Source organism: Streptomyces sp. NPDC005820, from assembly GCF_040630255.1.
GTDB lineage: Bacteria > Actinomycetota > Actinomycetes > Streptomycetales > Streptomycetaceae > Streptomyces.
This window is the reverse complement of record NZ_JBEXXE010000030.1, coordinates 56135-113805: the sequence shown is the minus strand read 5'-3', so window position 1 is coordinate 113805 and position 57671 is coordinate 56135. Positions and strand designations below refer to the sequence as shown.

Sequence of the window (57671 nt, the reverse complement as noted above, 5' to 3'; positions counted from 1 at the left end):
ACCTTCTTGCCGCTCGAGCGCGCCCGGCGCTGGGCCTCGTCCTCGTCGACCGGCTGCGCGGCCCGCTTGGACGTGGCGTCGGTGACGGTATCGCCGTCGTCCCGCAGTGCGAGCAGCGCGCCGCCGCCGGCCAGCACGGCCAGCGCCACGGCCGCGGCCACGGCACGGCGAACGCGCCTTCTACCAGGGGGACTTGGTTCCATGGCGGGGTCGAGGTCGCTCAAGGGGCCCTTCTCCACAACAGGCTGGACCGCGGTGCGGCGGGCGCCGCCGCGGCATGGCTCTTCCGGTGTGCCCTCAAGGCCTGGTGACAGGCCGTGGCGAGCGCGCGACGCGCCGGATTGGGCGGTTGGAGTATGAACAGCTCTTCCCGGCCAGATCAACACCCTTTGATCGACATGGTGTTGGCAACAGCCGCGCAAAGACGCCTGGAGCGTTTCTTTGCCGTTCTTTGTCTGATTTTGATCAGTGAGATAGCTAACACAGATTCAGGGAACCTTGACGCGGATCTTCACGATGTCTTTATTTTCGTGCTCGGTCCGTAAGTCATTGCTCACCAACTGCCATCAGTACGAGCACTTCTGATGGGTTGTGACGGGGGAAGGGTCAACTTGGCCGTGCACACGGTGCTGTCCTGGTGCGGCAGGGGTTCGCTGGCGAGATCGCCACGTGAACGCCTGGTCCGTCGCAGAACACGGGTCGGCGTCATCGCCGGGCTGGTTCTCGCCCTCAACGTCACCCTGCTGCCCAGCGCCCTGGCGTTCGGGCCCAGCGATCCTCGTACGACCGTCGAGCTCGAAGACCTGCAGGAGACGGACGCCGTCCCGGTCGACGAGACGCTGACCGACAACCTCGAGGAGCTCTCCGGCTCCGCCACGACCGATCCGCAGCGGGCGTACGCGCCGGCCGCGGTGGCCGAGGTGCCCGAGGCCTCCGGCACCAAGGCCGTCGACAACGTGACGGCGGGGGGCACGACCGAGGTCGCGAAGTCGGCCGACGGGACGATGTCCATCGGCGTCGGCGCCCCGGACGGCGCCACCCCCGCGCAGGCCGACGCCCTCGAAGGCCAGTGGAGTGTCGCCGCCGCGCCCGAGGCGGACGCCGTCGCGAACGGCGCCCAGGGTTTCCTGCTCGCGGTCGACGCCCCCGACACCGCGACCGGTGACGCGGTCGTCTCCATCGACGCCACCAAGCTCGCCGAGACCTACAGCGCGCAGTGGCTGGACCGGCTCTCCTTCACGCTGATGCCGGCCTGCTACGCGACGACGCCGGACCTGGAGGAGTGCTCCACCGGCGTCCCGGTGACCACCGAGGTCGAGCGCACCGGCGACACCGTCGAGGTGCCGCTGGAGGCCGGTGACTCCTCGGGCTCCGAGGCGGACACCGGTGAGGACGGCGCCGCCGACGAGGTCACGGGATCCACCGACTCCACCGCCGACGTGCCCGAGACCCTGGTCAACGTCACCCTGGACACCGCCGACCTCGCGTCGGTCGCCGCCGCGCAGTCCACCGCGAACACCGCGGTGAGCAGGGACGCGGGCAGTGTCGACTCCGCCGTGTGGCACGCGGACGCGGCCGGCGCCGTCCGGCAGATCGCCGACTCCTCCGGCGGCGGTCTCCTCGTCGGCAGCTCCTACGGCGCGGGCGCGGGCGGCGACTTCTCCGCCAGCCCGATCGTCTCGGCGGGGTCCTGGACGGCGGGGGGTTCCTCCGGCGCGTTCAGCTACTCGTACACGATGGCGGCCCCGCAGGTCCCGGCCGGTCCGGCGCCCAACGTCACCCTCAGCTACAACTCGCAGACCTCGGACGGCCGTACGTCCTCCACCAACAACCAGGTCTCCTGGGTGGGCGAGGGCTGGGACTACAACCCCGGCTCGATCACCCGCACCTTCGTGGGCTGCGCCGCCGACACGGCCGATGCCAACAACGCCAAGCACTTCACCGGCGACCAGTGCTGGGGTTCGTACAACGCGGTCCTCTCCCTCAACGGGACCACCACCGAGCTGGTGCGCGACGACACCACCAAGCAGTGGAAGGGCGCGCGCGGCGAGAACATGCGCGTGGAGCTGCTCGACGCGGCCGACTACAAGGCCCTCACCGGTATCGACGGCTCGGGCAACGGTGACAACAACGGTGAGTTCTGGCGGATCACCACCGACGACGGCACCCAGTACTACTTCGGCCTGAACCGGCTGCCCGGCTGGACCTCGGGCAAGCCCGAGACCAAGTCCGTGCTGAACGTCCCGGTCGCCGGCAACCACTCCGAGGACCCCTGCTACGCGGCGAAGTTCGCGGACTCCTTCTGCGACCAGGGCTGGCGCTTCCAGCTCGACTACGTCGTGGACACCACCGGCAACGCCATGTCGCTGTGGTGGGAGAAGGAGAAGAACGCCTACGCGCGCAACATGAAGGAGAAGCCTGCGGTCTCCTACGACCGTGGCGGCTACCTCTCCCACATCGACTACGGCCAGCGCGCCACCACGCTCTTCTCCGACGAGCCGCTCGGCCGGGTGAAGTTCAACGCCCGCGAGCGCTGCTTCGAAGACCCCGCCCTGAACGTGGCGTGCTCGAACACCAACTTCGACTCCAAGCAGTCCGACCAGACCCGGCCCTGGTTCGACACCCCCGCCGACCTCGCCTGCGCGAGTGGTGGCAAGTGCACGACGTACGCCCCGACCTTCTGGTCCCGCAAGCGCCTCGCCTCCGTCGACGCCTGCACCCAGCGCGAGCAGGGCGTGACGCTGACCGAGTACACCTCGGACGCCGACGGCAACGAGACCGGCCAGCGCAACGCCTGCGGCCTGGAGGGCGACTCGGCGACCACGACCTCGCTGTCGAAGGTCGACTCCTGGGGCCTGAAGCAGTCCTTCCCGTGGAACCTGACCGGTGAGTACACCGCGCTCTGGCTGGAGTCCATCTCCCGCACCGGCTACGCCGTGGACGGTTCCACCGACCGCCTGAACCCGGTCTCCTTCGGTCACAACGAGAACCCGCTGCCCAACCGCGTCAAGAACGGCTCCTCCGACACCAACCCGCTGTTCGCGCGGCTGCGCATCCAGGACGTCGTCTCCGAGTACGGCGGCCGCACCCACGTCGACTACAAGGCGCCCGAGGGCAAGTGCCTCACCGGCGCCGACCGTCCGACGATCGACCGGAACCACTCCCTCTGCTACCCGGCGTACTGGCATGCCGACGGTGAGCTGGAGGACAAGCGGATCTCCTGGTTCCACAAGTACCTCGTCGACAAGATCACCGAGTTCCCGCGTCTCGCCGACGCGCAGGACATCGTGACGACGTACAAGTACGAGACCGACGGCGACGCCGTGGACGGCGCGCTGTGGGCCAAGAGCCAGTCGGAGTTCTCCCGCCCCAAGAAGCGCACCTGGGACGACTTCCGCGGCTACCCGGTCGTCACCACGACCACCGGCACCACGGACGCCGTCGGCGGCAGCGTCGCCTCCAAGTCCGTCACCCGCTACTTCCGCGGCATGAGTGACGACGTGCTCTCCGACGACACCCCGGAGAAGGCGTCCGACGACGTCAAGCGCTCCGTCGGGATGACCGACGTCACCGGCGTGTCACTCGGCGAGGACCGCAAGGCGTACGCGGGCATGGTCGCCGAGTCGCTGACCTACCCGGACACGTCCGCCGACACCACCACCGGCTGGACCGCCCGCACGGTCAACTACCCCGACACCCCGGTCCGGCTGGCCACCCGCAACCGCACCGACGGCCCGGACGTGATCTCCGAGCGGGTCACGCTCGGCAAGACGTCGACCATCTCCAAGGCCTCGGGCAAGGCAGCGGACGGGCTGACGCTGCACACGATAACCACCGAGACCGAGTACGACTCCACGTACGGTCTGCCGACGAAGGTCCGTGAGTACGGCGACACGGCCGTCTCCGGTGACGAGTCGTGCACCATGACCTCGTACGTCGACAACACCTCGGGCACCAACTACCTGATCGGCCTGGTCGCCCGTACCGTCACGACCACCGGCACCAGCACCTGCTCGACGGACCTTTCCAGCTCGACGGGGTCCACGATGGTCAGCGCCTCGCGCATGTTCTACGACGGCGCGACCTCGTCCACCGCCACGCCCACCAAGGGTCTGGTGACCAGGACGGAGGCGCCGACCGGCGCCGGCACCGGCTGGGAGACCACGAACCCCGAGTCGCGGACGGAGTACGACTCCACCGGCCGGGTCACGAAGGTCACCGACCCCACGGGTGTGTACAACACCACGACCTACACGCCGTCGAGCGGGCAGGTCTACAAGATCCAGACGGTCACCGGCAACAAGGTCGTCGACGGCGCCGTCGTGGCCGGCTTCACCGACACCACCGTCCTGGAGCCCGGCCGCGGCACCACCATCACGGCGACCGACGTCAACAACCGTGCCACGTCGTACGCGTACGACCCGCTCGGCCGCGCGGTCGCCGCCTGGGACGCCACCCAGACCGCGACCGACGACCCGACGGTCAAGTACACGTACAACATCGACCTGAAGAAGCCGGTGTCGGTGGTGACGGAGTCCCTCTCCGACAACCCGAGCACCGCGGCGGGCGACGGAAAGTACGAGTCCTCCACCACGATCTACGACGGCCTGGGCCGCGAGCGGCAGACGCAGACCCCGGGGGTCGGCGGCGGCCGGCTGATCACCGACACGCTCCACAACAGCGCCGGCCAGGTCCGCTACACCCGCAACGCCTACTACATGGAGGGTGACCCGGGCACCGAGCTGGTCGTCCCCGCCTCCGAGTCGCTGGTCCCCAACGCGACCTCGTACACGTACGACGGTCTCGGCCGCGTACTGACGGTCACGCCGGTGCACAGCTCCTACCCGCAGACGGGTGAGTCGTTCACCAACGCCGGCAAGACGGTGACCACCACCGACCGCCGCACCCGCTACGAGTACGCCCTCGACTACACGGTCGTCCGCCAGCCGAAGGGCACGCCCGCGTCCCGGGTGTGGACCGACGCGCTGGGCCGCACCACCCGCCAGGACACGTTCAGCGACACCGCGCTGACCGAGGCCGGCGCCATCAGCACGAGCTACGAGTACGACCTCCGCGGCGACATGGTGACCAGCACCGACGACGTCGGCAACACGCGGACCTGGAAGTACGACGCGCTGGGCCGGGTCACCGACACGACCGACCCGGACGCGGGCGCGACGCACACCGACTACGACGCCTACGGCCGGGTGGACAAGGCGACCGACGCCGGTGGCCAGACCGTCTCGTACGCGTACGAGCGACTGAGCCGCGTCGAGCAGGTCAAGGTCACCCCGAAGGGCTCCACGACCTCGACCCTCGCGCAGACCTACGCCTACGACGGCGCGACCGGCGGCAAGGGCCAGCTCACCTCGGCGACCCGCTACACCGACGGCAAGGCGTACACCACCACCATCGGCGGCTACACGGCCGACTACCAGCCCACGGGCATGACCACGGCCCTGCCGCCGGGTTCCACCGCGGGCCTGACCGCCGACGGCTTCGCCACCCAATACACCTACTCGTACAAGTACAACGACGACGGCCAGGTGGAGACCTACACGGCTCCGGCGGCCGGCGGTCTCGACGCCGAGGACGTGGTCACCCGCTACAACGAGGCGGGTCTGCCGACCTCCGTCTCCGGCAAGGACTGGTACACGTCCGAGGCCTCCTACTCGCCGTACGGCCAGGTGCTCCGCTCCACCATCGGCGAGCAGGGCCACCGGCTGTGGCAGGAGAACACCTTCAACGAGTCCACCGGTGAGCTGCTGACCAGCAGGCTCATCCGGGAGGCCGCGACTCCCGACACGGCCGTCGTGCCCGGCAGCGAGGTCAGCAAGCGCTCCTACGGCTACGACCCGTCGGGCAACGTCCTCTCGGTCGCGGACCGCATGGGCACCACGACCGACCAGCAGTGCTTCAAGTACGACGTGCTGGGCCAGCTGAAGGAGGCCTGGACGACACCGGGCGGCGGCGCCTGCGTGGCCTCCGGCAAGACGACCGCCGAGCCGGTCTACTCCGACAACACGGTCAACGTCTCCTCCAACAACTCCGGTTACTGGCAGTCGTACGACTACGACGTCCTCGGCAACCGCACCAAGAAGACGGCGTACAAGGCCGACCCGACCTTCACCTCCGGGGTGCGCGACACCAAGGGCGACGTCGTCACCGACTACCTCTACGGCACCAGCGACACCGCGAAGAACGACCAGCCGCACACCCTCACCTCGTACACCGCGTCGTCGACCACGGCGGCGGGCGCGGCCGTCAAGACCCGCTCGACGCAGACCTACGACGCCGCAGGCCAGATGGAGACCCGCTCCACCGGCGGCGACACCGCCCAGACCATGACCTGGACCTGGGACGGCAAGGTCGAGTCCGTCACGGGCTTCGGCGCGGACGGTTCCGGCGCCTGGATCGGCGTCGGCGACCAGTGCATGGACCTCGCGGGCGGCAGCACGACGGTCGGCACGGTCATCCAGATCTACGTCTGCAACGGCAACAAGTCGCAGCAGTTCCGCCTCAAGGCGTCCGACACCGACAGCAACGGCACGGTCGAGGACGGCACGATCGGCCAGCTCATGGTCGGTGGACGCTGTGTCCAGCCCAACGGCACGGCGTCCGGCGCGGCAGCCCTGATCCAGGCCTGTGACAACGCGGTCGCGGCGCAGCGCTGGCAGACCCTGAGCACCGGCCAGGTCAAGCACGTCTCGACGGGCCTGTGCCTGGCGGCCTCCGCGTCGACGGTCGGCACCGACCTCACCCTCGCGGCCTGCAACTCCACCGTGGCCGGCCAGCTGTGGAAGCCCGCCTCGAAGACGACGTACGTCTACGACGCGATGGGCAACCGCCTGCTGGAGCGCACGAGCGCCGGCGCGGTGCTGAACCTGCCCGACACCAAGGTCTCGCTGACCACGGCGGGCAAGGTCCGGTACGTCGAGCGCACCTACGCCGGCATCGGCGGCCCGTCGGTGACCCGCTTCCGCGAGAGCGTCAACAACACGGCCGGTGTCAGCGAGCACGTGTACGCCCAGGCGACCGACCTCAACGGCACCCCGCTGGCGGAGGTCCGCCTCGACGGCGGGATGCAGGTCCGGGCCCAGAAGAAGGACCCGTGGGGCGAGGACCGGGCAGTGAGCATGTCCATGCGCACGAAGACCGGCTTCCACACGGGCGACGACGACGTCGAAACCGGGCTGACCCACATGGGCGCCCGCGAATACGACCCCGGCACGGGCCGCTTCATCTCGGCGGACCCGGTCCTGGACGACAGCGACCCGCTCCAGGCGAACGGCTACTCGTACGCCAACAACAACCCGGTCACCCACTCGGACCCGAGCGGCCTGACCTCCTCGGCCTCCAGCTTCGACGCGTCGATCGCGGCGCTGGACGCGAAGATCGCCGAGTACCAGAAGACGCTGAACCGCTCCATCGGCGATGTGATCCTCGCGACCGGCTGGGCCGTGTTCAAGGAGTTCATCGGCTGGAACGACGTCGTCGGCTGCTTCACCCAGGGCGACCTGTGGGCCTGCGGCAGCCTTCTGATGGACGCCATTCCGTGGACCAGCGTCTTCTCCAAGGGCAAGAAGATGTGGCGCGCCTTCAAGGGCACCATGAGCGCGGTCAAGGCGTTCAAGGTGGCCAAGCGCGCGGCCGAGATCGGCATGAAGGCGGCCAAGGCCGCCAAGGCGGCGCTGATCAGGGCGAAGAAGGCGGCGGAAGCCGCTGCCGCCGAAGCCAAACGCAAGGCACGCGAAGCGGCGAAACGGGCCGCGGAGGCGGTCAAGAAGAAGGCACAGACCGGCTCCAAGGGCGCCCGCGGCAACGCGGTCCAGACGAAGGCGCGTACGCAGGCCCAGCACAAGGGGTCTTCGGGCGGCGGTAAGGCGGAGAACAAGTCCGGCGGGTCGCGCAACGGGTCCGGCAAGGAGGACTCCGGCGGCGGGTCCGGCGGGAGCGAGGGCGGTAGCTGCCCGACGCCCAACAGCTTCACGCCGGACACCAAGGTCCTGATGGCCGACGGCTCCACCAAGGAGATCAAGGACGTCAAGGCCGGCGACAAGGTCCTGGCGACCGACCCCGAGACGGGCGAGACCCGGGCGCAGACGGTCACTGCCGAGATCCTCGGCAAGGGCGTCAAGCACCTGGTCAAGGTCACCATCGACACCGACGGCAAGAAGGGCTCCAAGACCGCCGAAGTCACCGCGACCGACAAGCACCCCTTCTGGGTCCCGGAGCTCGGTGACTGGATCGACGCGACCGACCTGAAGTCGGGCGAGTGGCTGCGCACCAGCGCCGGCACGTTGGTCCAGATCACGGCGGTCGAGCGCTGGACGGCGCTGGACGCCACCGTCTACAACCTCACCGTCAGCATGATGCACACGTACTATGTGCTGGCGGGGAGCACTCCGATCCTCGTTCACAACTGCGGCGACAGCCCGGTGTACTCGGAGATCGAGGACGGACGACGAGGTGCGGCCTACGCCGAGGTCTCCCCGCAGACATTGGACGACGCCAAGGCGAACCTGATCGGCAGTGAGCCCAACGGCAGAAAGCCTCATGGTTTCCGTGGCGGGAGCGCAGGTGACTCCCGCGGGCATCTCATCGGCCGGCAGTTCGGTGGCGACGGAACCGACATGCGGAATATCATCACGCAAGGAGCGGATCAGAACAGCGGCGCGATCTCGTCCGCCGAGGATGAGATCGCAGAGCATGTGCGTAGTACCGGAAGGACGATCATCATGAGTGTCACTCCGGTCTACGGTGCAGCCAAATATCGGGCAACTCATGTACGTATCGAGGCTGTTGATGATTTCGGCTGGTCGTACGACAAGCTGATTCCGAACTTCTAGGACAGTCATGAGCGCACTGGACGAGCTCATCCGCCTGTGCCCGGCTCCATCCACCAGGCATGGCCGCCCCGGCACATCCGCCGGGGCGGGGCCGGGCGGGCCGGCCGAGCTCCTTCCGCCCGGTTACACGGCCCTGCTGGAGGTCTACGGCCCAGGTTGTTTCAATGATTTCTTCTGGATCTACGAGGACGGCTGCCCGAATCCATGGTTGGACATTCGGGCGCGCAGCCGAAAGACGTCGGAGATTCTCGCCGGGAAGCAAATCCCCGAAATCCGGTCGACCTTGACAGAATTCGACTCGGATCCGTCGCGTCTGATCCAGTGGGGGGTGACGGATAATGCCGACTCTGTCTTCTGGATTCCGGTGGGCGCGCCTGACGAATGGCCCACGATCATCGTCGAGGCGGGACAACTGAGCTTCCAACTGCTCCAGCAACCGTCCCCGGACATTGTGCTGGGTCTTCTCGACGGAACACTGCGGTGCCCGTTCTTCCCACCGGAATTCCGATCCAACGGGCCGGTGTTCGAGAGATGGGTGGAGGAGGCGGACGGTTCCCCATGACATGGTGGCGTGGCGTGTGACGGCGCGGTTTCGGCGGCCGACGTCGAACTACGCGACCCAGCAGTAGACGCCCCGCCCCGCGCGTACGGCATCGCTGACGAGGGCGGCCAGCCCACCGTCCTCGTCCTCACCGGCGACGATGCGAGGCTCACCGACGCCGAGAGCGGGCGCGGGTTCGCCCTCGTACGGGCCTGCTCGGACCTGTGGGGGTGGCAACCCCTCTCCCGGCTTGGGCTGCGCGGCAAGCTGGTGTGGTGCGAGCTGGGAGCGGCCGCGTAAATGGTCAGCTCGTCGCACGAGGCGCTGCACATCCCCTTCCCCGAGCCCCGTGACTTCGCGGCCATGAACGTCGACCTCACCGAGATCGAGCCCGTCGAACGCCGCGTCGACACCCTGCTGCGGGCCGAGACCGACGACGGCACCTACCTCCTGGTCGTGGAATCACAGGGAAAACCGGACGAGCGTAAACGCAGCAGCTGGCCCTACTACCTCAGCTATCTCCACGAGAAGTACCGCGGCGAACCCGTCCACATCGTCGTCACCCAGAGCAGGGCCACCGCCCGCTGGGCGGCCGAGCCCATCCACCTCGGCGTGCACGGCATGCCCTCGCTCACCGTCCGGCCGTTCGTCCTCGGCCCGGAGAACGTGCCTCTGATCGCCACCGAGCGGGAGGCCAAGAAAGATCCACCCCTTGCGGTGCTCTCGGCCATGACACACGGCCGTGGACGCCAGGCCCCGGCGATACTGGAATCGCTGGAAGCCGCCCTGCGGACCCTGGACCGCGACACCGCCGCGGCCCTCGCACAGTTCGTCGATTCATGCCTGGCAGACCCCCAGGCCCGGCAGATGTGGAGAGACCTGATGACGGCGATGCAGTACTTCTGGCGCCACCCGTGGGCCGAGGAAGGCCGGGAAGAGGGACGGGAAGAAGGTCGGATCCAGGAGCGGGCCGAAATGGTCCTGAACATCCTGCGCTGGCGCGGCATCGACGTCCCCGGTGAGGTGCGCGACCGCGTCGAGGCCTGCACCGATCTCGAGCAGCTCACCACCTGGTCGGAGCGTGCCGTTCACGCCACCGCCGCCGACGACCTCTTCGCCGACGGATGAGTCGGCCGGGGCCCGTCCGGCGGATCGTGCCGGACGGGCCCGTGGGCCCGTCGGCCCGTGGACAGCTCAGCGCTTCAGCGTGAAGGTGAAGTCGCCGGACAGCTTGCCGCTCAGTCGGACGGGCGAGACGAGCCTCCCCTCCGTGATCAGTCTGTCGACCTCGGCCCGCGGAAGAGCGCACCCCTCGGCGATCAGCCGCTCCGGGCGGACGGGTATCCGCGCCGCGAAGCGGACCGAGACGTCGATCACCTCGCGGTCGAGGTGATCCGATCCGCCGGTGTCGAGGCGCCAGGCGCCGGCCCAGTCGAGGGTGATGCGATTACGGCGCCGCACGGTCGGATCCTGGAGCAGCTCGGCTGCCAGGGCGGGGTCGTTGTCGTGCATCCGGTCCAGGAGTTCGGGACGTAGGGAGCGCACATGCGTCCGCTCCAGGAACGTGAGCTTCGCCGTGTCTCCGCATCCGGTACAGAGCACGAGGAGCCAGGCGTCGAGAAGCTTGTGGTGGGCGTTGACGCGAAACTTGCCGTCGGCCCGGAAGCGCACGGACGCGCACGCGTGGCAGCGACGGAGAACGGTAGGCAGGCAGGTGGGCATGACCACCCAGACATGGAGCACAGAAGTACACCGGTTTCAGTGAGGAATCCGCAGCAAGAAGCAGCGCGGCGCACATGTGCGACGCGCGACAGATCAGCGCTCGGGAGGTCTCACAGGGTGTACAACGGCATGTCCTTGCCTGGACGACGTGGGGCGACAGCACGGTAAGGGCGCACAGCGGCTCCGCTCCACCGGTTTTCCACACGGTTCCGGCGGTATCTACGGCCTCGCCCTGGGCTGACGCGCGCTCACCCGGAGCGCGGAGCCCCGGCCCCGGTCGTCGCCCCGCCGGTCAGGTCGTCGGAGCGCAGGAGTCGTAGGAACGCCTTCACTCCCGCGATGATCTCCTGGTTGTCCGTGAGGCGGTTCACCGTGGACTCGAACTCCCGGCCCAGCGCGGCGATTCGGCGGTCCGTGCCCTCGGCCCGGTCGTGGGTGCTGAGGGCCAGCGCGTCCACGGTGCGGCGGAGTTCGGCGAGGGCCTTGTACTGTTCCTCCGCCTTCTCCTCCAGGACCCGCGTCCCGGCCTCGGCGCGATCCAGCCGGGCGCGCAGCTCCACGACGTCGTCCCGCGGGTACTTGACCTCCTTCAGGAGGGTGCCCAGGCGGCGGCGGAGCTGGCCGAAGTAGGCGCCGGCCGGGCGGAAGAAGGTGCTCAGGAGGAAGAACGCGGCGAACCAGTAGCCCGTGAACTCGCCCGTCGCCCAGGTGACCGCGACCACGACCGCCGCCGTCAGGATGTGGCCCGCCACCGCCGCCCGGAGCATCACGCGGGCGATACGCGCCGCCTCCGCGTCCCGGGCCTCGGAGATCTCCATCCCCTTCTCCCGGCTCACCGCGATCTCGGCGAGCACCGCATGCGCGCGGAAGTAGAGGTTCCAGGGGAGGGTGAGCAGGAGCATCAGCCACAGCAGGCTCAGTACGCCCGCCCCGACCGCGAACACCACGGTCGGCGGCGCCCCCGCGACGTAGGCGAAGACCAGCGCCCCGGCCGCCGCCACGACGGCCGCCACCGCCCCCAGAAGTCTGCCCATGCCCCCGTCTCCCGCCGGTTCGTCGACTCGGTTCGTTCATCGTCCCCGGGGGTGCGGGACTTGGCATGAGTAGGCGTACTCAGTAGGAGAGGGGACGCGGTAATCGGCGGGGTGCGGCGGGACAGGGAGGTGAAGGAGACGAGGAGCAGGGTGGCGCCGAGCGGGATGAAGTCCTTGTCGAGGAGGGGGAGAAGCAGGTCGCACAGGACGAGGAGGGGGGTCCACACCTTCACGCGGCGGGTCGCGGCCAGGTGGAGGACGAGGGCGAGCATTCCGCCGTAGAAGAGGTAGGGGCCCACCTGGTAGACGATCGGGGAGACCCCGGGCAGTGCCGAGACACGGGCGATCGCCTCGCTCATCGTGTCGTGGTCCTCGGTGAGCGCGCCGGCGACCACGTCGATGGTGAACTGGGCGGTCAGGCACAGGGCGCCGGTCGTGGCGACGGTGGACAGCGCGGTGGCGAGGCGGCCGCTGCCCGCCCTGCGGCTCATCTCGCCGAACGCGACGGTGAACAGGGGCATGGCCGTGATGAAGGCCAGATGTCCGACGGTCCAGGCGAGGCCCGGACCGCGTACTCCGTCCAGACCGTCGACGATCCGGATCACTCCGTAGGCGAACGTCAGCAGGGGGGCGCCGAGGAAGGCGGTGCGGGGGATCACGGCTGGGGCTCCTTGGGGGGTGCGGCGTGCGGGTGGGGTCACCGCCTGCTGGGCGGTGCCTTCGTCATCGTGGGCTCCGGAGGCCTCCGCGTGATCGCCAAGCCGAGCGATCTTCCGGGTCCCTCGGGCGGGGTATGCCCGGCCCCGGGACTCATCGCGGCAGCTGAGATCCGCACCGGCGGCGAGGGCGCGCGGCGCACGCCTGCGTACGGGGGGAGTGAGTCCGTTCGCCTCCCCCTACCTCTGGATTGTCATCCCCCTACCTCTGGAGAGTGAGAGCGATGATCACTCTGCGGAGCGATGTGGTCGAGGGGGGTGATCGGCGAACCTTGTGGCACGCCGGAAACCGGAGGTCCCGGGCGGCGGATAGGGGGAATGACATGAAGCGCCGTTACGCCGTCGGGCTCGCCACCGCCTGTGTGCTGTCCCTCGGGGCGGTGGGCGCGGGATGGGCCGTCGGAGAGGTCGTGGCCCGGCAGCAGGGGCCCTGGCCGTGCGGGGAGTCCGATGTGCTGGGCGGGTCCGGCAAGCTGACGGCCGACCCGGTGAGCGACCCCGACAAGTTCCTGAAGCAGGCGAAGGACCTCTCGCAGGAGATCAAGGACCTGGCCGCGAAGACCGAGGACAAGGACGTCAAGGAGGGGCTCGAGAAGACCTCCGCCGACTACGACCGGATGATCGCCCGGTTCGACGGGGACGGCCTGGAGCTGTCCGACGTGCCCGCCCTGACGACCGACATGATGCGGCTCGACAAGGACTCCCAGGACCTGGACGACGCCTGCGGCGTCTGAGCCGCCCCCGAGCCGTACCTCGCCGTTGCGCCGGGCGTTCTCCATCGGCCAGGCTTCCCCCGGTTCAGCCCGCCAGGAGGCCGTGACTTGTCCCTGTTCCCGCAGACGTCCGTGGCATGGGCCCGGTCGTGGTACCGCACCGCCACCGGCAACCCCTATCTGCTCGACACCGCGCTCGCCCTGACCGCGGCGACCGTGTCGGTACGCCTGCTGATCGCCAGCCGGCAGCCGGACGGCTCCCCCTGGCCCTGGTGGATGTACCTGCTCGCCGTCGCGACGGCCGCGCCGCTGCCCTGGCGGCGCCGGGCGCCCGTGCTGTGCATGGTGCTGGTCTGGGCGGCCCTCGGCCCGTACAGCCATCTGGCCCACGCCATCCAGCCGCAGTTCCAGTTCGCCGCGCTGATCGCGCTGTACACCGCGGCCGCCCACACCGCCCCCCGGACCCGGGCGGTGATCGCGGCGGCCACCGTGGTCATAGCCGTCGTGGGAACCCGGTCGCTGGGCGGCGCCTTCAGCAGCATCCTGACGTTCGGCTGTGCGCTGATGCTCGGCTCGCTGGTCTGGACACAGCGGCAGCTCAACGAGCAACTGACGCGTAGAGCCGAGCAGTTGGAGCGGGAGCAGGAGGCCGAGGCGGCGAAGGCGGCGGCCGAGGAGCGGACCAGGATCGCCCGAGACATGCACGACATCCTCGCCCACTCGGTCAGCCTGATGGTGGTGCAGGCCGAGGCGGGGCCGGTCGTGGTCCGTTCCGCGCCCGACCGCGCGGAGCGCGCCTTCGACTCCATCGCCGAGACGGGCCGCGAGACGCTGTTCCAGCTGAGGGCCCTGCTCGGAGTGCTGAGAGACTCGAGCGAGACGGCGCAGACGGCTCCGCAGCCGGGCCTGGCCGCCCTGCCCGAGCTGGTCGAGGGGGTACGGCGGGCGGGGATCGACGTCCGGCTCGACGACTGCGGGCGCACGGCCCCGCTGGCGGCGGGGGTGGACTCGGCGGCGTACCGGATCATCCAGGAGGCGCTGACCAACGTGGTCAAGCACTCCACGGCCCGCAAGGTGAGCGTACGGCTCGAACGGGCCGAGGACGGACTGCGGTTGGAGATCGAGGACGACGGCGGCGACGGCCGGCGCCCGGTAGGGTCTGCGTCCGTGGTCAGGAGCGGCCGGGGGCTGGTCGGGATACGTGAGCGTGCGGCGGCCTGCGGCGGCAGCGCCGAGGCCGGTCCGGGCCCCGACGGGCGCGGCTTCAGAGTGGCGGCGACGCTTCCACTGAGCTGAGGACAGGCGGGCCACGTGTTCGGCGGGACCCGCGCCGCGGAAGGAGAGGTGTCGTGGCGATTCGTGTGGTGGTGGCCGACGACCAGGAACTGGTCAGGACCGGATTCGCGATGATTCTGGACGCGCAGCCGGACATCGAGGTCGTCGCCGAGGCGGCGGACGGGGCCCAGGCGGTGGCCGCGGTCCGCGAGCACAGCCCGGACGTCCTGCTGCTGGACGTGCGGATGCCGGTGATGGACGGTCTGACCGCCGCCCAGCAGGTCTGCGCGGAGAGCGACTGCAAGGTCATCATGCTGACCACGTTCGACCTCGACGAATATGTGCACACCGCGCTCAAGGCCGGGGTCAGCGGCTTTCTGCTCAAGGACGTGCGGCGGGACGACCTCGTGCACGGCGTCCGGGTCGTCATGGCCGGGGACGCCCTGCTGGCCCCGTCGATCACCCGGCGGCTGATAGCCGAGTACGCGCGGCCCGCGCAGCCGGGCGCGCCCTCGGCCCCGGGCGGGACCCCCGCCGCCCTGTCGGCGTCGGGCTCCGGCGCGGACGACGAGGGCAGCCGGAATCACGGCCCCCGCTCCCTGCTCCAGCAGCTGACCGCCCGCGAGGAGGAGACCCTGCGCTGTATCGCGCAGGGCATGTCCAACGCGGAGATCGCCGCCGCGCTGGTGGTCAGTGAGCACACGGTGAAGACCCATGTGCGCAACCTTCTGGCCAAGTTGCAGCTCCGGGACCGGATCCACGCGGTGGTCTTCGCCTACGAGACCGGGCTCGTCTCGGCGGGCTGAGCCCCGGCGCCGCACCGGCCTTGCAAGGTACGGCCGTTGCAACATGCTGCCGCCGGCAGCGGTGGACCGTACGGCGACAACTGGCCAGGATCGATGGTGTCGGGTCTTCCCTTCTGCGCGCGCACATGCATGGCCTCCACATCCATCCACGCCGCCTTCACGTCCTTGGGCGCAGGGGTCGGGATCAAGCCGAGCGCAAGACCTCCTCCGGCCGATGACAAGACCTCCTCCCGCCGATGAAGGCACGGCCTCCTCTTCCGCCCGCGGCCCCGCGCGCGGCCCCGCCCGGTGGTTACGGTGAGAACGTGCACGACACCCCCGCGACCGCAGGCGGCGGCCCTTCCGGCACCCCGCTCGCCAAGAAGCTCGGCATCACATCGGGCCGGGGACACCGGCTGCGCCTGCTGCACGCCCCGTCCGGCTGGACCGTCCCCGACCTCCCCGACGACACCGACCTCGCCCCCGGCGGCCCCCGCGACGCCGACATCACCGTCGCCTTCTACCACTCGTACGCCGATCTCGCCGCGGAAGGCGAAAGCCTCGTCCACGACCTCGCCGACCACGCCATGCTCTGGATCGCCTGGCCCCGCAAGGCCGCCGGCCACGTCAGCGACCTCACCGAGAACGGCCTCCGCGACCTCTTCCTGCCCCTCGGTGTCGTCGATGTGAAGGTCGCCGCGCTGGGGGAGGACTGGTCCGGGCTGAAGTTCGTCCGAAGGCGGGAAAATCGCCGTAAAAGCGACGCAAAGTGAACCGGTGTTCGGGCAACCTCCGTATCTGAGGCAACATCTTGGTGAATGACGGGCGTCGCGCGACGGGAGCGCGGGTGAGTGCCGTCGTCGGCCGGACGGAGTGAAGAGGTTGAGCGACGTGGTGGAGCCGAGGATCGCCGTTGCCGTGGTGACCATGGGCAACCGGCCCGCCGAGGTCGACGCCCTGCTGGAGTCCGTTGCCAAGCAGGATCTGGCCCCCGCCCGGATCGTCATCGTCGGCAACGGCTGCCGGCTCCCCGAGTTCGCCGCACGCCTCGCCCTGCCCGGCGAGGTCACCACCATCGACCTCGACGAGAACCTCGGCTGCCCCGGCGGCCGCAACGTCGGCCTCGAACGGCTCCGGCAGTACGGCGACATCGACGTCGTCGTGGAACTCGACGACGACGGGCTGCTCGTCGACCCCGACGTACTGAGCCGCGTACGCGATCTGTACGCCGCCGACCCCCGCCTCGGCATCGTCGGCTTCCGCATCGCCGACGAGAACGGCGAGACCCAGCGCCGGCACGTCCCGCGCGTCGGCGCCGCCGACCCGATGGAGGGCGGATACGTCACCGGCTTCCTCGGCGGCGGCCACGCCCTCAGCATGCCCATGCTCGCCCAGACCGGTGACTGGCCCGCCGAGTTCTTCTTCGCGCACGAGGAGACCGACCTCGCCTGGCGCGCCACCGACGCCGGCTGGAAGATCCTGTACGCCCCCGAGCTGCTGCTCCAGCACCCCAAGACCTCACCGGCCCGGCACGCCATCTACCACCGCGTCACCGCCCGCAACCGCGTCTGGCTCGTCCGCCGCAACCTGCCGCTGCCGCTCATCCCGGTCCACCTCGGCGTGTGGATCGCCGTCACCCTGCTGCGCACCCGCTCGCTCGGCGGCCTCAAGGCCTGGTTCGGCGGGTTCGCGGAAGGCATGCGCAAGTCGGCCGGTCCCCGGCGGCCCATGCGGTGGCGGACGGTATGGCACCTCACCCGCCTCGGCCGACCGCCCGTCATCTGATCCGACGCCAGGTGATCTCACGCGGTCCGGCCCTGACGCCGTCGGGCCTGACGCCCTCTGATCTGACGCCCTCTGATCTGACGCCGTCTGACCTCACGTCACCTGTACGCGCGTAGAAACAGGACGCGGGCCCCGGTCGTTCACCTCCGCCGACCGGGGCCCGACGCGCCCCCGGATCCGGCCGCGGCGGCGACACTCCCCCGAGTATCGCGTTCACACGCGCGCACCGTCGGGCCGGCTCCGATGTTGTGATCACATCAGGTGGCACCAACGGATCGCTAACATATTGCCAACGGGTGCTCATGTCGTCGCTGGTCAGACGGTCTGCCGCGAGTGTTTGCACATGGGCGGAAAGGCGATGGCGGACGTGATGCGGCAGGACGGGCTGCGGTTCGGACTGCTGGGACCGCCTGTCCTCCACTTCCCGGGCGCGCCCGACGACGAGACCATCCGCAGCGCCAAACTCCGCACCCTCCTCGCCGCTCTCCTCCTCGACGCCAACCGGATCGTCCCCGTCGAGTCCCTCAAGGAGGCCCTGTGGGCCGGCGCGCCCCCGGCCTCCGCGCACGCCTCCCTGCAGAACCACGTCACCCGGCTGCGCCGCCTCCTCGACGACCCGGAGCGGCTGCGGGCCGTGCCGCCCGGCTACCAACTCCGGGTCGATCAGGGCGAACTCGACGTCCATGTCTTCGAGCGGCACGTCGCCACCGCGCGCGGGGCGCACGCCGCCCGTAACTGGGAGCGCGTCGTCGCCGAGTGCGCCGCCGCGCTCGCGCTGTGGCGCGGCACGCCACTCAGCGGCCTCCCCGCCGACCTGGGCGGCTATGCCTTCGTACGCCGTCTGCGGGAGGCCCGGCTGCTCCTGCTGGAGTGGCGCTACGACGCCGAACTCGCCCTCGACGGCAGCGGAGCGGACGGAGGCGGTGAGGTGCACCGGGCGGACGGCACGATCCGGCCGGCCCGGCTGGCCCGCATCGTCCCGGAACTGACGGCGCTGGCCGCCGAGCATCCGCTGCGCGAGGCGTACCACCGTCAGCTGATGCTCGCCCTGCTCCGCACCGGCCGCCAGGCCGAGGCCCTCGCCGTCCACCGCGACCTGCGCACCCGCCTCGTGGAGGAACTCGGCGCCGAACCGGGCCCGGCGGTCCGCGAGGCCCATGTGGAGGTGCTGCGCGGGGTACTGGACGCGAAAGCCGACGTACGGGCTCACGTACAGGCCCGCGCGGAGGCCCCGACCGACCCCGAGGCCGGCAACACCGACGCCCCCGCCCCCGCCGCCGCACCCCCCACCCCACCGCCCTCCGGCCCCGCGCAACTCCCCCCACCCCCGGCCCACTTCACGGGCCGGGACCGCACCCTCCGCCGCCTCACCGACCTCCTCACGGCCCCGTCGGCGGACGGCCGCCCCACCCTCGCCGTCATCACCGGTATGGCCGGCGTCGGCAAGAGCGCCCTCGCCCTGCAGGTGGCCCACGCCCTGAGGGAACGTTTCCCCAACGGTCAGCTCTACCTCAACCTGCACGGCGCGACCCCCGGCATGACCCCGCTCCCCACCCCCCAGGGTCTCGCCGCCCTCCTCCGCGACCTCGGCACCGAGCCCCGCCGGATCCCCGAACACCCGGACGCGGCAGCCGCGTTGCTGCGCACCCTCCTCGCGCCCACCCGCACCCTCCTCGTCCTGGACGACGCCGCCTCCGCCGCCCAGATCCGCCCGCTCCTGCCGGCCGGATCCGGCTGCGCGGTGATCGTCACCAGCCGTTCCCCGCTCACCGCCCTCGACGGCGCCCGCCGCTTCCCGCTCGCGCCGCTGTCCGCCGAGGACAGTGCCGCCCTGCTCCGGGCGCTCTCCGGCCGCGACGAGGCGGACGACGCCGACGGCCTCGACGCACACCACCCCCTCGTCGACCTCACCGGCCGCCTCCCGCTGGCCCTCCGGATCGTCGCCGCCCGCCTCGCCGCGCGCCGGGCCCTCACCCCGGACGCGCTCGCCGGTCAGCTGACCGCCACTCAGGGCAGGCTGCACCACCTCGAGTACGACGACCTGAGCGTCCGGCGTTCCCTCGCCGTCGCCCATGACGCGCTCGCCGCCTCGGAGCGCGAGACCGACCGGGACGCCGCCCTCGCCCTGTGCCGTGTCGGCGCGCTGGACCTGCCCTCGTACGGCGCCCCCCTGCTCGCCCGGCTCACCGGCACCGACGAGCGCCGCGCCGAGGCCGCCCTCGACCGCCTCGTCGACGTGGCCCTCCTGGAGGAGACGGCCTACGGCCGCTACGCACCCCACGACCTCGTACGGGACTTCGCCCGCGAACTCGCGACGCACTACGGCCCGACGCCGGCCACGGGCTCGACGACGACTGCCACGGGCGCGACGGCTGCCACGGGCGCGGCGGCTGCCACGGGCGCGACTGCTGCCACCAACACGGCGGCTGCCACCAACACGGCGTCCGCCACGGGCGCGGCGGCTGCCACGGGCGCCACGGCAGTCACCGGCGCGGCGGCTGCCACCAACACGACTGCTGCCACCAATACGGCGACTGCCACGGGCGCCACGGCAGCCGCGGGCGCGACAGCAGCTGCGGGCAAGACGGCCGTCCCCGACCTGACACCCACCGCCGACGCAACCGCCGTCCCCGGCACTCAGCCCGCCATCGCCGGGACTGCCGCCCCCGGCAAGACAACCTCCGCCCCTGCCCCCACCCCCCGCACCACCGCCCTCCACTGGTACGCCGCCCTCGCCGAGCGCGCCCTCGCCGCTGTTCTCGATCCCGGGCTCGACCAGGACGACCGGCGCCGCCCCACCCCGGCCCAGCCGCCCGCGCACGCGGCGTATGTCCGGGGCGCGCCGGCGTTCCCCGGGCCCGAGGAGGCCTTCGTCTGGGCCGAGACGGAACTGGAGAACATCGTCGCCCTGGTCGAGCCGGCCCTGGCCGAGGGCGCCGCCGGGGACGTCGAGGCCGCACTCGTCTCCACGCTTCTCCGGCTCCTCTTCCCCTGCCTCCAGCGCCGGGGGCGGGTCGCCGAGATGGAGGTGCTCGGGCAGGTCGCGCTGCGCACGGCCCGGCGGCTCGGGGACGCGACGGCGGAGGCGTACGCCCTCGGCGATCTCGCCGGTCTGCACTTCCTGACCGGCCGCCTCCAGGACGCGCTGGCCCTCAACGGCCGTGCCCTGACCATCTGGCGGCGGCTCGACCGGCTGTCCTGGATCCGCCGCTGTCTCAACAACCGGGGGCTCCTGCTGGAGAGCCTCGGCCGCTACGAGGAGTCCAGTGAGGCCCTGCGCCAGAGCCTGCGGTACTCGCGCCAGCTGAACGACCCGCACGGCGAGGCCATCACCCACAGCCACCTCGGCAATCTGTACGAGCACACCGACCCGCGCGCCGCCATCGAGCAGCACCGCCTCTCGCTGGCCCTCGGGGACCGGATCGGCGCCGTGATCGTGCAGCACTCGGCGCACTGCAACATCGGCTACGCCCACCTCAGCCTCGGCGAACCGGCCGCCGCCCTGCCGCACTTCGAGGAGAGCCTGCGCGTCCTCGGCGGCCACAGCGACTGGCACGGCGAGTCGCAGACCCGGCTGGGTCTGGTCCGGGCGCTGCGGCTGCTGGGCCGCACCGGACCCGCCGCGGGGGAGTGCGCCGAACTGCTGCACCGCGCCGACGCCCGCGCCGACCACTACACGGGCGGCCTCGCCCGGCACCAGCACGGTCTGCTGCTGCGCGAGCAGGGACGTATGGACCGGGCGCGTGCGGAGTGGCGGGCGGCTCTGGCGGCACTGGACGGGACGGACGAGAACGCGGTCGTCGCCGAGCTCAGGGAGCTCCTCGGCCGGCCCGGGTGATCATTTCGCGTCGGCATAGCACTCCACCACCGCCGTCGTGAACGGAAACCGCACCGGGGTCTCCCCGAACGTCAGCCGCCCCGCCAGCCCGGCCGCCTCCCGGATCGCGGCGACGACCGCCTCCGCCTCCTCCTCGGGACAGTGCACGATCACCTCGTCGTGCTGGAAGAAGACCAGCTCGGCCGTCATGTCCGCACAGGTGCGGCGCAGCGCGGCGAGCAGCAGCAGCGCCCAGTCGGCGGCGCTGCCCTGGACGACGAAGTTGCGGGCGAAGCGGCCCCGCGCGCGGGCGTCGGAGGAGGCGTACCCCGGTACCCAGGTCCGCCCCTCCTCCGGTTCCGCGCCCTCGGCCGGGGCGACGGGGTCGACCGGGATGCCCGCCTCCTCGGTGCCCGTCTCGCCCGCGCCGGCCGCCGGCGGGCAGGTCCGGCCCAGCCAGGTCCGTACGAGCCGGCCCTCCTCGCCCGCCTTGGCCGCCTCGTCGACGTAGGCCACCGCGCGGGGGAAGCGGCGGCGGAGCGCGGCGAGGTTCTTCAGGCCGTCGCCGGAGGTCTGGCCGTAGACCGCGCCGAGCACGGCGAGCTTCGCCTGGTCGCGGTCGCCGGAGAAGGCGCGGTCGGAGACGGACTGGTAGAGGTCGCTCTCCTGGCCGGCGACGTCCATCAGACCGGGGTCGCGGGAGATCGCCGCGAGGACGCGGGGCTCCATCTGGTCGGCGTCGGCGACGACCAGCCGCCAGCCGGGGTCGGCGACCACGGCCCGCCGGATGACCTTGGGGATCTGCAGGGCGCCCCCGCCGTTGGTGACCCAGCGGCCGGTGACCGTGCCGTGCGCCAGGAACTCGGGGCGGAAGCGGCCCTCGCGCACCCAGTCGTGCAGCCAGGTCCAGCCGTGGGCGACCCAGATGCGGTACAGCTTCTTGTACTCGATGAGGGGTTTCACCGCCGGATGGTCGAGGGACTGCAACTCCCAGCGGCGGGTCGACCTCACCCGGATCCCGGCCTGTCCGAACGCCTTGATCACATCGGCGGGCAGATCGCAGCGGACCCGGCGGCCGAACGCGGCGGACACCTCCTCGGCCAGCTCGGCCAGCCGGCGGGGCTCGCCACCGCCCGCGTACCGCTCGCCGAGCAGGTCGTGCAGCACCGCGCGGTGCACCTCGGCGCTCCACGGCAGGCCCGCGCGGTTCATCTCGGCGGCCACCAGCATCCCCGCCGACTCGGCCGCCGTCAGCAGCCGCATCCGGTCGGGGTGTTCCGCGCGCGCGTGCCGCCGCTGCTGCTCGGCGTAGACCTCGGCGAGGTCGGCCAGCGGCAGCGGGGCGGCCTGGACGGACCCGGGTTCGAACAGCGAGGACTGGGCCTGGGCGCCGGGCGCGGCGGAGCGCTGCGGCGGGTCCGGGGGCACGGGGCCGCCGCGCAGCCGTGCCAGGGCGGCGGCGGCCGAGCGGGGTTCGCCGTACCGTCCCTCGTGGCCGAGGAGGAGGGTCTCGGCGTCCTCGACGTCGTAGCACCGCTCCACCCGCACCCCCGTGGCGAGCAGGCGCGGGTACACCTCGGCCGTGGAACGCCAGACCCAGCGGGTGACATCGCGCCGCTCGCGAACGGCCCGCGCGAGATCCGCCTCCCGCAGCACCGGCCCGGCGGGCAGCCCGTCCGGACCGAGGGGGGCGAGCTCCACGCCACCGTCCTCGGCCGGTGCAAGAGCCCACCTCCCGGTCATGCTCCGAGTGTCGCACCAGACTCTGACAACACCCCGCCCCCGGCCCCTCGGCCGGCCCCGCCCCCGCCTCTCGGCCGGAGCGGCTCCCACCGGCTCGCCACCGCCCCTCGGCGGGACCTGCCCCGCCCGTCGGCCGGCCCCGCCCCCGTCTCTCGGCCGGAGCGGCTCCCGTCGGCTCGCCACCGCCCCTCGGCGGGACCTGCCCCGCCCGTCGGCCGGCCCCGCCCCCGCCCGTCGGTCGGAGCGTCTCCCGCCTCTTGGCCGGCCCGTTTTCCGCTTGTCGGTCGGAGTGTCTCCCGGCTCTTGGCCGGCCCGTCTCCCGCCCGTCGGTCGGAGCGTCTCCCGCCCATCGGCCGCCCCCGCCGCTCCCGGCCAGCTCTCCACCGGCCGCTCCGGCCCGCTCCGGTCGGCCCCGGTCAGCCCCAGGCCGGCCCTTGATTTCGGCCCAGGCCGGCCCATGGTCTCGGCCCAGGCCCGCCCAGCGGTCTCGGCCCCAGGCCGCCCCTCAGTCCTGGTCCGGCAGTCCCACCGTGAGCTTCGTCAGGGCCTGTGCGATCCATCCCTCCGTGGCGGGCTTGTCGATGCCGAGGTCCGACAGGACACCCGTGCCGTTCTCGAACTCCAGCAGGGCCAGCAGGATGTGCTCGGTGCCGATGTAGTTGTGGCCGAGGCGGAGCGCCTCGCGGAAGGTGAGCTCCAGGACCTTCTTGGCGTCGGAGCCGTAGGGCACCAGCTCCGGGACCTCCTCGGCGGCGGGCGGCAGCGCGGCGCCGGCGGCCTGGCGCACGGTGTCCAGGAGGACTCCCTGCGAGGTGATCGCCTTGGCGGCCAGCCCCTCCGGTTCGGCCAGCAGGCCGAGCACCAGGTGCGCGGGGCGGCCCTCGGAGTTGCGGGCGGCGACGGCCTCGTTGTGGGCGGCCATCACGACGTTGCGGGCGCGCGGGGTGTAGCGGCTGAAGCCCTGGCTGGGGTCGAGGTCGGCCGACTCCTTGGGCACGAACCGCTTCTGCGCCGCCTGCCGGGTGACCCCCATGCTCCTGCCGATGTCGGTCCAGGAGGCGCCCGAGCGACGGGCCTGGTCGACGAAGTGTCCGATCAGATGGTCGGCCACCTCACCGAGGTGATCGGCGGCGATCACCGCGTCCTGGAGCTGGTCGAGGGGTTCCCGGTGAACCTTCTTGATGGCCGCGATGAGTTCGTCGAGGCGTACGGATGACGTGATGTCGGGGTTCGTCGTCATGTGTCAACCGTAAGTTGACACCCCCTCGCTGTCAACCTCGGGTTGTCAGTGTCGTATTTCTCCGCCACGCGCGCGTGGCACGATCGACCCGTGAGCAGCAGCACCGTCGACACCGCCTTCCAGGCCGCCCTCTACGACACCGCGGACACCGCCCTCGACACGGGCGCCTCCGTCCTCGCCGCCGACCCCTCGGCGGACACCGAACTCGACCGGCGCGGCAGGGAGTTCGTGGCGGCGGCCTGGCGGCGCGGCTGGCAGCCCGCCGACGTCGTACGGCTCGTGCGGAGGGAGCTGGAGGACGTCCACGTGCGCGTGCTGGCCGCCCTGATCCACGCCCAGGCACCGGACGACAAGGCACGCGGCCCCCGCTGGACAGCGCAGCTCGCCGAACTGCCCGCCGAGGCCCCGCCCCGCACGGACCGCTTCTCGTACGCCACCACGGTCCTGGAGCTCTACCGCCTGCTGCTGCGCCTGCCCGCCCTCGAACCGCTCCAGGAGCCCCGGCCGGGGCCGGGCCGGGGCTCCGACTCCCGCATGCTCACCCGGATCCGCGCGCTGCTCGCCAAGGCGGAGGCCACCGGCTTCCCGGAGGAGGCGGAGGCGCTCACCGCGAAGGCGCAGGAGCTGATGGCCCGGCACAGCGTCGACGAGGCGCTGCTCGACGCCCGGGCCCCGGACCCGGACGCGCCCGCCGCCTGCCGGATCGGGGTCGAGCCGCCGTACGAGCAGGCCAAGGCGGTGCTGCTGGACGCGGTCGCGGACGCCAACCACTGCCGTGCCGTCTGGAACGAACCCTTCGGCTTCTCCACGGTCGTCGGCTTCGAGGCCGATCTGGCGGCGGTGGAGCTGCTCTACACCTCGCTCCTGGTGCAGGCCCAGTCGGCGATGGCGAAGGCGGAGGCCGCCCAGCGGGCCGGCGGGCGCAAGCGGACCAAGACCTTCCGGCAGTCCTTCCTCGCCGCGTACGCCCATCGCGTGGGGGCGCGGCTCGCCGAGGTCGCGGCCGCCACCGAGAGCGAGGCGGGCAGGGATCTGCTCCCGGTCCTCGCCACCCGGGAGGTCGCCGTCACGGCCGCCACCGACCGGATGTTCCCGGACACGGTCACCACCCGGCTGCGCGGTGTCACCGACGAGGCGGGCTGGACCGAGGGAGCCGAGGCCGCCGACCGGGCGCAGGTCGCGTCCCGGCCGCGGCTCCCGTGAGGGCCGTGGATCGGCGGCCCGAGCGCGTCAGTCGCCCGCCTGGGTGAAGGCGCCCACCGAGGCGTCCGGCGCGCCCGCGCTCTTCAGCGAGACGTCGCCGTAGGACCAGGGGAAGCTCTCGCTCTTGTCGGACCCCGGCAGGCTGTACTCCGCCGTCTTCACGGCGAGGCTCTTGTCGCCGCTCTCGCCGCGGACGTAGGTGATCGTGAAGGTGACCGTGCCCTGCTCCGGGACGGTCAGCTTCTGCTTCTGGGCGGCCGGGTCCTGCGGCACGCTCGTGGGGTCGCCGCCGGCCGAGAGGCCGACGGTCGGGAAGCCGTCCAGGGTGCACTCGGCGCCCTTGTTGGTGAGGGTGACGGTGACGTTGCCGGTGTCCCCGGCGGCGGGGGCGGCGTCCACCGGGCCGACCTCCTGGCCCAGACCGTCGAAGGAGCAGGCCGAACCGGCGGCTGTGCCGGCGGAAGCGGAGGCCTTGCTCCCGGTGTCGTCCGAGCCGCTGTCGTCGCCGCGGGAGCAGGCGGTGAGCAGCAGAGCGGCGGCAAGGGCGGTGACGGTGATCGGAACGGCGCGCATGAGTGGTCCCCTGAGGTCTGTGGCGGTGCTGGAACGATCATCACGCACGCGCGCGGCACCCCGCCGCGCGCCCCCACCCGTGCCCGCACTCCCCGGGTGCCGCGTGCTCCGGCCGCCCGGTCAGGAGCCCGCCCCGGCCGTCGGCAGCCCCGAAGGCAGCTTGCCATTCTCCGCCTTGGTGTACGTCTCCTTGCCGGCCGCGCCCGACCAGGTCACCTTCATGGTCTCGCCGTCGACCGAGTCGACCATGCCGGTCGTCCGGTCCTTCGAGCCGGTCGGGCACTTGAGGTAGATCATCTTCATGCCCGCCGACGCACTGGCGGTCCCGCTGCACACGGTCCCGCCCGTGGCGAACAGGGCGGCCTGCTTCCCGGTGATGATCAGCGCGACGGAGTCGCCGTCCGCCGTGGTCAGCCAGTTGCCCTCCAGCTCGCTCGACGCGGCGGCCGTCGCGCCGTCCGACCCGCTGCCGGTCCCGCCGGTGCCTGCGGTCGCCGTGGCGGCGTTGGCGGACGGGATCGCCGAGGAGCCGTCGTCGTCGGACCCGCCGCCGCACCCGGTCAGCGCGAGCGCGCCCGCCAGCGCCGCCACGGCCGCCACGGCCCGCACCGGCCGACGGGAGGTACCGCGCGAGTAGATCGCCGAAGTCACTGCAAGCTCCCAAGCTGTAGCCGGAGGGGCCGGACGGGCCGGACGGGGAAGACCGCAGCAAGCTACCAGCAGGCCCGCGCAGAACCCTGAGGACGGCCTGTGACCTTCCAGGCCGCACCTGTGACCCGTCGGACGGTCGGGTGACCTACCAGGAAGCCTTCCGCACCCCCGGCAGATACCCCGCGTGCGCCTGCTCCCGCAGCCCCACCCGGGACAGTCCGAAGGCCCGGACGTACCCGCGCGGGCGCCCGTCCACCTGATCCCGGTTGCGCACGCGCGTGGCGCTCGCGTCCCTCGGCTGTCGGCGCAGCTCCCGCCGGGCGGCCAGCCGCTCGGCCTCCGTGGAGGAGGGCCGCCGGAGGATCTCCTTCAGCTCCGCCCGCCGCTCGGCGTACCGCGCGACGATCTCCCGCCGCTGCTCGTTCTTCGCGATCCTGCTCTTCTTCGCCATCTGACGTTCAGCCCCTTCAGACCCGGATGCCTCGGGCGCGGATCCGCGCCACCGCCGCCTCGACGCCGATCGCGTCGACCGTCTTGACGCCCCTCGCGCTCAGCCGCAGCCGTACCTGACGCCGCTCGCTGGGCAGCCAGTACCGCCTGGACTGGATGTTCGGGTCGAAACGGCGGGACGTCCGCCGGTGGGAGTGCGAGATCCGGTTGCCGAATCCGGGCTGTGCCCCGGTCAGCATGCAGTGCGCGGACATGGGTGACGTACCTCTCTCCGACAGCTATCGCTAATGGATGTCATTTTCAGTAAGGTACCAGCATGGCACGCAACGAACTCCGCCCGGTCGTCAGGCTCCGGTCCACGGCGGGGACCGGCTTCACCTACGTCACCCGCAAGAACCGCCGCAACGACCCGGACCGTATGACCCTCAGGAAGTACGACCCGGTCGCCGGCCGCCACGTCGATTTCCGAGAGGAGCGCTGACCATGCGCGAGACGATCCACCCGGCCTACGGTCCCGTCGTCTTCCGTGACCGTGCCGCGGACTACACCTTCCTCACCCGCTCCACCCTGTCGGCCACGGCGGGCGGGAGGACGATCGAGTGGGAGGACGGCCACACCTATCCGGTCGTCGACGTCGAGATCTCGAACGTCAGCCACCCCTTCTACACCGGCACCGCCCGCGTCCTGGACACCGCCGGCCGCGTCGAGCGCTTCGAGCGCCGGTACGGGAAGCGGGGCGGTTCGTGAGCCTGTCCGTCGTGATCGTCGGCGGGCTGCACGCCGACGCCCGCCGGGCGACGGTGGCGCGCCTGCTCGCCGACGTCCCGGGCGCCGTCGTGCTCCACCACGACCTGTCGACGGCCGCCACCGGCACGGTCCTGCGGACCGTCCGCGACGCCGGCGGAGTCCGCTCCGCCGGCCGGGCGCCCCTGATCGACGACTGCGCCTGCTGCGCCCTGCGCGCGGACCTGGTCCCCGAGCTGCGCCGGCTCGAGGACGAGGGCACCACCCGGCTCGCGATCGTCGAGCTGTGGGACTCCGTGGAGCCCAAGGCCATGACCGAGGTGGTCGTGGCCGGCGGCCTCACCGTCACCGCGGTGATCACCGCCGTCGACCCCGCGCTGCTGCTGCCCTGCCTCGGCAACGGCGACGACCTCGCCGACGTGGGCCTCGCCGCGGCCGCCACCGACCGGCGGACCGTCGCCGACACCTTCGCCCGCCAGCTGGAGTACGCCCCCGTCCTGGCCGTCGTCGACTCCCCGGAGGCCGACGACGAGGACCGTGAGCTGCTCGCCCAGCTCCACCCGACCGCCCGCCGGATCCCCGTCCCGGGCGGCCACCCCGGGGATCCGGCGGGCTCCGGGGATCCGAGGAGCCCGGGGGATCCGGTGGCCCTGCGGGAGCCGGCGAGTGCGGCGGGTACGGCGGATGCATCAGCACGTGCATATGCATCCGGCACTTCTCCTCGCCCGTCCGAGCTGGCGGCGGCCGCCCTCGCCGGTTTCGACGTCGAGTCGGCCGCCGCCGCGCAGCACCCCGCCTGCGCGCTGCTCCCCGCCGAGGCCGACGCGCACGGGGTCGCCACCCTCGTATGGCACCGGAACCGCCCCTTCCACCCGGAGCGGCTGTACGCGGCGCTGGAGGACCTGACCTGCGCCGCCGCCCGCAGCCGGGGCCGGTTCTGGCTCGCCGACAAGCCCGATGTGCTGCTGCACTGGGACGCGGCGGGCGGCGCCCTGTGCGTGGAGTCGGCGGGCCCCTGGCTCGCCGCGCTCCCGGACGCGGCCTGGGAACTGGTCCCGCCGATCCGCCGGGCCGCCGCCGCGCTGGACTGGCACCCCGAGCACGGCGACTGCTGCCAGCACCTGGTCTTCACGTCCCCCGGCCTCGACCGCGACGGGCTCGAACGGCTGCTGGAGTCCTGTCTGCTCACCGATGCCGAGTACGCCGGCGGCCGCGACGCCTGGAAGCGGCTCCCGCCCGCCTTCGACACCCTCCTGGAGGTCTGACCCGTGCCCCGCAAGCCCGACCGCAAGCCCGCCAAGTCCCGCCCCAACCCCCTCGACCGGGCCGGTGTCGTCCACATCGACTACAAGGACACCGATCTGCTGCGGACGTTCCTCTCCGACCGGGGCAAGATCCGCAGCCGACGGGTCACCCGAGTCTCCGCCCAGCAGCAGCGACTGCTGGCCCGTGCGATCAAGAACGCGCGCGAGATGGCGCTGCTGCCCTACGGCAACCGCTGAGCCGACGGCGACCGCACCTGTACGAGAGGAGCCGGTCGCTCCGTCCCCTTCGGTTGGACACCGCTCTCCTCGCGCATCGGCCGGACGGCCGAGGGGACAGTCTCCTCCGGTCCAGCCGGATTCGCCCCCGTGTACGACCCTCAGGGTCCTGCACGGGGGCGAGTGCTTTCCGCGCCCGCTCCGCCCGGTCAGGGCCATTTCCGGATCCTCCGGGCGGGGCCCGCGGAACCCCCACGTCCGGAGGTACGTCCACCGGATGGACCGGACTCCTCGCGTCCGCCTTCCAGGACCGCACGAAACGGAGGATAAAGGTGCTGGTGAGGGGTGCCGGTGGAACATGACGGGCGCGCAGAGCGTCTGTTCCTAGTGCACGAGTGGTTCGATCCGGACTACTTCCCGGTCAGGTAAAGCGCTCGTCAACGCTGTAACCGCGCCACCACCCCGCGTGCACGTGCATCTGCTCATGCAACTGCACATGAACGGGGTTATGATCCGGGACAGTTGACCACGGCACCAATGGCCACACGAGCCAGTGCACCACCAGGGAGCGACCTGTGGACCACCACGTTGACGGGGGGCACGACGTGTACAACGGCATGACGGCCACACAGCTGTACGGGGTTGCCTGGCAGAAGAGCCGGCACAGCAACTCGCAAGGATCCTGTGTGGAGTTCGCGCGACTGCCCGGCGGAGACGTGGCCGTGCGCAACTCGCGCTTCCCCGACGGTCCCGCGCTCGTCTACACGCGGGCCGAGATCGAGGCCATGCTGCTGGGTATCAAGGACGGCGAGTTCGACCATCTGATCGCGAGCTGATCCACCGGCCGCCCATGCCGCGGGGGCGCACCTGCATCCCGCGGGGTCAAACCTGCGTCAACGGGGTCACAACGCGCGTAGAACCGCGGCGCCGAAGAGCGCCGCGGTTCGTCATTCGGCGGGCGTGCGCAGCCGGAACAGCGCCCAGACCACCTTGCCGCCGAGGCTGCCCGACAGCGGGTGCCAGCCCCAGCCGTCGGCGAAGGAGTCGACGAGGAACAGACCGCGGCCCGACTCCGCCGAGAAGTCCTCGCCCTCCTGGGGCAGCGGGCTGTCGTGACTGGGGTCGCGCACCGCGCACACCAGCCGCTCGGTCCACCGCATCAGATGCAGCCGCACCGACGGGTTCTGGTCCGCCGGGAGCGGAGCGGCCTCGGGCATTCCGTGCCGCAGGGCGTTGGTCACCAGCTCCGAGACGACCAGACAGATGTCGTCGAAACGATCGCCGACGTCCCACTGTGCGAGGGTTCTTCTGGTGAACTGCCGGGCCTCGCGCACCGCTTCGAAGCGGGCGGGCAGTGCGCAGGACGCAGCGTTGGACACGGCCGCGGGATCAAGCGGCGGAAGGCCCTGCCGTAACGGCTCGAGCATGGTCGATCCATTCGTCCCCATGCGAGGCACTCCCGGGATTCGCGGTCGTTGCGATGCAGCGGTGGCGCGAGACCATGGTTTCCGATGCGCACGGCGGATGCAAGGGCAGATGCACGTGCACGTGACCGAAATGGACCCGCCCGTACCGCTTCTTGGCCATTTTTTCCGCCATCTTCTCGTCGTTCGGGGCCCGTTCCCTTGCTTTCTCCTCACCCTTCCCCTGCGTCGCTCTGTGCGTATCCTTTGGCTTCTTTCCATCTCTGTAATCGGACGAGTACTGCTCGAAGTGTTTTAGTGGCAGACTGCGGGCGCAGAGGACCGTTGGGGAGGCTGGCGAACGTGAGCGCGGGAGAGCCCGGATCGGTGGTGCGGCGGATGCTGCTCGGCTCGCAACTACGGCGACTGCGTGAGGCACGCGGAATCACGCGGGAAGCGGCGGGCTACCACATCCGGGCGTCGGAGTCGAAGATCAGCCGGATGGAACTGGGCCGGGTGAGCTTCAAGACCCGTGACGTCGAAGACCTGCTGACGCTGTACGGCATCACGGACGACATCGAGCGCCAGGCCCTGGTCGGACTCGCCCGCGAGGCCAACGTGGCCGGCTGGTGGCACAGTTACTCGGACGTCCTGCCCAACTGGTTCCCCACCTACGTCGGCCTGGAGGGCGCGGCCTCGCTGATCCGTGTCTACGAGGTGCAGTTCGTGCACGGTCTGCTGCAGACCGAGGCCTACGCCCACGCCGTCGTCTCCCGCGGCATGAAGGGCGCGAGCGCCGCCGACATCGACCGGCGCGTGGCACTGCGCCTGGAGCGGCAGAAGTACCTGGTCGCCGAGAACGCCCCCGACTTCCACATCGTCCTCGACGAGGCCGCCCTGCGCCGGCCCTACGGCGACCGCGAGGTGATGCGCGGTCAGCTCCAGCACCTGATCGAGATCTCCGAGCGGCCCAACGTACGGCTGCAGATCATGCCGTTCAGCTTCGGCGGGCACTCCGGCGAGTCCGGCTCCTTCACCATCCTCGGCTTCCCGGAGTCCGACCTGAAGGAGGTCGTCTACCTGGAGCAGCTCACCAGCGCCCTCTATCTCGACAAGCCCGAGGACGTCGCCCAGTACGAGCACGCGCTGAAGGAGCTCCAGCAGGACAGCCCCGGCCCCGACGAGAGCCGGGACCTGCTGCGTGGCCTGATCCAGCTGTCGTAGACCCCTCCCGTGGCCGGTTCCTGAGGGTTTCCCCTCGAGAAACCGGGGAAGACCCCAACCCCTTTGAAACACACGTACGATGACGCGTGATCAGATCGTGACGTCGATCGCAGCAGGGGATTGAGGGATCACATGTCGTCCTACTTCACGGACCTGGCGCAGCAGTACATCGACGGGAAGTGGCGTCCAGGGACGGGGTCCTGGGACATCATCGACTTCAACCCCTACGACGGCGAGAAGCTCGCCTCGATCACCATCGCCACGGTCGACGAGGTCGACGAGGCCTACCGTGCCGCCGCCCGCGCCCAGAAGGAGTGGGCCGAGACCAACGCCTACGCCCGCCGCGCGATATTCGAGCGGGCGCTGCGCCTGGTCGAGGAGCGCGAGCAGGAGATAGCCGACGTCATCATCGCCGAGCTCGGCGGCACGCGGCTGAAGGCCGCCTTCGAACTCCACCTCGTCAAGGAGTTCCTGCGGGAGTCGGTCAGTCTGGCGCTGCGCCCCGAGGGCAAGATCATCCCGTCGCCGGTCGACGGCAAGGAGAACCGCCTCTACCGGGTGCCCGTCGGCGTCGTGGGCGTGATCAGCCCCTTCAACTTCCCGTTCCTGCTGTCCGTGAAGTCGGTCGCCCCGGCCCTGGCGGTCGGCAACGCCGTGGTGCTCAAGCCGCACCAGAACACCCCGATCGCCGGCGGCACCCTGGTCGCCAAGCTGTTCGAGGACGCGGGGCTGCCCGCCGGTCTGCTGAACGTCGTCGTCACCGACATCGCGGAGATCGGCGACGCCTTCATCGAGCACCCGATCCCGCGCGTGATCTCCTTCACCGGCTCCGACAAGGTCGGCCGCCACGTGGCCACCGTCTGCGCCTCGCACTTCAAGCGCTCCGTCCTCGAACTGGGCGGCAACAGCGCGATCGTGGTCCTCGACGACGCGGACGTCGACTACGCCGTCGACGCGGCCGTCTTCAGCCGCTACGTCCACCAGGGCCAGGTCTGCATGGCCGCCAACCGCGTCCTGGTCGACCGTTCGCTCGCCGACGAGTTCACCGAGAAGTTCGTCGCCAAGGTGCGCGGCCTCAAGGCCGGCGACCCGCGCGACCCGGAGACCGTCATCGGCCCGGTGATCAACTCCCAGCAGGCGGAGTCGCTGACCTCCGTCGTCGAGCAGGCGCTCGCCGAGGGCGCGACGGCCCTGCTGCGCGGCACCACCGAGGGCAACCTCGTCCAGCCGTCCGTCCTCACCGACGTCCCGGCCGGCTCCGCCCTGCTCCAGCAGGAGGTCTTCGGCCCCGTCGTCTTCCTCGTCCCCTTCGACGGCGAGGAGGAGGCGCTGCGCCTGGTCAACGACACCCCGTACGGCCTCAGCGGCGCGGTCCACACCGGGAACGTCGAGCGGGGCGTCGCCTTCGCCAAGCAGGTCGACAGCGGCATGTTCCATGTGAACGACGGCACCGTCCACGACGAGCCGATCGTGCCCTTCGGCGGAGAGAAGAACTCCGGCGTCGGCCGCCTCAACGGCGAGGCGACCCTGGAGTCCTTCACCACCACCAAGTGGATCTCGGTGCAGCACGGCCGCAGCCGGTTCCCCTTCTGAGCCCAGGGCGCGCACACGCCCTGACGCCGGCCCCTGGGCCCCGGGTCATATCCTGGGGCCCATGTCAGCGATCCGTCTGCTCGTGCTGGGCGCGGTGCGCCTGCACGGGCGGGCCCACGGCTACCAGGTCCGCGGCGACCTGGAGTACTGGGGCGCTCACGAGTGGTCCAACGCCAAGCCGGGGTCGATCTACCACGCCCTGCGGCAGCTGGCGAAGCAGGGGCTGCTGCACGAGCACGAGACGGCCCCCTCCACGGCCGGCGGCCCGCCGCGCACCGAGTACGAGATCACCGAGGCGGGCACCGAGGAGTACTTCCGTCTGCTGCGCGAGGCGCTGACCTCCTACGACCAGAAGACCGACGTCAAGTCGGCGGCCATCGGCTTCGTCGTCGACCTGCCCCGCGCCGAGGCCGTGACCCTGCTGAAGGAGCGGATCCGCCGCATCGAGCACTGGCGCGCCACCGTCACCGAGCACTACGACCCCGCGGGCGGCCCCCAGCAGCTGGGCCACATCGGCGAGATCATGAACCTCTGGGTCCACACGGCCGACGCGGAGGCCGAGTGGACCCACGGACTGATCGCCCGCATCGAGACCGGCGCCTACACCTTCGCGGGCGAGGGCGACCCGTTCACCGACGTCCTGGCGGACGGCACGCCCTGAGGCCCTAGGTGTATTGATCACGAGCGTTGTTGACACTCGTGGGGTGCTTGATCATGGCGAAGACCTCCGGTGTGGTGGAGCTGTCTAGGAACGCACCGCACGGAGGTCTTCGTGTCCCACCGTAATGCCCGGCTGACCGTTCACGGCAGGCGACTGCTCGTCGAACGGGTGTGTGCCGGGCGCCCCGTCGCTCATGTGGCCGCCGAAATGGGCATCTCACGCACCACGGCCCACAAGTGGGTCCGCCGCTGGCGATCCGAGGGCGACGCCGGACTCGCCGACCGCTCCAGCAGGCCACGCACGACTCCGCACCGCACCCCCGCGGCGGTGGAGGCACGCGCTTGCCAACTGCGCCGGACCCGCAAGCTCGGCGCGGCCCGCATCGGCCCGATCCTGGGAATGCCCGCCTCGACCGTGCACCGCATCCTGACCCGCCACGGCCTGCACCGGCTCGCCTTCCTGGACCGGCCCACCGGGCAGGCCATCCGCCGCTACGAACGCGAGCGGCCCGGCGAACTGCTCCACGTCGACGTGAAGAAGCTCGGCCGCATCCCCGACGGCGGCGGCCACAAGGTCCTGGGCCGCCAAGCGGGCCGGGCCGCCCGCAACGGGATGGGCTTCGACTACGTCCACTCCGCCGTCGACGACCACACCCGCCTGGCCTACAGCGAGATCCACGACGACGAGAAGGCCGCCACCTGCGCAGACTTCCTCCGCCGGGCCGCCGCCTTCTTCACCACCTGCGGCATCGACCGCATCGAGCGGGTCCTGACCGACAACGCCTGGCCCTACCGCAAGAGCCTCGCCTGGCAGCAGGCACTCGCCGACCTCGGCGCGGCCGGCAAACTCACCCGCGCCTACCGGCCACAGACCAACGGCAAGGTCGAACGCTTCAACCGCACCCTGCTCGACGAATGGGCCTACCTGCGGCCCTACACCAGCAACGCCGAACGCACCACGGCCCTGGCAGACTTCCTGCACACCTACAACCATCACCGCTGCCACACCGCACTCGGCGGCCACCCACCGATCAGCCGTGTGAACAACGCTGCGGGTCAATACACCTAGGGCCCTTCTGACGGATCTCCGCGGCGTCGCGACCCCCGGTGCGTGCTCTCGCCGCACCGCGCGAAAGCCCAAGTAGCGCCGCTACGAGGACTTCCGCGCGGCACTCCCCCAGAGGGGGGACCCCCAGAGCACGCACCGGACGCCGCTCCTTCTCCCGCGGAGATCCGTCAGAAGGGCCCTAGTGGTGGAAGCTGGTCGCCGCGCTCTTGTCCCGGCCCAGGGGGCCCGGCTGGCGGCGCAGCTCCGGCAGCAGCCGGGTGAGGTCGTCCACGAACATGTCCGCGAGGTCCTCCGAGAAGCCGTTGCGGCACACCACCCGCAGCACGGACAGGTCCTCCCGGTTCGGCGGGAAGGTGTACGCCGGGAGCAGCCAGCCGCTCTCCCGCATCCGCCGCGAGACGTCGAAGACGTCGTACGACGTGACGTCCGGCGCGGTCGTGAAGGCGAAGACGGGCAGCTCGTCGCCCCGGGTGAGGAGCCGGAAGTCGCCGAGGGCCTCCACCTTGTCGGCGATGCCCCGGGCCACGTCCCGCGTGGTCTGCTGCACCATCCGGTAGCCCTCGCGGCCCAGCCGCACCAGCGTGTAGTACTGGGCGACCACCTGGGCGCCGGGCCGGGAGAAGTTCAGCGCGAACGTCGGCATGTCACCGCCCAGATAGTTGACCCGGAACACCAGTTCCTCGGGCAGCGCCTCCTTGTCGCGCCACAGCGCCCAGCCGACCCCGGGGTACACCAGTCCGTACTTGTGCCCGGAGGTGTTGATCGACGCCACGCGCGGCAGCCGGAAGTCCCACATCAGGTCCTCGTCGAGGAAGGGCGCGATCATCGCGCCGGACGCCCCGTCCACATGCACCGGGATGTCGAGACCGGTGCGCTCCTGGAGGGCGTCCAGGGCCGCGCACAGCTCGGCGATCGGCTCGTAGGACCCGTCGAAGGTGGAGCCCAGGATGCCGACGACCCCGATGGTGTTCTCGTCGCACCGCTCGGCGGCGGCCTGCGGGTCGAGGTGGTAGCGCTCGCCGTCCATGGGGATCAGCCGGGGCTCGACCTCCCAGAAGTTGCAGAACTTCTCCCAGCACACCTGGACGTTGATCCCCATCACCAGGTTCGGCCGGGTCCCGGAGTCCGGATTCCGCTTGCTCCAGCGGCGCTTGAGCGCCATCCCGGCCAGCATGCACGCCTCGCTGGACCCGGTCGTCGAACAGCCCACGGCCGCGGACGGGTCCGGCGCGTTCCACAGATCGGCGAGCATCGCCACACAGCGCCGCTCCAGCTCGGCGGTGCGCGGGTACTCATCCTTGTCGATCATGTTCTTGTCGCGGCACTCCGCCATCAGCACCCCGGCCTGCGGCTCCATCCAGGTGGTGACGAAGGTCGCCAGATTGAGCCGGGAGTTGCCGTCCAGCATCAGCTCGTTGTGGACCAGGTCGTACGCCGCCATCGGCGCCAGCGGGTTGTCGGGCAGCCGGTGCTTGGGCGGGGCCTCGGTCATGCCGCTGACCGGATTGGCCTCGCCGTAGAAGGGGTTCAGGGACAGCGGGCGCTCGTCGGGCTTCTCGGGACCTTTGTGCAACGCCATGAGGGCCTCCTGACGGGTCGAACGGGTGACGGCGGCCCGGAGTTCCGACTGCCGTCCGCAGCGGACGGCAGGGCCACGAGCTCACGATAAGCGGACGAAACGGACACGACATCCGGACGGGTGACAGCCTGTGACGGGACGCCCGCCCGGCCCCCGCGGTCCGCGCTTGCACCTCACGCGACGTGAGGACGCACCGTGGAACCCGTACGGACGCACACGGAAGGGAGCGGAGGACGTGAGCTACTCCGTAGGACAGGTCGCCGGATTCGCCGGGGTCACGGTGCGCACCCTGCACCACTACGACGAGATCGGCCTGCTCGTCCCCGGCGGCCGCAGCCACGCGGGCCACCGGCGCTACGAGGACGCCGACCTCGACCGGCTCCAGCAGATCCTGTTCTACCGCGAGCTCGGCTTCCCGCTCGAGGAGGTCGCCGCCCTGCTCGACGACCCGGCCGCGGACCCGCGCGCGCACTTGCGCCGTCAGCACGAACTGCTGACCGCCCGGATCGAGAAGCTGCAGAAGATGGCGGCGGCCGTCGAACACGCCATGGAGGCACGCACGATGGGCATCAATCTCACACCCGAGGAGAAGTTCGAGGTCTTCGGCGACAAGGACCCCGAGCGGTACGCGGAGGAGGCGGAGGCACGCTGGGGCGGCACCGACACCTACGCCGAGTCGCAGCGCCGCGTCGCCCGCTACACCAAGGAGGACTGGAAACGCATCCAGGCCGAGGTCGACTCCTGGAACGAGCGGTACGTCGCCCTGATGGCCGCCGACGAGCCGTCCACCGCCGGGCCGGTGATGGACCTGGCCGAGGAGCACCGGCGGCACATCTCCACCTGGTACTTCGACTGCCCGTACGAGATGCACCGCCGTCTGGGGGAGACGTATGTCGCCGACGAGCGGTTCAAGGCGTTCTACGACTCCCTGCGGCCCGGCCTCGCCGAGCACCTGAAGGAGGCCATCCGGGCGAACGCGGACCGGCACGCCTCGAACGGCTGACACCCGTCCCGGCCCGGGGCTCAGTCCCGGGCCACGACCACCGCGGTCCCGTAGGCGCACACCTCGGTGCCCACGTCCGCCGCCTCGCTCACGTCGAAGCGGAACATCAGCACCGCGTTGGCGCCCCGTGAGCGTGCCTGCTCGACGAGCCGCTCCATGGCCTGGTTGCGGGTCTGCACCAGGGTCTTCGTCAACCCCTTGAGCTCGCCGCCGATCATCGATTTCAGGCCGGCGCCGATCTGGCTGCCCAGATGCCGTGAGCGCACAGTCAGCCCGAAGACCTCGCCGAGGACCTCCTGCACCCGGAAACCGGGGACGTCGTTGGTGGTGACGACCAGTACGTCCGGCTGGGGCCCCTGGCCGCCGCCGAATTCATCGATGCCCATGTTCACAGCTTTGACCGAGGAGGGGCACAGTGCATCCTGGGGAAAGCCCTGGGAACCTGGTCCTGTGGCGCTGCGTTGATAGTTTGGGGCGGTCCCGCCGCCGCACCGACCGCCCTCACCCCTCAGGAGCCCGGAACCGTGACGACCCTTGCCCTCGGACCGAGCTGGCTGGACCCCAACTACCTGCTCGACACGTTCGGCATCTGGGGTCTGCTGCTCATCGTCTTCGCGGAGTCCGGCCTGCTCATCGGCTTCTTCCTGCCCGGTGACTCCCTGCTGTTCACGGCCGGCCTGCTGATCACCTCGAACCAGCTGGACTTCCCGCTGTGGGGCGCGGTCGCGCTGATCTGCGTCGCGGCCGTCCTGGGCGACCAGGCGGGCTACATGTTCGGCAAGAAGGTGGGCCCGTCCCTCTTCAGCCGCCCCGACTCCCGCCTCTTCAAGCAGGAGAACGTCACCAAGGCGCACGAGTTCTTCGAGAAGCACGGCCCGAAGTCCCTGATCCTGGCCCGCTTCGTGCCCATCGTGCGGACGTTCACGCCGATCATCGCCGGTGTCAGCGGCATGAAGTACCGCTCGTTCCTGGTCTTCAACGTCATCGGCGGCGTCCTGTGGGGCGCGGGCGTGACCCTCCTCGGCTCCTGGCTCGGCAACATCGAGTTCGTCAAGAAGAACATCGAGGCGATCCTCATCCTGATCGTCCTCATCTCGGTGATCCCGATCGTCATCGAGTTCCTCAGGGCCCGCTCCCAGGCCAAGAAGAACCCGCCCCAGCAGCCCGCCGCGCCGCAGCAGCAGACGTACCCGGTCATGGACGACGCGACGACCCAGCTCCGCCGCATCGAACCGGAGCACCCCCAGCAGCACGACTACTACTCCCAGCAGCAGCCGTACGGCAACGACTACTACGGCGGCCAGCAGCAGTACCCGCACAACCAGAACCAGGGCTACTAGCAGCGCCCCCGAAGGGGCGCGGGGCTGTATCGATATGCGGCTCCGCCGCGTGGGCGCGACAAGCCACGACGCACCCGCACTCGCGCAGACACAGAACGCACCGGGCGCATGGCCGCCCGGCACTAAAACCCCCGCGTCCTCTTCGCGGCCTTCCGCTTCTCCGCCGACCCGATCCGCAGGAACAACCGCGACACCTCGTTCCCCAGATTCACCCCGATGGCGATGGCCATGGCCAGAGCGGCCGCCTTGGTGAGCGACCCCAGCCCCTTGTCCACCTCGTTCTGAGCGATCGCCAACAGCCCGAAGTACACGGCCGACCCGGGCAGCAGAGGCCCGATCGCCGCGGTCGTGTACGGCAGCGCCGAGGCGAACCGGTACCGCGCCAGCAACTGCCCGAACAGGCCGACCACGCCCGCCGCGACGGCCGTGGAGGCCACGGGCGAGATCTCGCCGGTGTAGTGCATGGCGCCGTACACACACCAGGCGACACCCCCGTTCAGGGTGACGGCCAGCACGGTGGAACGTTCCTGCTGGAGCAGGACGGCGAAGGTGAGCGACAGCAGCATCGAGGAGCCGATCTGCCACAGCGGCCGGTCGCTGCCGCCCAGGACCGCGTCGGGATTGAGCCGGGCGCCCAGCTGGACGCCGACGTAGAGCATCACCAGCACCCCGACGACGATGCCCACGAACAGGTACATGACCTCCAGCAGGCGGGCCGCGGCGGTGATGTAGAAGCCGGTCAGCCCGTCCTGGACGCCCGCCACCAGCGCCCGCCCCGGCAGCAGCGCGAACAGCCCGCCGGTGATGACCGCGGACGCCTCCACGTCGACGTGCGCCAGCGTCAGCGCGATACCCATCGCCACCGACGGCATCGCGGCCACCAGGAACTGGTAGAACTCCGGCAGCCCGCGCCCCGCGCACAGCCACGCCAGCCGGTCGCCGAGCATGGCGGCCACCATCGCCGCCACGAACACCACGGCGTCACCGCCGACCAGCACCGAGGCCGCCCCCGCGAGCAGCCCGCTCGCCCCGGTCAGCACCCAGGTCGGATACGGATGCCGGTTGCGGCGGATCTCCGCGAGCCGCCGGTAGGCCTCCTCCAGGGAGACATGGGCCTCCGGGTCGCTCAGATCGTCCACGAGCCGGAAGACGGCCGCCAGCCGGGTGTAGTCGGTGCCCCGGCGGCGCACCGTCCGGGACGCCGTGACCGGGTCCTCCACCAGCGAGGGCTGGTACGAGATCGACAGCAGCGTGAAGGTGACGGTCGGTTCGCAGCGGTCCAGGCCGTACGAGCGGCACACCGCGAACATCGCGGCCTCCACGTCCTCCGCGCCCTCCCCACCCGCGAGCAGCAGCTCGCCGATGCGCAGCGTCAGGTCGAGCACGCGCGGGACGGCCGGACCGCCCTCCTCCGCCTTCACGACCGGTTCCGGCGCGGGCCGCTCCGCCACCGGCATCCGCAGCATCGTGCGCATCCGGTCCTGCCAGGGCACGTCCTTGGCCAGACTCACCACCGGGATCCCGTCGGCGGGTGTGAACGCGGCCGGGGCGCTGCGCGCGCTGTACGTGCTCGGCCGGCTGAACGCCGAGCCCTCCGCCTCCGGGGCGGGCGAGACCTCCACCCCCTCCGGCACGGCGAACTCGGAGGTCACCTCGGGGTCGTACGGCCCCCTCGCCTCGTCCGACTGCGGCTTGCGGTCCTCCGCCTCCGTCACTGAGAAACGCTCCCTGAACGACGCCTTCCGTGTGCCTCAGTATGCGCACGAGTACGCGTACGGACACGCGAAAGGGCCGCACGCGTGCGTACGGCCCTTCGACGCGGGGTGATCAAGCCGGGGGGTCAGTGACCGCCCTGGTCCTTGAAGCGCTTGTACGACCGCTCGATCTCGGCCTCGGCGTCGGTGCGGCCGACCCAGTCGGCGCCCTCGACGGACTTGCCGGGCTCCAGGTCCTTGTAGACCTCGAAGAAGTGCTGGATCTCCAGGCGGTCGAACTCCGACACGTGGTGGATGTCGCGCAGGTGCTCCACGCGCGGGTCCGTCGCCGGGACGCACAGCAGCTTGTCGTCGCCGCCGGCCTCGTCCGTCATCCGGAACATGCCGATCGCGCGGCAGCGGATCAGACAGCCCGGGAAGGTGGGCTCGTCCAGGATGACCAGCGCGTCCAGCGGGTCGCCGTCCTCGCCGAGGGTGTTCTCGACGAAGCCGTAGTCGGTCGGGTACGCGGTCGAGGTGAAGAGTCGACGGTCCAGGCGGATCCGACCCGTCTCGTGGTCCACCTCGTACTTGTTGCGCGAACCCTTCGGGATCTCGATCGTGACGTCGAACTCCACCGGTGGCTCCTCCATGATCAGCACATAGTTCTGGTGATTAAGTGTCCCTCACGCCGGTGTGTGATCGCGAAAGGGGCTGGTGGTCGTGCCGGAGCTGAGGCCTTGGCGAGCCGCGAGACCGCATGTGGTGCGGATCACGGACGCCGTACGACCGCGTCTGGCACGTGCCGCAGGGATCGTACGGCCCTCTCTCGCGCGCGCCGCGGCGGCCGCCGGGCCGCAGGTCGCACGGCTGACGCAAGCGGTCGGTCCACAGCTCGCGCGGATCACGAAGGCCGGTCCGCACACCGGTTCCTGGCGGTACACCGCGGGTGCGGCGACCGCAGGTCTGGCGCTGGCCGCGGGCGTGGTGACCGCCGCCGGCCCCTGGGACGGCACCGGTCAGCGTACGGCCGAGCGCGACCGGGCAGTCGCCCTGGACCGCACGGGTGGCGCAGATCACGGCCGTAAGGACGATTCGTCCCGTACGTCCGCCACCGCCGCCGGGGCGCCCCGCCCCGCCCCCAGCGCCGCCTCCGTCCTCACCGGCCTCGGGGGCGCCGCGGACACCGTGAAGTCCGCCCCGGACGCCCCCGCCGCCCTGCCCACCACCACCGGTCTCAAGGCCGTCCTGGACCGTCTGCTGGCCGATCCGGCCCTCGGCGCCCGGCACACCGCCGCCGTCGTCGACGTGGCCACCGGCAAGCGCCTGTACGGCTCCGGGGCCGACACGGCGCTCACCCCGGCCTCCACCACCAAGATCGCCACCGCCGTCGCCGCGCTCTCCGCGATGGGACCCGACCACCGCCTCACCACCCGCGCCGCCCTCGAACCCGACACGAAGGAACTCGTCCTGGTCGGCGGCGGCGACCCCACCCTCACCGCCCGCCAGGACGCCCAGGGCTGGGCCGGACTGCGCACCCTCGCCGCGGCCACCGCCAAGACCCTCAAGGCGCGCGGCATCACCCAGGTGACCCTCTCGTACGACACGACCCTCTTCGCCGGCTCGCAGATTCACCCCATCGGGGTCAACCCCAACCTCGCCCCCGTCACCGCGCTGAGCGCCGACGAGGGCCGCACCGACGACTCCACCAGCGGACCGACGACCCGGGTGAGCGACCCGGCCGCCGACGCCACCCGCAAGTTCGCCGCCTACCTGGAGGCCGACGGCATCAAGTCCTCGGCCCCCGGCCCCTCGAAGGCCACCACGCGCGCGCAGACGCTCGCCACCGTCTCCTCGCCCCCGCTGTCCACGCTGATCGAACGCATGCTCACCAACAGCGACAACGACATCGCCGAGGCCCTCGCCCGGCAGACCGCCGTCGCCACCGGCGTACGCGCCGACTTCGCCGGCGGCGGCAAGGCCGTCCGCGCCCAGCTCCAGAAGCTCGGCCTGCCCGTGACCGGCGCCGTCTTCAAGGACGGCAGCGGGCTCGACCGCGCGGACCGCCTCACCGCGAACCTCCTCACCACCCTCCTCGCCAAGGCCGGCGACCCCGGCCTCCCCGCACTGCGCCCCGTCCTCACCGGACTGCCCGTCGCCGGCTTCACCGGCACCCTCAGCACCCGCTACGCCGACGGCGCCGCCGGTGTCGTCCGGGCCAAGACCGGCACCCTGACCGGCGTGAACACCCTCGCCGGCACGGTCGTCGACCAGGACGGCCGGCTCCTCGCCTTCGCCCTGCTCACCTCCGACACCACCGACCCGACGGCCGCCCAGACCGCCCTGGACAAGGCCGCGACGGCACTGGCGGGCTGCGGCTGCCGGTGAGCGACGCCCGACCCTGACGTATCCCTGATCAAGCCCTCGCGGCCTGCCCCAACCGGGACCGAGCACGTACGGTTGACACATGACGAGCATCGGTGGTGCTGCATCTGCTGGGATGGTCGACTGGAATCTCGCGGTCGCGACCGCGACCCGGCTCGTGCGGCCGGGCCCCGAGGTCAGCCGTGACGAGGCCCGGACCGTCGTCGCGGAACTGCGCCGGCACGCCAAGGCCTCCGAGCACCACGTCCGCGGCTTCACCCGCATGGGCACCGAGGACATCCACGACACGCCGATCCTCGTCGTCGACCGCCCCGGCTGGGTCCGGGCGAACGTCGCCGGGTTCCGGGAGATCCTCAAACCCCTCCTGGACAAGATGCAGGAGCGCCGCGGCGGCACCCCCGGCGGCGCGGTCCTCGGCGCCGTCGGCGGCAAGGTCACCGGCGTCGAACTCGGCATGCTGCTGTCGTTCCTCGCCTCCCGCGTCCTCGGCCAGTACGAGACCTTCGCCCCCGCCACCCGCGAACTCCCCGCCGGCGCCAAGAACGGCGGCCGGCTGCTGCTCGTCGCGCCCAACATCGTCCATGTCGAACGCGAACTCGACGTCGACCCCCACGACTTCCGCCTCTGGGTCTGCCTGCACGAGGAGACGCACCGCACCCAGTTCTCCGCCGTGCCCTGGCTGCGCGACCACCTGGAGGGGGAGATCCAGTCGTTCCTGGGGGAGACCGACGTCGACCCCATGACCTTCCTCGAGCGCTTCCGCGACGCCGCCCAGTCCCTCGCCGGAGGCCGCCCCGAGGGCGAGGAGGACGACGGCGGGCGCTCCCTCGTCGAACTCGTGCAGACCCCGGCCCAGCGGGAGATCCTCGCCCGGCTCACCGCCGTGATGTCCCTCCTGGAGGGCCACGCCGACTTCGTCATGGACGGCGTCGGCCCCGACGTCGTGCCGACCGTCTCCGAGATCCGCGAGAAGTTCCAGCAGCGCCGCGCCAAGGGCGCCTCCCGGCTGGACGTCGCCCTGCGCAAACTGCTCGGCCTGGACGCCAAACTCCGCCAGTACAAGGACGGCGAGCGCTTCGTGCGGTCCGTCGTCGACGAGGTGGGCATGGACGGCTTCAACCGCGTGTGGACCTCCCCCAACACGCTCCCCACCAAGGCCGAGATCGCCAAACCCGCGGACTGGGTCGCGCGGGTGCACCGCAAGGCCGACTCATGACCCGTACCGCGCGCCCCTGCCGAACACCGTGAGCCGAATGCGGCCCACGGCAGGCAAACGCCCCTCCAATCACCCGTCCGAGGGACCGTGAGCCCTCGACAGGCGTGCGATGCTCGGGGAGCGGCCCGGTTCTGTCACCATCTACACACTCTGAGTGACCGACCTCGGGCTCACCCCCCGAACTCTTCTTGAAGGGAACCGGACATGGGTCCCCATCCAGCGGTCGCGGCGATACGCCTGGCGGTCCGCCGCGTCCTCCACGACATCCTCAACGACCACCGGCCCGCCGGCCCGACCACCGGCGCCCGCGTACCGGCGCCGTACACCCGCCCGACCGCACCCCTCGTCCTCGTGGCGTGCTCCGGCGGCGCCGACTCCATGGCGCTCGCCTCCGCACTCGCCTTCGAGGCCCCCCGGCTCGGCATCCGCGCCGGCGGCGTCACCGTCGACCACGGCCTGCAGCACGGCTCCGACCTGCGCGCCGCGGAAGTCGTCCTGCGCCTGCGCGAACTCGGCCTCGACCCCGTCGAGTCCACCGCCGTGACCGTCGGCCGCGACGGCGGACCCGAGGCCGCGGCCCGCGACGCCCGCTACGCCGCCCTGGACGCCGCCACCGAGCGCCACGGCGCCGCCGCCGTCCTCCTCGGCCACACCCGCGACGACCAGGCCGAGACGGTCCTCCTCGGACTCGCCCGCGGCTCCGGCATCCGCTCCCTGTCCGGAATGGCCGCGGTCTCGGGGGCCGGCGGCCGTTACCGCCGCCCCTTCCTCGAACTCGACCGGCAGACCGCCCGCAAGGCGTGCATGGTCCAGTCCCTGCCCGTCTGGGACGACCCCCACAACGCCGATCCGGCCTACACCCGCTCCCGGCTGCGCCACGAAGGCCTGCCCGCCCTGGAGAAGGCCCTCGGCAAGGGCGTCGTCGAGGCACTCGCCCGGACGGCCCAGCTCTCCCGCGACGACGCCGACGCCCTCGACGCCTGGGCCCGCCGCGCCGAGGACTCCGTACGGGACGCGACCGGCCTCCTGGAGTGCGCCAAGCTCTACGCCCTGCCGCCCGCCGTCCGCCGCCGTATCCTGCGCCGCGCCGCCATCGAGGCGGGCGCGCCGGCCGGTTCCCTCTTCGCGCGGCACATCGAGGAGGTCGACCGGCTGATCACCGGCTGGCGCGGCCAGGGAGCCATCAATCTCCCGGGCAAGGTCGTGGCCCAGCGGCAGGGTGGCAGACTGGTGATTCGGCAAGGCTGATTCCCGACCCTCCGCACGGAGGGTCCGGGCCGGCCGGTGGGACGACCGAAAGTGATGCGGGTGGACGCGAAAGACATGGGTGCCGACCTCCAGCAGGTGCTCATCACCAAGGAAGAGATCGACGCGAAGCTGGCCGAGCTGGCCGCGAAGATCGACGCGGAGTACGAGGGCAAGGACCTGCTGATCGTCGGCGTGCTCAAGGGCGCGGTGATGGCCATGGCCGACCTCGCCCGGGCGCTGTCCACCCCCGTCACCATGGACTGGATGGCCGTGTCGTCGTACGGCGCGGGCACCCAGTCCTCCGGTGTGGTGCGGATCCTCAAGGACCTCGACACCGACATCAAGGGGCGGCACGTCCTGATCGTCGAGGACATCATCGACTCCGGGCTGACCCTCTCCTGGCTGATCAACAACCTCGGCTCGCGCGAGCCCGAGTCGTTGAAGATCTGCACCCTGCTGCGCAAGCCGGACGCGGCGAAGGTCGCCATCGACGTCGAGTGGGTCGGCTTCGACATCCCCAACGAGTTCGTCGTCGGCTACGGCCTCGACTACGCCGAGAAGTACCGCAACCTTCCGTTCGTCGGTACGCTCGCGCCCCACGTCTACGGCGGCTGAACCCACCGGGTCACAGACCTGTAGGACGTACGGGAACCCCGGCGGCCCTCGCGCCGTTGGAGCATGCAGACGGGTTCCCCAGCCGGACCGTGCGGCTTCCCGCGACAAAGCTGGGGTACCGTCAGAAGAACTGTCTTATCAAACTCACTATGGCAGGAGGGACGGGGCGACACCGCTCCGTATGGATGGACGTGAAGCGATACTTCCGTGGGCCGGTCATGTGGATCGTGCTGGCCGTCCTTGCCGTGGTCGTGTTGATGCAGGTCGTCGGCTCGTCCGGCGGCTACAAGACGGTGGACACCGGCCAAGTCGTGGCGGCGATCAACGAGAACAAGGTCGAGTCGGCCAAGCTCACCACCGGTGACGAGCAGACCATCAAGGTCACGCTCAAGGACGGCGTTAAGGTCAAGGGCAGCTCGAAGATCCAGGCGAGCTACATCGGCGACCAGGGCGTGACCATCGCCAATACGCTGCAGACCAAGTACCAGGACAAGCAGATCCCGGACGGCTACACGGTCTCTCCGACGAAGCAGAACGCCTTCGTCGGGATCCTGCTGTCCCTGCTCCCCTTCGTCCTCATCGTGGTCGTCTTCCTGTTCCTGATGAACCAGATGCAGGGCGGCGGCTCCCGCGTCATGAACTTCGGCAAGTCCAAGGCGAAGCTCATCACCAAGGACACGCCGAAGACGACGTTCGCCGACGTGGCCGGTTCGGACGAGGCCGTCGAGGAACTCCACGAGATCAAGGAGTTCCTGCAGGAGCCCGCCAAGTTCCAGGCCGTCGGCGCCAAGATCCCCAAGGGTGTGCTGCTGTACGGCCCGCCCGGCACCGGCAAGACCCTGCTCGCGCGCGCCGTCGCCGGCGAGGCGGGCGTCCCCTTCTACTCGATCTCCGGTTCCGACTTCGTCGAGATGTTCGTCGGTGTCGGTGCCTCCCGAGTCCGTGACCTCTTCGAGCAGGCCAAGGCGAACGCCCCGGCGATCGTCTTCGTCGACGAGATCGACGCGGTCGGCCGCCACCGCGGCGCCGGCCTCGGCGGTGGTCACGACGAGCGCGAGCAGACCCTGAACCAGCTGCTCGTCGAGATGGACGGCTTCGACGTCAAGGGCGGCGTGATCCTCATCGCCGCGACGAACCGGCCCGACATCCTCGACCCGGCGCTGCTGCGCCCCGGCCGCTTCGACCGCCAGATCGCGGTCGACCGTCCGGACATGCAGGGCCGGCTGGAGATCCTCAAGGTCCACCAGAAGGGCAAGCCGGTCGCGCCCGACGTCGATCTGGCCGCCGTCGCCCGCCGTACCCCCGGCTTCACGGGCGCCGACCTGTCGAACGTGCTGAACGAAGCGGCGCTCCTCACGGCGCGCAGCGACAAGAAGCTGATCGACAACCAGATGCTGGACGAGGCGATCGACCGTGTGGTCGCGGGCCCGCAGAAGCGGACCCGGATCATGTCGGACAAGGAGAAGAAGATCACCGCGTACCACGAGGGCGGTCACGCCCTGGTCGCGGCGGCTTCCCCGAACTCCGACCCGGTCCACAAGATCACCATCCTGAGCCGCGGCCGTGCGCTGGGCTACACGATGGTGCTCCCGGACGAGGACAAGTACTCCACCACGCGCAACGAGATGCTGGACCAGCTGGCCTACATGCTCGGCGGCCGCGCGGCGGAGGAGCTCGTCTTCCACGACCCGACCACGGGCGCGGCGAACGACATCGAGAAGGCCACCGCCACGGCCCGCGCGATGGTCACCCAGTACGGCATGACCGAGCGTCTGGGTGCGATCAAGTTCGGCGGCGACAACACCGAGCCGTTCCTCGGCCGTGAGATGGCTCACCAGCGCGACTACTCGGAAGAGGTCGCCGCCCTGGTGGACGAGGAAGTCAAGAAGCTCATCGAGAACGCGCACAACGAGGCCTGGGAGATCCTGGTCGAGAACCGCGACGTCCTCGACAACCTGGTCCTGCAGCTGCTGGAGAAGGAGACGCTGGGCAAGGAGGAGATCGCCGAGGTCTTCTCCGCCATCGTCAAGCGCCCCGCGCGACCTGCCTGGACCGGTTCCTCCCGCCGCACCCCGTCCACCCGTCCGCCGGTGCTCTCCCCCAAGGAGCTCGCACTGACGAACGGCGCCAACGGCGCGACGCCCGCGATCTCCACCGCGAAGTCCACCGCGGCGGAGTCCGCCCCGGTGACCGAGCCCGCCCAGGAGGACCGCACCGAGAGCTGACCGAGCTCCCGGAGCCCCCACCAGGCCCGGAATGGATGCCGCGCCCCCCAGGTTCTAGCCTGGGGGGCGCGGCTTTCCCATATGGCCGAATCCATACGGTGTGGTAGGACATCTCGGAACATCGAGCATCTAGGAACATCGAGCATCTAGGAACGAGGCAGCACATGACCGACCCCGTGACGCTGGACGGCGAGGGCTCCATCGGCGAGTTCGACGAGAAGCGCGCCGAGAACGCCGTACGGGAACTCCTGATCGCGGTCGGCGAGGACCCGGACCGCGAAGGCCTGAAGGAGACACCGGCGCGGGTGGCGCGGGCGTACCGGGAGATATTCGCGGGGTTGTGGCAGAAGCCCGAGGACGTGCTGACGACGACGTTCGACCTGGGGCACGATGAAATGGTGCTGGTCAAGGACATCGAGGTGTTCTCGACCTGTGAGCATCATCTGGTGCCGTTCCGGGGTGTCGCCCACGTCGGCTACATCCCGTCCACCTCGGGGAAGATCACCGGGCTGTCCAAGCTGGCCCGGCTCGTGGATGTCTTCGCGCGCCGTCCCCAGGTGCAGGAACGTCTCACCACGCAGATCGCGGACTCGCTGATGGAGATCCTGGAGCCGCGCGGGGTGATCGTGGTCGTCGAGTGCGAGCACATGTGCATGTCCATGCGGGGCATCCGCAAGCCCGGGGCCAAGACCATCACCTCGGCGGTGCGCGGTCAGCTGCGGGACATGGCCACGCGCAACGAGGCGATGAGCCTGATCATGGCGCACTGAGGCGCGCCCCGGCCATCGGGCCGGGGAACGTCAGGCCGGGAACGTCAGGCGGGGGAGGCGGCGCCCTTGTCGTGGTCGTCGTCCTCCGGGAGTTTGCAGACGCGCTCCAGGAACAGGGCGGACGCTATGACGGCGAGGCCGGCCAGGACCGAGAAGCCGGCGTAGATGGCCTGGTCGCGGCGGGCGGGGATGTCCAGGGACTCCAGGAGATAGACCCCGGTGCCGCCGTACATGCCGGCGACGAGGGCGGCGACCAGGGCGCTGGCCTGGCCGAAGACGACCGCGCGGGCCGCCATGAGGGGGTCGACGCCCTTCGCCTCGGGCCGGCGCTCGCGCTGGGCCTTGAGGCGGGCGCGCAGCGAGAGCGCCGTGGACAGCAGGACCACGGCGATCAGGGCGAGGACGATGGGGGCGGCCAGGGGGACACTGGGCAGGGTCCCGATCGAGTTCCAGAGGCGGGCGCCCGCCCAGGACAGGACGCCGGCCACGACGAACACGCCGGCCAGCACCCTGATGCGCAGCTCTCTCACGGTGTCCCTTCAGCTCCCCCGGGTTCCGCGGGTCGTTCCGCGGACGAGTGTCGTGGTGGTCGTCTTGACCTTAACGACTACTCGGGCAGCTGGAGTTCCAGGTCCTTGCGGACGGTGACGCCCTCGCCCGTGACCGCGTCGAGGAGGTCGGCGACCGCGCCGTGGCCGGGGAGCTGCGCCTCGGGGTCCACGTCGTGCCAGGGGGCGAGGACGAAGGCGCGTTCGTGGGCGCGCGGGTGCGGCAGGGTGAGCTGCGGGTCGTCGTCCACGACGCCCGCGTACGCCACGATGTCGACGTCGAGGGTGCGCGCGCCCCAGCGCTCGTCCCGGACACGGTGGAAGGCCTCCTCGACCGCGTGGGCCCGCTCCAGGAGCGAGGACGGGGGCAGGGTGGTCTTCAGCAGGACGACGGCGTTGAAGTACGAGGGCTGGCTGCCGGGTTCGACGCCCCACGGCTCCGTCTCGTACACCGGGGAGACGGCCTTGACGCGGACGCCGGGGGTGTCCTCCAGGGCGTCGACGGCCCCCTGGAGGGTCTCCAGACGGTTGCCGAGGTTGGCGCCGAGGGAGAGCACGGCGCGTTTGGGGTTGTGCAGGGTGGTGTCGGCGGCGTCCACCTGCTGGACGACGGAGGCGGGCACCGGCTGAACGGTCGGGTCGCTGTGACCCTGGGTGAAGGACGCGGTCATACTCGGCTCCGGGTGATGGTGACGGTCACGTCGTCGAAGGGGACCGTGATCGGGGCGTTCGGTTTGTGGACCACGACCTCGACCTCTTGTACCCCGTCGTGCTGCAGACAGGCCTGGGCGATGCGCTCGGCGAGCGTCTCGATGAGGTTGACCGGTTCGCCCTCGACGACGGCCACGACCTCCTCCGCCACGATGCCGTAGTGCACGGTCTTCGCCAGGTCGTCGGCGGCGGCGGCCGGGCGGGTGTCCAGGCCCAGGACGAGGTCCACGACGAAGGTCTGGCCCTCCCTGCGTTCCTCGGGGAACACACCGTGGTACCCGCGGGCCTTCAGGCCGCGCAGCGCGACACGATCCACGCGAATCACTCCTGCAATCGTCGGTTGCCTCGAACGAATCTACCTGCGCGCACCGACAGGACCGGGGCGCGGGCGCGCGCGTGCGGCGGCCCGGGAGGCAGTTTTCACCTGGTGTTTCCCTTGGTGAACCCGGGTGGCTCATGGGCCGGTGGCCGCACCTGCCCACGGGTTCGTGATTCCAACCACTTCTCGGATCAGGAGGGGCTGTCGTCGTCCTCGTCGGTGTCCGGTTCGTCGCCGTTCTCGGCGAGGACCGGGGAGGCGTGGTGCGACCAGAGCTTCCAGCCGTCGGGGGTGCGGCGGAACACATTGGTGGCGACCACCAGCTGGCCCACGAGCGGTCCGAGCTCCTCGCCCGCCCGGGGCGCGGGGCCACCGCTGAGGATGTTCTCCGTGCAGGTCACCAGGGCGGTGTCGCCGGTGACCGAGACATGCACATCGGTGAGGAAGAACTGGATGTAGTCGGTGTTCGCCATGATCAGGGCGTACGAGCGCAGGACCTCGCCGCGTCCGGTCAGCACCGGCCAGCCGGGGTGCACGCAGGAGATCACCCCGGTGTCGGCGGGGTCGTGGTACTCCTCGTCGACGCCCAGGTCGGCGGGGGTGAGCCAGAGCGAGGACACGCTTTCGAAGTCGCCCTGTTCGAGGGCCTCGTAGAACGCGGCGTTGGCGGCCTCGACCTGCTCGACGTCCGTGTGCGGGGCGGTCACCGCGCTCCTTCCACGGCGCGCGCGACCCGTACCGCGTCGGCGGTCGCGCGCACCTCGTGCACGCGCACCGCCCAGGCGCCGGTGTGCGCGGCGATCGCGGAGACGGCGGCGGTGGCGGCGTCGCGCTCGCGCGCGGGCGGGGGAGCGCTCTCGGGGCCGGCCAGGACGCGGCCGAGGAAGCGCTTGCGGGAGGCGGCGACGAGCAGCGGGTGCCCGAGGGCGTGCAGCCGGTCGAGGTGGGCGAGCAGGGTGAGGTCGTGGTCGGCCTCCTTGGAGAAGCCGAGGCCGGGGTCGACGACGATCCGGTCGGGGGAGACCCCGCCGGCGAGAACGGCCTCCACGCGCGCGTGCAGTTCGTCGACGACTTCGGTGACGACGTCCTCGTAGGAGCCCTTGACGTTGCCGCCCTCCAGGAAGCCGCGCCAGTGCATGACGACGAAGGGGCCGCCCGCGTCCGCGACGGCCGGGATCATCGCGGGGTCGGCGAGGCCGCCGCTGACGTCGTTGACGAGGGCGGCGCCGGCGGCGAGGGCCTGGGCGGCGACGGAGGCGCGCATGGTGTCGACGGAGACGACGGTGCCCTCGGAGGCGAGGCCCCGGACGACGGGGATGACCCGGCGCAGTTCCTCGGCCTCGTCGACGCGGGTGGCGCCGGGGCGGGTGGACTCGCCGCCGACGTCGACCAGGTCGGCGCCCTCGGCGACGAGCTGGAGGCCGTGTTTGACGGCGGCGGTCGTGTCGAACCAGCGGCCGCCGTCGGAGAAGGAGTCGGGTGTCACGTTGACGACGCCCATGACCGCGCAGCGGTCCCAGTCCGGAAGGCCGGCGACGTGCCCGCGTCCGCTCTGCTTGCTCATACGTTCAGCGTAGGCCCAGCAGGGCGCCGGGACGCCGGGCGGTCCGGGCGCAGGCCCCAGGGCTGGGAGGGGGCGGGGCCTGCGCCGGGCCGGTCCGGGAGGGGACGGGGGCCCGGGCGGGCCGGCCGGGAGGGGACGGCGGGCCCGGGCGGGCGTGGGGTCAGGCGGCCCGTACGTCCTGTCTCTCCGCGAGTCCGTGGGCGCACACGCGGGCCGCCTTGGTGCGGCGGCGCAGGAAGCGGGGCAGAGGGAGGGCCAGGTTCACGAAGCCTTCGGCCTGCATGGCGGCGAAGCCGATGCGCGGGAGGTCGCCCGAGGCGCGGTAGACCACGAAGCGGGGTTCCCAGCGGGGCTGGAACTTGGCGTTGAACTTGTACAGGGACTCGATCTGGAACCAGCGGGAGAGGAAGACCAGCAGCCCGCGCCAGGCGCGCAGTACCGGCCCCGCGCCGATCTTCTCGCCGCGGGCCAGCGCCGAGCGGAACATCGCGAAGTTCAGCGACACGCGCGTGATGCCGAGTTTCGGGGCGGCCTGGAGCGCGGCGACGATGAGGAGTTCGTTCATGCCGGGGTCGGCGGCGCGGTCGCGGCGCATCAGGTCCAGGGAGGCGCCGTCGGTGCCCCAGGGCACGAAGTGCAGGATCGCCTTCAGGTCGCCGTACGGGCCGGGCGCCTCGTCGGCCTTGTGGGCGGTGGCGATGAGGCAGTCGCCGTCGGCGGGGTCGCCGACGCGGCCCAGCGCCATGGAGAAGCCGCGCTCGGTGTCGGTGCCGCGCCAGTCCTCCGCGGCCAGCCGGATCCGCTCCAGTTCGGCCTCGCCGAGGTCACGGACACGACGTACGCGGGTCTCGTAACCGGCGCGTTCGATGCGCTTGACCATCTGCCGGACGTTGCGCATCGCGCGGCCGGCGAGCGAGAAATCCGCCACGTCCACCACCGCCTCGTCGCCCAGTTCGAGGGCGTCGAGGCCGGTCTCGCGGGTCCAGACCTCGCCGCCGGTCTCCGAGCAGCCCATGACGGCGGGCGTCCAGGAGTGCGCCCTGGCCTCGTCCATGAAGCGCTCGATGGCGCCGGGCCAGGCCTCTACGTCGCCGATGGGGTCGCCGCTGGCCAGCATCACGCCGGAGACGACGCGGTAGGTGACGGCGGCCTTGCCGCTGGGGGAGAAGACCACGGCCTTGTCGCGGCGCAGGGCGAAGTGCCCGAGGGAGTCGCGGCCGCCGTGCCGGTCGAGCAGGGCGCGCAGCCTGGCCTCGTCCTCCCCGGTGAGCCGGGCGGCCGGGTGTTCGGGCCGGAAGGCGAGGTAGATGGTGGTGACGGCGGTGATCCAGCCGAGGGCACCGAGGGAGAAGGCGACGGTCCAGGAGGTGCTGCCCTGGTAGTCGACCGGGCCCTCGAAGCCGAAGAGGCCGTACAGGACGTGGGTAATGCGATCGGCCAGGCTCGGGTCGCCGATCATGCGCCGCGGGTGGACGCTGACGATGATCAGTCCGAGGACGAGGGAACCGGCGCCCATGAGGACGAAGTTGGCGAGCGCGCGCCACCGGCTGCGCGGGTCGGGCAGGGCCCTGAACTGGTCCCGGTGGAGGATCAGCGGGACCAGCAGCGCGAGCGAGATGAGCGCGCCCACGATCGAGTGCCGGTACACGAACTGCGCGACCGCGCCGGCCGGGAGCAGGGCCACCGCCGCCCGCCAGGCGCGCCGCTTGCCGCGCTTGAGGCCGTGGGCGAGCAGGAGCAGCAGTACGCCGGCGCTGAGCGAGAGCGCGGCGGCGAACGGGCCGAACGAGCCGGGCAGCACCTCGGCGAGCGTGTGCATACGGCTCTGCCGGAACCGCGGGAAGATGCCCGCCGCGACGTCCAGCAGCCCCACGAGGGCACAGGCTCTGCCGACGAGGGCGGGTACGGATTCGGGGCGCGGACCTCGCATCAGCTGCCGCACCCGGCTTGATCGGTGCGGAACCCCGCCCGACATTTCCCCATCTTCCCTGACAGACATCGCATCCCGTAGTTCCGCGAGAGACCTTGGATCCGGATCCGATTCGGGCATCCGGCGACATTGCGCCCTCTAGGACGGTGTCTCGGGGAGAGAGGTTCACTCCGCTCTTCAAAGCCGCCGAAAAGGCCAAGGAAAGTCCGGGACAAGCCCTCGCGAAGGAGTCGGGGGGAACGGATGCGCGCCCGGGCCAGGAGCAGGCAGGAAACCGTTGTATGGGTCTCACGAGCAACACAGTGCTGCTGTTGTCAGTCCTGTTCGCCTTAATGCTGTTCGCCGGCACGGTATGGCTGTGGCCACGGCTGGCGCGGCGTTCCTGGCGGGCCGTCGGCGGGCGGATCGGTCTGCTGCTGTGCACACAGGTGGCCCTCTTCGTGTCCGTGGGGCTGTCCGCCAATCAGGCGTTCGGTTTCTACGCCAGCTGGGCGGACCTGTTCGGCCGGGAGACGGAGCCGGGTGTGGTCGTCGACCACACGAACGGCGCCCCGGCCGGGCCGCTGCGGGTCGTGGACAGCCGGCGGGTGGAAGGCGGCGGCGGGCGGCCGGACTTCGGCGGGCAGATCCAGAAGGTGGTGCTGGCCGGCCGTACGACCCACATCAACTCGCCCGCCTATGTGTATCTGCCCCCCGAGTACTTCGCCGCGAAGAACCGCACGCGTACGTTCCCCGCGGCCGTCGTCCTCACGGGCTACCCGGGCACCGCGGAGGCCCTCATAGACAAGCTGCACTACCCGCGCACCGCGCGGCGGCTCGCCGAGGACGGGCGGATGCAGCCGATGATCCTGGTGATGCTGCGGCCGACGGTGGCTCCGCCGCGGGACACGGAGTGCGTGGACGTCCCGGGCGGGCCGCAGACCGAGTCGTTCTTCGCCAAGGACCTGCCGGACGCCGTCGCGGCCCACTACAGGGTGGGCAAGAAGCCGGGGAGCTGGGGGATCATCGGGGACTCCACGGGCGGTTACTGCGCCCTGAAGCTCGCGATGCACCATCCGGAGGTGTACGCGGCGGGCGCGGGCCTGTCGGCGTACTACAAGGCGCCGACCGATCCGACGACCGGCGACCTGTTCCACGGCGACGAGACCCTGCGCAAGGAGGCCGATCTGCGCTGGTTTCTGAAGAATCGTTCCGCTCCGGACACCTCGCTGCTCGTCACCAGCAGCGAAGTCGGCGAGTCCAACTACAAGGCCACGCTGAACTTCATAGACCTGGCGAAGGCCACGGACCGGACCCGGATCTCGTCGATCATCCTCGAAAGCGGCGGCCACAACTTCAACACCTGGCGGCGCGAGATTCCGCCCGCTCTGGAGTGGATGAGCGGCCGGCTGAGTAATTGATCTTGACTTTCGCGCCCTTCCATGGGCTGTGAAGGCTTCGGTACGGCTGTGTTTTTACGGGGCGGGGCGCCAACATTCGCCTACGCGCGGTAAGTTTCTGGCCATGCCACGTGGACGTCACCGCCATTCACCGCCATTGCACAGGCTGTTGCCTCCCTCGGCGATCGCAGGCGTCTCGCTCACCTGCGCCTTCGGCCCCTGGGTGTTCTCGGATCCCGCCGTGCTCCGCGTCGTCGCCGCCGTCGCCGCGGCCACCGCGGTCGTCGGGGCAGCCGTGCTGCGTCGCTGGGACATGCACGCCGGCAAACAGGTCGCCGACCTCACGCGCGCGCGTGCGAGCGACGAGTGGCGCTTCGAGGAACGGGTCGCCGAACTGGAGACCGACCTCGACGAATCGCGTGACCTGCGCGGCAAGCTGGAGAAGCGGCTGCGGGCCAAGCGCGCCGAACTGGCCGGCCTGCGCAACGAGCACGCCGCCCTGCTGCGCCGTTACGCCACGGCGGAGACCGAGCGGGCGAGCGCCCTGGAGGGCCGCCGACTGCTCGAGATAGAGAACACGGCCGAGCCGGAGACGCACGCGCTGCCTCCCGCGCGCGTGTCGGAGGAGCGGGAGACGGAGACCGCGGTCTCCGAGACGCCCGAGACCGCGGAGACCGTCGAGACCGCCGACGATGAGCCCAAGGTTCCGGCGGCGTTTTCCCCGGAGGGCTCGCAGCTGTACGCGCGGGCGCGGTCGGCCCTGGCGAAGCTCGACCCGGACGCCGCTCCGGCCGAGGCCGCCGAGGACTCCGGCGCGGAGGAGCCCGTGCAGGTTCCGTCCGGGAAGACCGGTGGCGCGCAGTCCGCTCAGGAGGACGAGGCCGAGGGGCAGTCCGAGGCGGCCGACGAGCACGCGCGCGCGGCCGCCGCCCACCCGGCCGAGGAGACCGACGAGATCGGCGAGGGCCGGGCGACGGACGAGGCCGCCACGGAACCGACGGGGACGGCCACCGACGAGACCCCCACCGACGGCACCGCTGCCGCGCGGGCTGCCGCCGAGCGGACCGCTGCCGCGCAGGCACCCGCCGCGCGGGCTGCCGCCGAGCGGACCGCTGCCGCTCCGGCGGGCTCCGAGCGTGCGGCCGCCCCGGCCGCCGCCGACCGCGCCGTCTCCGCGGCCGCCGTCGCGGTCGTCGGCTCCGGGCGCGGCGGGTCCACGGCTGCCGTCTCCGCAACCGCCGCCCCGGCGACCGCCGGTGCGGTGGCCACCGTCCCCGAAGGCACCGCCCCCATCGCCCCCACCGTCCCCGCCGCCCCCGAGCCGGTGCGCGCCATGTCCGCCGCGCTCGTGCCGCGGCCCGCCGCGCCGGTGGTGCGGCCGTCCGGGCACTTCACCGTGCCGACCGCCGTGGCCGTCGTACCCGCCGCGCAGCCGGTACGGCGTCCCGCGGTGGAGGGCGGGTTCGACTTCTTCGGCACGAAGAGCGCGACGCCGAACGCCCTGGAGTCGGTGCAGAACGAGGACCTCGCCGACGTCGTCGGCCAGGAGGCGCTCGCGCTGCACAAGGCGGAGGCCGAGGCGGAGTTCAAGCCGGCCGGCGAGGAGGCCCGCGGCGTCGGCCAGGTGATCGACCTGACCGCGCACGACGAGACCGAGGTGATCGACCTCCAGGGCCTGCGCAGCGCGGTGTCCTGACCGGGAGTCACCCCGAGGGCCGTACGGCCGTCGTCCTCCGGACGGCAGCCGTACGGCCCTTCGGCGTTCCACCCCGCCGTGCGGTCACGCCATCCAGCGGTCACGCCATCCAGCGGTCGGGCCGGGCGTCCCGGCGGCCCGTGCGGGACCGCTCGGCCTGGGCGTGCAGCAGCTCCGC

General features: G+C 71.2%; 51 protein-coding genes and 1 pseudogene (2 of these 52 running past the window's edge). 30 read left to right on the top strand and 22 right to left on the bottom strand.

The annotated features are described in order from the left end of the window. Positions 1–161: the start of an FG-GAP-like repeat-containing protein gene (locus ABZ464_RS32735; RefSeq protein ID WP_359282923.1), read on the bottom strand. Its footprint begins 3241 nt before the window's first position; the window shows 161 of its 3402 coding nt (coding positions 1–161); its start codon is at positions 159–161; its stop codon lies beyond the left edge, outside the window. 456 nt (positions 162–617) lie between these two features. Here ABZ464_RS32735 and ABZ464_RS32730 point away from each other — a divergent pair, with 456 nt between their 5' ends. The 4 genes and pseudogenes from ABZ464_RS32730 (at position 618) to ABZ464_RS32715 (ending at position 10518) form a co-directional block, all read left to right on the top strand. Further along, complete coding sequence (locus tag ABZ464_RS32730) at positions 618–8849, top strand: polymorphic toxin-type HINT domain-containing protein (protein WP_359282970.1); 8232 nt, start codon at positions 618–620, stop codon at positions 8847–8849. A gap of 7 nt (positions 8850–8856) precedes the next feature. Beyond that, positions 8857–9411 carry a hypothetical protein gene (locus ABZ464_RS32725; RefSeq protein ID WP_359282921.1) on the top strand — a complete coding sequence of 185 codons (555 nt, stop codon included), beginning with the start codon at positions 8857–8859 and terminating at the stop codon, positions 9409–9411. A gap of 147 nt (positions 9412–9558) precedes the next feature. Then, positions 9559–9690, top strand: a pseudogene (locus ABZ464_RS32720) (ATP-binding protein); the annotation flags it as partial. Next, positions 9691–10518, top strand: a complete 828-nt coding sequence (locus ABZ464_RS32715; RefSeq protein ID WP_359282919.1) for a hypothetical protein — start codon at positions 9691–9693, stop codon at positions 10516–10518. 66 nt (positions 10519–10584) lie between these two features. Here the strand turns inward: ABZ464_RS32715 and ABZ464_RS32710 are convergent, their stop codons facing one another. From ABZ464_RS32710 to ABZ464_RS32700, 3 genes are all read right to left on the bottom strand, one after another. Continuing rightward, positions 10585–11133, bottom strand: coding sequence for a DUF1062 domain-containing protein (locus tag ABZ464_RS32710; protein ID WP_359282918.1), 549 nt, complete (start codon positions 11131–11133; stop codon positions 10585–10587). Positions 11134–11360: 227 nt separating this feature from the next. Then, the gene (locus ABZ464_RS32705) at positions 11361–12146 is read right to left on the bottom strand and encodes a hypothetical protein (protein WP_359282916.1); all 786 of its coding nucleotides are present in this window, start codon (positions 12144–12146) and stop codon (positions 11361–11363) included. Then, a complete protein-coding gene (locus ABZ464_RS32700) occupies positions 12029–12805 on the bottom strand; it encodes a hypothetical protein (RefSeq protein ID WP_359282914.1) in 777 nt (258 codons plus the stop codon). The genes ABZ464_RS32705 and ABZ464_RS32700 overlap by 118 nt, the downstream gene beginning before the upstream one ends. Positions 12806–13185: 380 nt before the next feature. Here ABZ464_RS32700 and ABZ464_RS32695 point away from each other — a divergent pair, with 380 nt between their 5' ends. From ABZ464_RS32695 to ABZ464_RS32670, 6 genes are all read left to right on the top strand, one after another. After that, a complete protein-coding gene (locus ABZ464_RS32695; RefSeq protein WP_359282912.1) occupies positions 13186–13596 on the top strand; it encodes a hypothetical protein in 411 nt (136 codons plus the stop codon). 87 nt (positions 13597–13683) lie between these two features. Beyond that, entirely contained in the window at positions 13684–14871 is a 1188-nt protein-coding gene (locus ABZ464_RS32690; protein WP_359282910.1) for a sensor histidine kinase, read from the top strand. 53 nt (positions 14872–14924) lie between these two features. Next, a complete protein-coding gene (locus ABZ464_RS32685; protein WP_359282907.1) occupies positions 14925–15656 on the top strand; it encodes a response regulator transcription factor in 732 nt (243 codons plus the stop codon). 305 nt (positions 15657–15961) lie between these two features. Beyond that, on the top strand, positions 15962–16408 hold the full coding sequence (locus ABZ464_RS32680) for a DUF3052 domain-containing protein (protein WP_359282905.1): 447 nt from the start codon (positions 15962–15964) through the stop codon (positions 16406–16408). Between the two features lie 118 nt (positions 16409–16526). After that, a complete protein-coding gene (locus tag ABZ464_RS32675) occupies positions 16527–17420 on the top strand; it encodes a glycosyltransferase (protein WP_359282967.1) in 894 nt (297 codons plus the stop codon). A 370-nt stretch (positions 17421–17790) separates the two neighbouring features. After that, entirely contained in the window at positions 17791–21258 is a 3468-nt protein-coding gene (locus tag ABZ464_RS32670; protein WP_359282965.1) for a BTAD domain-containing putative transcriptional regulator, read from the top strand. On the opposite strand, the gene ABZ464_RS32665 is transcribed toward ABZ464_RS32670, so the two are convergent. Both ABZ464_RS32665 and ABZ464_RS32660 read right to left on the bottom strand, forming a co-directional pair. Beyond that, positions 21259–22980 carry a bifunctional 3'-5' exonuclease/DNA polymerase gene (locus tag ABZ464_RS32665; RefSeq protein WP_359282902.1) on the bottom strand — a complete coding sequence of 574 codons (1722 nt, stop codon included), beginning with the start codon at positions 22978–22980 and terminating at the stop codon, positions 21259–21261. It lies immediately after the preceding gene. Positions 22981–23485: 505 nt separating this feature from the next. Then, positions 23486–24220, bottom strand: coding sequence for a Clp protease N-terminal domain-containing protein (locus ABZ464_RS32660; RefSeq protein ID WP_359282899.1), 735 nt, complete (start codon positions 24218–24220; stop codon positions 23486–23488). A gap of 90 nt (positions 24221–24310) precedes the next feature. Between ABZ464_RS32660 and ABZ464_RS32655 the strand changes: the two genes are divergently transcribed. After that, the gene (locus ABZ464_RS32655) at positions 24311–25423 is read left to right on the top strand and encodes a DUF2786 domain-containing protein (RefSeq protein WP_359282898.1); all 1113 of its coding nucleotides are present in this window, start codon (positions 24311–24313) and stop codon (positions 25421–25423) included. Positions 25424–25450: 27 nt separating this feature from the next. On the opposite strand, the gene ABZ464_RS32650 is transcribed toward ABZ464_RS32655, so the two are convergent. The 4 genes from ABZ464_RS32650 to rpmB all read right to left on the bottom strand — a co-directional run bounded on the left by ABZ464_RS32650 (position 25451) and on the right by rpmB (position 27351). Beyond that, complete coding sequence (locus tag ABZ464_RS32650) at positions 25451–25996, bottom strand: DUF4232 domain-containing protein (RefSeq protein ID WP_359282896.1); 546 nt, start codon at positions 25994–25996, stop codon at positions 25451–25453. A 120-nt stretch (positions 25997–26116) separates the two neighbouring features. After that, on the bottom strand, positions 26117–26647 hold the full coding sequence (locus tag ABZ464_RS32645; RefSeq protein ID WP_359282893.1) for a hypothetical protein: 531 nt from the start codon (positions 26645–26647) through the stop codon (positions 26117–26119). 145 nt (positions 26648–26792) lie between these two features. Continuing rightward, entirely contained in the window at positions 26793–27098 is a 306-nt protein-coding gene (gene rpsN, locus ABZ464_RS32640; protein WP_359282890.1) for a 30S ribosomal protein S14, read from the bottom strand. 16 nt (positions 27099–27114) lie between these two features. Next, positions 27115–27351, bottom strand: coding sequence for a 50S ribosomal protein L28 (rpmB, locus tag ABZ464_RS32635; RefSeq protein ID WP_359282886.1), 237 nt, complete (start codon positions 27349–27351; stop codon positions 27115–27117). Between the two features lie 62 nt (positions 27352–27413). Between rpmB and rpmG the strand changes: the two genes are divergently transcribed. The 5 genes from rpmG (at position 27414) to ABZ464_RS32610 (ending at position 30158) form a co-directional block, all read left to right on the top strand. Then, positions 27414–27578 (top strand): 50S ribosomal protein L33, encoded by a 165-nt coding sequence (gene rpmG / locus ABZ464_RS32630; RefSeq protein WP_007383717.1) that lies wholly within the window; start codon positions 27414–27416, stop codon positions 27576–27578. Between the two features lie 2 nt (positions 27579–27580). Then, a complete protein-coding gene (locus tag ABZ464_RS32625) occupies positions 27581–27844 on the top strand; it encodes a type B 50S ribosomal protein L31 (RefSeq protein ID WP_359282883.1) in 264 nt (87 codons plus the stop codon). Next, positions 27841–29106 carry a GTP-binding protein gene (locus tag ABZ464_RS32620; protein ID WP_359282880.1) on the top strand — a complete coding sequence of 422 codons (1266 nt, stop codon included), beginning with the start codon at positions 27841–27843 and terminating at the stop codon, positions 29104–29106. Before ABZ464_RS32625 ends, ABZ464_RS32620 begins: the two co-directional genes overlap by 4 nt. A 3-nt stretch (positions 29107–29109) precedes the next feature. Next, positions 29110–29343, top strand: a complete 234-nt coding sequence (gene rpsR / locus ABZ464_RS32615; RefSeq protein ID WP_359282878.1) for a 30S ribosomal protein S18 — start codon at positions 29110–29112, stop codon at positions 29341–29343. A 596-nt stretch (positions 29344–29939) separates the two neighbouring features. Further along, positions 29940–30158 (top strand): DUF397 domain-containing protein, encoded by a 219-nt coding sequence (locus ABZ464_RS32610; protein ID WP_052183895.1) that lies wholly within the window; start codon positions 29940–29942, stop codon positions 30156–30158. A gap of 111 nt (positions 30159–30269) precedes the next feature. Here ABZ464_RS32610 and ABZ464_RS32605 read toward each other — a convergent pair whose 3' ends face one another. After that, on the bottom strand, positions 30270–30770 hold the full coding sequence (locus ABZ464_RS32605; protein ID WP_359282875.1) for an ATP-binding protein: 501 nt from the start codon (positions 30768–30770) through the stop codon (positions 30270–30272). Positions 30771–31124: 354 nt separating this feature from the next. On the opposite strand from ABZ464_RS32605, the gene ABZ464_RS32600 reads away from it, so the two are divergent. The 4 genes from ABZ464_RS32600 (at position 31125) to ABZ464_RS32585 (ending at position 35271) form a co-directional block, all read left to right on the top strand. Continuing rightward, positions 31125–31949: a helix-turn-helix transcriptional regulator gene (locus ABZ464_RS32600; RefSeq protein WP_359282963.1), complete on the top strand. Its 825-nt coding sequence runs from the start codon at positions 31125–31127 to the stop codon at positions 31947–31949. Between the two features lie 132 nt (positions 31950–32081). Next, on the top strand, positions 32082–33542 hold the full coding sequence (locus ABZ464_RS32595) for an aldehyde dehydrogenase family protein (RefSeq protein ID WP_359282873.1): 1461 nt from the start codon (positions 32082–32084) through the stop codon (positions 33540–33542). A gap of 61 nt (positions 33543–33603) precedes the next feature. Then, a complete protein-coding gene (locus ABZ464_RS32590) occupies positions 33604–34203 on the top strand; it encodes a PadR family transcriptional regulator (protein WP_359282870.1) in 600 nt (199 codons plus the stop codon). A gap of 111 nt (positions 34204–34314) precedes the next feature. After that, on the top strand, positions 34315–35271 hold the full coding sequence (locus ABZ464_RS32585) for an IS481 family transposase (RefSeq protein WP_359282867.1): 957 nt from the start codon (positions 34315–34317) through the stop codon (positions 35269–35271). Between the two features lie 178 nt (positions 35272–35449). Here ABZ464_RS32585 and ABZ464_RS32580 read toward each other — a convergent pair whose 3' ends face one another. Continuing rightward, positions 35450–36850, bottom strand: a complete 1401-nt coding sequence (locus tag ABZ464_RS32580; protein ID WP_359282864.1) for a glutamate decarboxylase — start codon at positions 36848–36850, stop codon at positions 35450–35452. Between the two features lie 235 nt (positions 36851–37085). Between ABZ464_RS32580 and ABZ464_RS32575 the strand changes: the two genes are divergently transcribed. After that, positions 37086–37853, top strand: a complete 768-nt coding sequence (locus ABZ464_RS32575; protein ID WP_359282861.1) for a MerR family transcriptional regulator — start codon at positions 37086–37088, stop codon at positions 37851–37853. A 20-nt stretch (positions 37854–37873) separates the two neighbouring features. On the opposite strand, the gene ABZ464_RS32570 is transcribed toward ABZ464_RS32575, so the two are convergent. Further along, positions 37874–38239 carry a YbjQ family protein gene (locus ABZ464_RS32570; RefSeq protein ID WP_359282859.1) on the bottom strand — a complete coding sequence of 122 codons (366 nt, stop codon included), beginning with the start codon at positions 38237–38239 and terminating at the stop codon, positions 37874–37876. Positions 38240–38377: 138 nt separating this feature from the next. Here ABZ464_RS32570 and ABZ464_RS32565 point away from each other — a divergent pair, with 138 nt between their 5' ends. Continuing rightward, positions 38378–39193, top strand: a complete 816-nt coding sequence (locus ABZ464_RS32565) for a VTT domain-containing protein (RefSeq protein ID WP_359282858.1) — start codon at positions 38378–38380, stop codon at positions 39191–39193. Positions 39194–39315: 122 nt separating this feature from the next. Here ABZ464_RS32565 and ABZ464_RS32560 read toward each other — a convergent pair whose 3' ends face one another. After that, positions 39316–40908 (bottom strand): threonine/serine exporter family protein, encoded by a 1593-nt coding sequence (locus ABZ464_RS32560; protein ID WP_359282856.1) that lies wholly within the window; start codon positions 40906–40908, stop codon positions 39316–39318. Between the two features lie 125 nt (positions 40909–41033). Beyond that, a complete protein-coding gene (locus tag ABZ464_RS32555; protein WP_055637912.1) occupies positions 41034–41525 on the bottom strand; it encodes an inorganic diphosphatase in 492 nt (163 codons plus the stop codon). 124 nt (positions 41526–41649) lie between these two features. Between ABZ464_RS32555 and dacB the strand changes: the two genes are divergently transcribed. The 6 genes from dacB to folE all read left to right on the top strand — a co-directional run bounded on the left by dacB (position 41650) and on the right by folE (position 49346). Next, positions 41650–43275 (top strand): D-alanyl-D-alanine carboxypeptidase/D-alanyl-D-alanine-endopeptidase, encoded by a 1626-nt coding sequence (gene dacB, locus ABZ464_RS32550; protein WP_359282960.1) that lies wholly within the window; start codon positions 41650–41652, stop codon positions 43273–43275. Positions 43276–43354: 79 nt separating this feature from the next. After that, positions 43355–44488 (top strand): zinc-dependent metalloprotease, encoded by a 1134-nt coding sequence (locus ABZ464_RS32545; RefSeq protein WP_359282853.1) that lies wholly within the window; start codon positions 43355–43357, stop codon positions 44486–44488. Between the two features lie 204 nt (positions 44489–44692). Beyond that, entirely contained in the window at positions 44693–45736 is a 1044-nt protein-coding gene (tilS, locus tag ABZ464_RS32540; RefSeq protein WP_359282850.1) for a tRNA lysidine(34) synthetase TilS, read from the top strand. A 54-nt stretch (positions 45737–45790) separates the two neighbouring features. After that, positions 45791–46351: a hypoxanthine phosphoribosyltransferase gene (gene hpt, locus ABZ464_RS32535; protein WP_359282957.1), complete on the top strand. Its 561-nt coding sequence runs from the start codon at positions 45791–45793 to the stop codon at positions 46349–46351. Positions 46352–46536: 185 nt separating this feature from the next. Continuing rightward, positions 46537–48576, top strand: a complete 2040-nt coding sequence (ftsH, locus tag ABZ464_RS32530; protein WP_359282848.1) for an ATP-dependent zinc metalloprotease FtsH — start codon at positions 46537–46539, stop codon at positions 48574–48576. A gap of 164 nt (positions 48577–48740) precedes the next feature. Further along, a complete protein-coding gene (gene folE, locus ABZ464_RS32525) occupies positions 48741–49346 on the top strand; it encodes a GTP cyclohydrolase I FolE (RefSeq protein WP_055637907.1) in 606 nt (201 codons plus the stop codon). 44 nt (positions 49347–49390) lie between these two features. On the opposite strand, the gene ABZ464_RS32520 is transcribed toward folE, so the two are convergent. The 6 genes from ABZ464_RS32520 to ABZ464_RS32495 all read right to left on the bottom strand — a co-directional run bounded on the left by ABZ464_RS32520 (position 49391) and on the right by ABZ464_RS32495 (position 54463). After that, positions 49391–49876 (bottom strand): DUF3180 domain-containing protein, encoded by a 486-nt coding sequence (locus ABZ464_RS32520; RefSeq protein WP_359282845.1) that lies wholly within the window; start codon positions 49874–49876, stop codon positions 49391–49393. 77 nt (positions 49877–49953) lie between these two features. Further along, positions 49954–50565, bottom strand: coding sequence for a 2-amino-4-hydroxy-6-hydroxymethyldihydropteridine diphosphokinase (gene folK, locus ABZ464_RS32515; RefSeq protein ID WP_359282842.1), 612 nt, complete (start codon positions 50563–50565; stop codon positions 49954–49956). Further along, positions 50562–50921: a dihydroneopterin aldolase gene (gene folB, locus ABZ464_RS32510; RefSeq protein WP_359282839.1), complete on the bottom strand. Its 360-nt coding sequence runs from the start codon at positions 50919–50921 to the stop codon at positions 50562–50564. The genes folK and folB overlap by 4 nt, the downstream gene beginning before the upstream one ends. Before the next feature lie 194 nt (positions 50922–51115). Next, complete coding sequence (locus ABZ464_RS32505) at positions 51116–51631, bottom strand: nuclear transport factor 2 family protein (RefSeq protein ID WP_359282836.1); 516 nt, start codon at positions 51629–51631, stop codon at positions 51116–51118. Further along, a complete protein-coding gene (gene folP, locus ABZ464_RS32500) occupies positions 51628–52488 on the bottom strand; it encodes a dihydropteroate synthase (protein WP_359282834.1) in 861 nt (286 codons plus the stop codon). Before folP ends, ABZ464_RS32505 begins: the two co-directional genes overlap by 4 nt. 160 nt (positions 52489–52648) lie before the next feature. Further along, positions 52649–54463, bottom strand: coding sequence for a phosphatidylglycerol lysyltransferase domain-containing protein (locus ABZ464_RS32495; protein WP_359282831.1), 1815 nt, complete (start codon positions 54461–54463; stop codon positions 52649–52651). 236 nt (positions 54464–54699) lie between these two features. Here ABZ464_RS32495 and ABZ464_RS32490 point away from each other — a divergent pair, with 236 nt between their 5' ends. Continuing rightward, entirely contained in the window at positions 54700–55818 is a 1119-nt protein-coding gene (locus tag ABZ464_RS32490) for an alpha/beta hydrolase-fold protein (RefSeq protein WP_359282828.1), read from the top strand. Between the two features lie 220 nt (positions 55819–56038). Then, complete coding sequence (locus ABZ464_RS32485; protein ID WP_359282826.1) at positions 56039–57493, top strand: hypothetical protein; 1455 nt, start codon at positions 56039–56041, stop codon at positions 57491–57493. Positions 57494–57593: 100 nt separating this feature from the next. Here the strand turns inward: ABZ464_RS32485 and ABZ464_RS32480 are convergent, their stop codons facing one another. Further along, positions 57594–57671: the 3' end of a PH domain-containing protein gene (locus ABZ464_RS32480; protein ID WP_359282823.1), read on the bottom strand. The gene runs 1266 nt beyond the window's last position; only the last 78 of its 1344 coding nucleotides appear in the window; the start codon falls outside the window, past its right edge; the stop codon is at positions 57594–57596.

Coding starts and splice junctions, on each gene's coding strand:
- rpmB (WP_359282886.1), bottom strand. CDS start 27,351: ATGTCCGCGCACTGCATGCTGACCGGGGCACAGCCCGGATTCGGCAAC.
- ABZ464_RS32610 (WP_052183895.1), top strand. CDS start 29,940: ATGACGGCCACACAGCTGTACGGGGTTGCCTGGCAGAAGAGCCGGCAC.
- hpt (WP_359282957.1), top strand. CDS start 45,791: ATGCGGGTGGACGCGAAAGACATGGGTGCCGACCTCCAGCAGGTGCTC.
- ABZ464_RS32595 (WP_359282873.1), top strand. CDS start 32,082: ATGTCGTCCTACTTCACGGACCTGGCGCAGCAGTACATCGACGGGAAG.
- ABZ464_RS32545 (WP_359282853.1), top strand. CDS start 43,355: ATGACGAGCATCGGTGGTGCTGCATCTGCTGGGATGGTCGACTGGAAT.
- ABZ464_RS32580 (WP_359282864.1), bottom strand. CDS start 36,850: ATGGCGTTGCACAAAGGTCCCGAGAAGCCCGACGAGCGCCCGCTGTCC.
- ABZ464_RS32570 (WP_359282859.1), bottom strand. CDS start 38,239: ATGGGCATCGATGAATTCGGCGGCGGCCAGGGGCCCCAGCCGGACGTA.
- ABZ464_RS32695 (WP_359282912.1), top strand. CDS start 13,186: ATGAAGCGCCGTTACGCCGTCGGGCTCGCCACCGCCTGTGTGCTGTCC.
- folE (WP_055637907.1), top strand. CDS start 48,741: ATGACCGACCCCGTGACGCTGGACGGCGAGGGCTCCATCGGCGAGTTC.
- folK (WP_359282842.1), bottom strand. CDS start 50,565: ATGACCGCGTCCTTCACCCAGGGTCACAGCGACCCGACCGTTCAGCCG.
- ABZ464_RS32490 (WP_359282828.1), top strand. CDS start 54,700: ATGGGTCTCACGAGCAACACAGTGCTGCTGTTGTCAGTCCTGTTCGCC.
- ABZ464_RS32625 (WP_359282883.1), top strand. CDS start 27,581: ATGCGCGAGACGATCCACCCGGCCTACGGTCCCGTCGTCTTCCGTGAC.
- ABZ464_RS32650 (WP_359282896.1), bottom strand. CDS start 25,996: ATGCGCGCCGTTCCGATCACCGTCACCGCCCTTGCCGCCGCTCTGCTG.
- ABZ464_RS32705 (WP_359282916.1), bottom strand. CDS start 12,146: ATGGGCAGACTTCTGGGGGCGGTGGCGGCCGTCGTGGCGGCGGCCGGG.
- ABZ464_RS32715 (WP_359282919.1), top strand. CDS start 9,691: ATGGTCAGCTCGTCGCACGAGGCGCTGCACATCCCCTTCCCCGAGCCC.
- ABZ464_RS32600 (WP_359282963.1), top strand. CDS start 31,125: ATGCTGCTCGGCTCGCAACTACGGCGACTGCGTGAGGCACGCGGAATC.
- ftsH (WP_359282848.1), top strand. CDS start 46,537: ATGGACGTGAAGCGATACTTCCGTGGGCCGGTCATGTGGATCGTGCTG.
- ABZ464_RS32660 (WP_359282899.1), bottom strand. CDS start 24,220: ATGACGACGAACCCCGACATCACGTCATCCGTACGCCTCGACGAACTC.
- tilS (WP_359282850.1), top strand. CDS start 44,693: ATGGGTCCCCATCCAGCGGTCGCGGCGATACGCCTGGCGGTCCGCCGC.
- ABZ464_RS32605 (WP_359282875.1), bottom strand. CDS start 30,770: ATGGGGACGAATGGATCGACCATGCTCGAGCCGTTACGGCAGGGCCTT.
- rpsN (WP_359282890.1), bottom strand. CDS start 27,098: ATGGCGAAGAAGAGCAGGATCGCGAAGAACGAGCAGCGGCGGGAGATC.
- ABZ464_RS32495 (WP_359282831.1), bottom strand. CDS start 54,463: ATGTCGGGCGGGGTTCCGCACCGATCAAGCCGGGTGCGGCAGCTGATG.
- ABZ464_RS32725 (WP_359282921.1), top strand. CDS start 8,857: ATGAGCGCACTGGACGAGCTCATCCGCCTGTGCCCGGCTCCATCCACC.
- ABZ464_RS32590 (WP_359282870.1), top strand. CDS start 33,604: ATGTCAGCGATCCGTCTGCTCGTGCTGGGCGCGGTGCGCCTGCACGGG.
- ABZ464_RS32670 (WP_359282965.1), top strand. CDS start 17,791: ATGCGGCAGGACGGGCTGCGGTTCGGACTGCTGGGACCGCCTGTCCTC.
- folP (WP_359282834.1), bottom strand. CDS start 52,488: ATGAGCAAGCAGAGCGGACGCGGGCACGTCGCCGGCCTTCCGGACTGG.
- ABZ464_RS32665 (WP_359282902.1), bottom strand. CDS start 22,980: ATGACCGGGAGGTGGGCTCTTGCACCGGCCGAGGACGGTGGCGTGGAG.
- rpmG (WP_007383717.1), top strand. CDS start 27,414: ATGGCACGCAACGAACTCCGCCCGGTCGTCAGGCTCCGGTCCACGGCG.